This is a genomic window from Desulfitibacter alkalitolerans DSM 16504, assembly GCF_000620305.1.
GTDB lineage: Bacteria > Bacillota > DSM-16504 > Desulfitibacterales > Desulfitibacteraceae > Desulfitibacter > Desulfitibacter alkalitolerans.
The window spans coordinates 1-49,446 of sequence record NZ_JHVU01000031.1 but is presented as its reverse complement, the minus strand read 5'-3'; the positions used below and the strand labels follow the sequence as shown (position 1 = coordinate 49,446).

42 protein-coding genes, 1 riboswitch and 1 other annotated feature are annotated in these 49,446 nt (G+C 38.8%); of the genes, 36 read left to right on the top strand and 6 right to left on the bottom strand.

Translation table 11 applies throughout. From position 1 onward, the window contains the following. Positions 1-571: 571 nt before the first annotated feature. Together K364_RS26590 and K364_RS22885 are read left to right on the top strand one after the other, a co-directional pair. Positions 572-748, top strand: a complete 177-nt coding sequence (locus K364_RS26590) for a hypothetical protein (RefSeq protein WP_156946403.1) — start codon at positions 572-574, stop codon at positions 746-748. Between the two features lie 88 nt (positions 749-836). Beyond that, the gene (locus K364_RS22885) at positions 837-1,562 is read left to right on the top strand and encodes an N-acetylmuramoyl-L-alanine amidase (RefSeq protein ID WP_084295517.1); all 726 of its coding nucleotides are present in this window, start codon (positions 837-839) and stop codon (positions 1,560-1,562) included. Positions 1,563-1,849: 287 nt separating this feature from the next. Here K364_RS22885 and K364_RS0105035 read toward each other — a convergent pair whose 3' ends face one another. Next, on the bottom strand, positions 1,850-3,091 hold the full coding sequence (locus tag K364_RS0105035; RefSeq protein ID WP_028307113.1) for an IS4 family transposase: 1,242 nt from the start codon (positions 3,089-3,091) through the stop codon (positions 1,850-1,852). Between the two features lie 226 nt (positions 3,092-3,317). On the opposite strand from K364_RS0105035, the gene K364_RS0105030 reads away from it, so the two are divergent. The 5 genes from K364_RS0105030 to K364_RS0105010 all read left to right on the top strand — a co-directional run bounded on the left by K364_RS0105030 (position 3,318) and on the right by K364_RS0105010 (position 9,269). Next, positions 3,318-4,475, top strand: coding sequence for a cysteine desulfurase family protein (locus K364_RS0105030; protein WP_028307112.1), 1,158 nt, complete (start codon positions 3,318-3,320; stop codon positions 4,473-4,475). A 74-nt stretch (positions 4,476-4,549) separates the two neighbouring features. After that, positions 4,550-5,734, top strand: a complete 1,185-nt coding sequence (gene thiI, locus K364_RS0105025; RefSeq protein WP_028307111.1) for a tRNA uracil 4-sulfurtransferase ThiI — start codon at positions 4,550-4,552, stop codon at positions 5,732-5,734. A gap of 271 nt (positions 5,735-6,005) precedes the next feature. After that, positions 6,006-7,406, top strand: a complete 1,401-nt coding sequence (amrA, locus tag K364_RS0105020) for an AmmeMemoRadiSam system protein A (RefSeq protein ID WP_028307110.1) — start codon at positions 6,006-6,008, stop codon at positions 7,404-7,406. A 71-nt stretch (positions 7,407-7,477) separates the two neighbouring features. Next, a complete protein-coding gene (gene amrS, locus K364_RS0105015; protein ID WP_028307109.1) occupies positions 7,478-8,476 on the top strand; it encodes an AmmeMemoRadiSam system radical SAM enzyme in 999 nt (332 codons plus the stop codon). Then, the gene (locus tag K364_RS0105010; RefSeq protein ID WP_028307108.1) at positions 8,469-9,269 is read left to right on the top strand and encodes a sugar phosphate isomerase/epimerase family protein; all 801 of its coding nucleotides are present in this window, start codon (positions 8,469-8,471) and stop codon (positions 9,267-9,269) included. Before amrS ends, K364_RS0105010 begins: the two co-directional genes overlap by 8 nt. 91 nt (positions 9,270-9,360) lie before the next feature. On the opposite strand, the gene K364_RS0105005 is transcribed toward K364_RS0105010, so the two are convergent. The 4 genes from K364_RS0105005 to K364_RS0104990 form a co-directional block, all read right to left on the bottom strand. After that, complete coding sequence (locus K364_RS0105005) at positions 9,361-10,362, bottom strand: ABC transporter permease (protein WP_084295513.1); 1,002 nt, start codon at positions 10,360-10,362, stop codon at positions 9,361-9,363. A gap of 1 nt (position 10,363) precedes the next feature. Beyond that, positions 10,364-11,317, bottom strand: a complete 954-nt coding sequence (locus tag K364_RS0105000; protein ID WP_035268098.1) for an ABC transporter ATP-binding protein — start codon at positions 11,315-11,317, stop codon at positions 10,364-10,366. Beyond that, positions 11,317-12,501 carry a COG1470 family protein gene (locus K364_RS0104995; protein ID WP_051533812.1) on the bottom strand — a complete coding sequence of 395 codons (1,185 nt, stop codon included), beginning with the start codon at positions 12,499-12,501 and terminating at the stop codon, positions 11,317-11,319. The genes K364_RS0105000 and K364_RS0104995 overlap by 1 nt, the downstream gene beginning before the upstream one ends. Before the next feature lie 238 nt (positions 12,502-12,739). Further along, complete coding sequence (locus K364_RS0104990; protein ID WP_028307104.1) at positions 12,740-13,420, bottom strand: Crp/Fnr family transcriptional regulator; 681 nt, start codon at positions 13,418-13,420, stop codon at positions 12,740-12,742. Between the two features lie 216 nt (positions 13,421-13,636). Here K364_RS0104990 and K364_RS0104985 point away from each other — a divergent pair, with 216 nt between their 5' ends. The 8 genes from K364_RS0104985 (at position 13,637) to K364_RS0104950 (ending at position 24,917) form a co-directional block, all read left to right on the top strand. Further along, positions 13,637-17,683 carry an acyl-CoA dehydratase activase gene (locus K364_RS0104985; protein ID WP_028307103.1) on the top strand — a complete coding sequence of 1,349 codons (4,047 nt, stop codon included), beginning with the start codon at positions 13,637-13,639 and terminating at the stop codon, positions 17,681-17,683. Between the two features lies 1 nt (position 17,684). Continuing rightward, the gene (locus tag K364_RS0104980) at positions 17,685-18,410 is read left to right on the top strand and encodes an ABC transporter ATP-binding protein (protein WP_242841657.1); all 726 of its coding nucleotides are present in this window, start codon (positions 17,685-17,687) and stop codon (positions 18,408-18,410) included. Positions 18,411-18,438: 28 nt separating this feature from the next. Continuing rightward, positions 18,439-19,440, top strand: a complete 1,002-nt coding sequence (locus K364_RS0104975; RefSeq protein WP_028307101.1) for an ABC transporter substrate-binding protein — start codon at positions 18,439-18,441, stop codon at positions 19,438-19,440. Next, on the top strand, positions 19,421-20,173 hold the full coding sequence (locus K364_RS0104970; protein ID WP_028307100.1) for an ABC transporter permease: 753 nt from the start codon (positions 19,421-19,423) through the stop codon (positions 20,171-20,173). The genes K364_RS0104975 and K364_RS0104970 overlap by 20 nt, the downstream gene beginning before the upstream one ends. 247 nt (positions 20,174-20,420) lie before the next feature. After that, complete coding sequence (locus tag K364_RS0104965; protein ID WP_028307099.1) at positions 20,421-21,845, top strand: carbon starvation CstA family protein; 1,425 nt, start codon at positions 20,421-20,423, stop codon at positions 21,843-21,845. A gap of 180 nt (positions 21,846-22,025) precedes the next feature. Further along, positions 22,026-23,714, top strand: a complete 1,689-nt coding sequence (locus K364_RS0104960) for a sensor histidine kinase (protein ID WP_028307098.1) — start codon at positions 22,026-22,028, stop codon at positions 23,712-23,714. Between the two features lie 3 nt (positions 23,715-23,717). Further along, a complete protein-coding gene (locus tag K364_RS0104955) occupies positions 23,718-24,533 on the top strand; it encodes a LytR/AlgR family response regulator transcription factor (protein WP_035268096.1) in 816 nt (271 codons plus the stop codon). Positions 24,534-24,671: 138 nt separating this feature from the next. Continuing rightward, positions 24,672-24,917, top strand: a complete 246-nt coding sequence (locus K364_RS0104950) for a hypothetical protein (protein ID WP_028307096.1) — start codon at positions 24,672-24,674, stop codon at positions 24,915-24,917. 119 nt (positions 24,918-25,036) lie between these two features. Here K364_RS0104950 and K364_RS26585 read toward each other — a convergent pair whose 3' ends face one another. Then, positions 25,037-25,198, bottom strand: coding sequence for a hypothetical protein (locus K364_RS26585; protein WP_156946402.1), 162 nt, complete (start codon positions 25,196-25,198; stop codon positions 25,037-25,039). 187 nt (positions 25,199-25,385) lie between these two features. Continuing rightward, positions 25,386-25,637, top strand: a binding site (T-box leader). Between the two features lie 118 nt (positions 25,638-25,755). Here K364_RS26585 and proC point away from each other — a divergent pair. The 21 genes from proC (at position 25,756) to K364_RS0104830 (ending at position 49,311) form a co-directional block, all read left to right on the top strand. Then, positions 25,756-26,577, top strand: coding sequence for a pyrroline-5-carboxylate reductase (gene proC / locus K364_RS0104940; RefSeq protein ID WP_028307095.1), 822 nt, complete (start codon positions 25,756-25,758; stop codon positions 26,575-26,577). Positions 26,578-26,819: 242 nt separating this feature from the next. Then, positions 26,820-27,857: an N-acetyl-gamma-glutamyl-phosphate reductase gene (argC, locus tag K364_RS0104935; protein ID WP_028307094.1), complete on the top strand. Its 1,038-nt coding sequence runs from the start codon at positions 26,820-26,822 to the stop codon at positions 27,855-27,857. Between the two features lie 106 nt (positions 27,858-27,963). After that, the gene (argJ, locus tag K364_RS0104930) at positions 27,964-29,193 is read left to right on the top strand and encodes a bifunctional glutamate N-acetyltransferase/amino-acid acetyltransferase ArgJ (protein WP_028307093.1); all 1,230 of its coding nucleotides are present in this window, start codon (positions 27,964-27,966) and stop codon (positions 29,191-29,193) included. A 16-nt stretch (positions 29,194-29,209) separates the two neighbouring features. Further along, positions 29,210-30,100, top strand: a complete 891-nt coding sequence (gene argB, locus K364_RS0104925; RefSeq protein WP_028307092.1) for an acetylglutamate kinase — start codon at positions 29,210-29,212, stop codon at positions 30,098-30,100. A gap of 132 nt (positions 30,101-30,232) precedes the next feature. After that, a complete protein-coding gene (locus K364_RS0104920) occupies positions 30,233-31,426 on the top strand; it encodes an aspartate aminotransferase family protein (RefSeq protein WP_028307091.1) in 1,194 nt (397 codons plus the stop codon). 35 nt (positions 31,427-31,461) lie between these two features. Then, a complete protein-coding gene (gene argF, locus K364_RS0104915; RefSeq protein WP_035268093.1) occupies positions 31,462-32,412 on the top strand; it encodes an ornithine carbamoyltransferase in 951 nt (316 codons plus the stop codon). A gap of 27 nt (positions 32,413-32,439) precedes the next feature. Beyond that, entirely contained in the window at positions 32,440-33,651 is a 1,212-nt protein-coding gene (locus K364_RS0104910) for an argininosuccinate synthase (protein WP_028307089.1), read from the top strand. Between the two features lie 163 nt (positions 33,652-33,814). Further along, positions 33,815-34,642, top strand: coding sequence for an undecaprenyl-diphosphate phosphatase (locus K364_RS0104905; protein ID WP_028307088.1), 828 nt, complete (start codon positions 33,815-33,817; stop codon positions 34,640-34,642). A 205-nt stretch (positions 34,643-34,847) separates the two neighbouring features. Further along, a complete protein-coding gene (locus K364_RS0104900) occupies positions 34,848-37,337 on the top strand; it encodes an ABC transporter permease (protein ID WP_028307087.1) in 2,490 nt (829 codons plus the stop codon). 105 nt (positions 37,338-37,442) lie between these two features. Continuing rightward, on the top strand, positions 37,443-38,120 hold the full coding sequence (locus K364_RS0104895) for an ABC transporter ATP-binding protein (protein ID WP_035268086.1): 678 nt from the start codon (positions 37,443-37,445) through the stop codon (positions 38,118-38,120). Continuing rightward, positions 38,117-39,109 carry an HlyD family secretion protein gene (locus K364_RS0104890; protein WP_028307085.1) on the top strand — a complete coding sequence of 331 codons (993 nt, stop codon included), beginning with the start codon at positions 38,117-38,119 and terminating at the stop codon, positions 39,107-39,109. Before K364_RS0104895 ends, K364_RS0104890 begins: the two co-directional genes overlap by 4 nt. A gap of 250 nt (positions 39,110-39,359) precedes the next feature. Next, positions 39,360-39,437, top strand: a riboswitch (glycine riboswitch). Between the two features lie 109 nt (positions 39,438-39,546). After that, a complete protein-coding gene (locus K364_RS26580) occupies positions 39,547-39,711 on the top strand; it encodes a hypothetical protein (RefSeq protein WP_156946401.1) in 165 nt (54 codons plus the stop codon). A gap of 180 nt (positions 39,712-39,891) precedes the next feature. Beyond that, complete coding sequence (locus K364_RS0104870) at positions 39,892-40,842, top strand: aldo/keto reductase (RefSeq protein ID WP_028307084.1); 951 nt, start codon at positions 39,892-39,894, stop codon at positions 40,840-40,842. Positions 40,843-40,938: 96 nt separating this feature from the next. Next, positions 40,939-41,838 carry a 1,4-dihydroxy-2-naphthoate polyprenyltransferase gene (locus K364_RS0104865; protein ID WP_169734739.1) on the top strand — a complete coding sequence of 300 codons (900 nt, stop codon included), beginning with the start codon at positions 40,939-40,941 and terminating at the stop codon, positions 41,836-41,838. Between the two features lie 95 nt (positions 41,839-41,933). Then, positions 41,934-43,250, top strand: a complete 1,317-nt coding sequence (locus tag K364_RS0104860) for a cyclic 2,3-diphosphoglycerate synthase (protein ID WP_035268084.1) — start codon at positions 41,934-41,936, stop codon at positions 43,248-43,250. A gap of 142 nt (positions 43,251-43,392) precedes the next feature. Beyond that, positions 43,393-44,154: an IclR family transcriptional regulator gene (locus K364_RS0104855; RefSeq protein ID WP_028307081.1), complete on the top strand. Its 762-nt coding sequence runs from the start codon at positions 43,393-43,395 to the stop codon at positions 44,152-44,154. 119 nt (positions 44,155-44,273) lie between these two features. Further along, positions 44,274-44,900: a bifunctional 2-keto-4-hydroxyglutarate aldolase/2-keto-3-deoxy-6-phosphogluconate aldolase gene (locus tag K364_RS0104850; RefSeq protein ID WP_422857201.1), complete on the top strand. Its 627-nt coding sequence runs from the start codon at positions 44,274-44,276 to the stop codon at positions 44,898-44,900. 80 nt (positions 44,901-44,980) lie between these two features. Further along, positions 44,981-46,003 (top strand): sugar kinase, encoded by a 1,023-nt coding sequence (locus K364_RS0104845; protein WP_028307079.1) that lies wholly within the window; start codon positions 44,981-44,983, stop codon positions 46,001-46,003. 132 nt (positions 46,004-46,135) lie between these two features. Continuing rightward, positions 46,136-46,729: a glycerol-3-phosphate responsive antiterminator gene (locus tag K364_RS0104840; RefSeq protein ID WP_242841656.1), complete on the top strand. Its 594-nt coding sequence runs from the start codon at positions 46,136-46,138 to the stop codon at positions 46,727-46,729. 252 nt (positions 46,730-46,981) lie between these two features. Beyond that, a complete protein-coding gene (gene gap, locus K364_RS0104835; protein WP_028307077.1) occupies positions 46,982-47,980 on the top strand; it encodes a type I glyceraldehyde-3-phosphate dehydrogenase in 999 nt (332 codons plus the stop codon). Positions 47,981-48,129: 149 nt separating this feature from the next. Continuing rightward, complete coding sequence (locus tag K364_RS0104830; RefSeq protein WP_028307076.1) at positions 48,130-49,311, top strand: phosphoglycerate kinase; 1,182 nt, start codon at positions 48,130-48,132, stop codon at positions 49,309-49,311. The last annotated feature ends 135 nt before the right edge of the window (positions 49,312-49,446 follow it).

Below are 49,446 nucleotides of genomic sequence, written 5' to 3'. Positions count from 1 at the left end.
GAAGTGGGCAATCGGGTCAGGAAATTCTTTTTGCAAATCATGTACATATCCTAAAGTCTTATGATGCTTGGTTCTAGCTTGCTTTTTCTCTTTGTCCCTATACTTTTCTTCAATAACTAAGTAGGTTCCCTTTTTTTGATTTCTAATATCAAGTCTATAAGACATAATACTTTTCTCCTGTTCATGTAGCAGATATCAATATTGAATGCTGTATATTTGATTCCATTATATTATACTATGCTACATTATGCTACATATATATGCAAAGAAAAACAAAAAAATATCCTCTCAACTTCAATGATTGAAAGGACTTTGGGAGAGGTATCTATTTAAGGGCTGTCAAACAAGCGAGAGGGCTTTTATAATATAAACTTAAAATCTAATTGTATAGGCCAATACATTTTGTGGGAAAATAGCCACAAATACACTTTTGTCAACAACCAGTTAACGGAACAAATCAATCCACTTACCTCAAATTTCATGCAGCTAACCGAAAAGGTTTAGGAGAAAAGGCCTTGATAGAATATAATACTATCAACAAATAATTATAAAAAGTATGGAGGTATTGCTGATGGAAGTTACAAAAGCCAAGATAGATGAAATTATGGAGCAAATGGAATTACTAAGCTCTGAGTTAGCTTTTATTAAAGAAACCTGCATCCATGAAAAAATAAGAAGAGACGAAGATTATGCATACTGTGATATATGTGGGGAAAAATTAGGTTGGTGGGGACTATACATGTGTTAGTCTCAATGGCAGCGTGGTTAGTGAAAATAAAAGAGCATAAGAAAAGCCTCTCCGGCATAGATTTAATCTAGAAAGGAGGGGTTTTCTTGTGCCATTTAAACATACCGGTTTCTATGTTATTAAAATAAGCTATACTCTTATGAGCATAGCTATTGTATTATTAGCAGTATTGTTACTGGCGTATTTTTATCTTACTGCTCTCATAGAAACTAGAACCATATCGGCCATGACATGGGCTGTACAAACTAAGGTAATAGTAATTGATCCGGGACATGGTGGCTATGACCCTGGTGCCAGGGGTAATCTCGGTACAAATGAAAAGGATATTACATTACAGGTATCAGAAAGATTGGCAAAAAAGTTAAGTAGAGATGGAGCGTTAGTTGTACTTATAAGGGATGAGGACCAGGATTTTTTAACTCCTGGCCCAGGTACCATGAAAAAAAGAGACCTGGACGCCAGACTTGAGATTATTAAGCAAAAAAAACCTGAATTAGTTGTTAGCATACATGTAAACAGTTATGGTTCCAAGTGGTCAGGAGCCCAAACATTTTTTAATCCAAATAGTGATAAGGGAGCTGTCCTGGCCAGGTCTATCCAGGCAGAGCTTAAAGCAGCCACCCACACTAAAAGAGAAGCTATACCTATAAACACTTCGTATCTACTGGATAATATAGATATGCCAGGTTGTATTGTAGAAGTTGGGTTTTTATCAAATCCAAAGGAAGAAAAGAAACTCATTGATCCTACTTATCAAGACAAGTTAGCTGAAGCAATTTACCGAGGAATATTAAAATACATGGTAGGTCAATAAGCATATAGAACTCCTAATGAACAGCTATCAAAAGAGGTAGCTGTTTTATTATTTTTTAAAATTGTTAAGTTTGTCCAAAAAAGTGTATTATAATAGAAGAATGATTAAGGTTTTATCAGTAGTGTTGCATAAAAATTTTCTAACATTGTCAAACCCAGAAAATAGCAATAATTAACTATGGATAATTAAGCTAAATATGTTTAAATTTAACAATTAAATTTCCTGATCAAATTGCCAAAAAGGCGAAGTAAGGGGTAGTCCTTATCCACATTTTGACAGTATGCGCTTTACAGTAGTACTGGGTCATAAGTAAGATCATCTAAATGATCTGATTCGCCTGCTATCACCTGCCTTAGAGTCATTTTGTAAGTTAGTTCGTGGTCAATTTTTCGTCGCCCCTTCGAGGTCCGCTTAGGTTTTCGATGAAGCTTGCGAATAAATGTACTAAATGCTTCTAATAAGCAAGTGATTAGCATTCTTTTAAAATTTAGCATTAAACCCTGATAGCCAGTTTTTAATTTAAGCAGCATCAGCAAGCAATGTGTTATTAGTGCTATTAGTATCTGGTTTTCCACTGCCTGGGGACTTTGCCCATAAAAGTGCTTAATGCAAAACTGCTGTTTGAGCCATTTGAAAAATACTTCTATTTGCCAGCGATAGAGGTAAATACTACTTAACTCATCTACAGATAGTTCTAGCTTATTCGTTATGATAATTATCTTATTGCCTTTACTGTCTTGTGTCTCTATAAGCTGTAGGGGATGCTCCATTTTTGTAGAGCCATCTTTACCAAGGCGTACTAGCTGATGTTTTGTTATGTTACCAGAGGTTGGATAATCTTCTATTACTTCTACTATTGCATTGCTTTTTAAGCGACTGACGAAGTAAATACCCTCTTTACAGTATGCATCAAATTTCTCATAATCAACATACGCCCTGTCAAAAACATAGATGGTTCCTTGTTCATAGATTATCATATCATCCATCATGTTTTTATCTGCAGGCTTTGCTGGTGTAACTATTGCTTCTTCTGGTATAACCACACCATTGCAGAATTCAAGTAGTAAATGAAGCTTTATCCCTGCTTTAGTTTCTCTGAATTTAGCCCATCTAAACTGGGATAAACATAAGCTTATGGTTCTAGAATCAAGTATTAGCAACCGTCCCATTTCTTGACGTATTCTATCATGACCAAGTTCTTTACCAAGTTGCGTAGTGATATTTTTGAATAAATAAGCTACTACCTCTACTGGTAGATCTCTTAATCTACGAGATATTTGTGAAGGACTAAAGGATTCACAATCAAAAGCTTCGTTAAATTCATCATTATTAAAGTCCTTGCTGATATCTCTTAAGCTGGCTCTTTGATTAATCTGAGAATTGGCTAGCAGTTCAATAAGTTCTACTGTAGATAACTTTTTTAAATACTTATCTACCTCCATGTCTGACAGCAAATTTAAAAATTTTTCATTAATTATAGGACTAAACAGTTGCAAAAAAGTGGATTTTTTGATATCCTTGCCTTGCATTTTATAACTCCTTTATATTAGGGATTTGGCAAGGACTACCTTGTTATCTCTATTATAAAGGATTTTTTAATGCAAATACAGCAAAATATCTATTTTATCTTCTTAATTCGCAGCATTTCTTTGATTATCAAAATTTATTATAACTTGACAAATTCTAAATGTTTTTTTGCAACGTTACTGAGGTTTTATAATATAGTGAGCAAAAACTAAACTAGAAGGTGTAAATATGCAGCAGGTAATATACTTGGATAATAGTGCCACAACACAGGTCTTCCCACAGGCAGCAGAAAAAATGAAACGAATACTGCTCCAAACCTATGGTAATCCATCTTCTCTGCACAAAATGGGCTTTGAGGCGGAAAAGGAGCTAAAAGAAGCAAGGCATATAATTGGGAATATACTAAAACTGGACCCAGCGACAATTCATTTCTGTTCAGGGGGAACAGAGGCAAATAATTGGGCAATAAAACAGACTGCCAGGAGGTATAAAAAAAAGGGACACCATTTAATAACTACAAGTGTAGAGCATCTATCAGTATTGTCTTCTTTTAAAGAACTAGAAGAAGAAGGTTTTCACGTAACCTACCTTCCAGTGGATGAAAGGGGTTCAATTACCTTAGATGAACTAAGAAGTGCATTGAAAAAAGGCACTATTCTAGTTAGTATTATGCATGTTAATAATGAAACAGGTACAATATTTCCAATTGAAGAGATAGGAAAAATTTTAAAAGAAGCAAATGTCATATTCCATGTGGATGGAGTACAGAGCTTTGGTAAGCTAGGGGTATATCCAGAAAAATGGGGAGTTGATTTGTTGTCCTTTAGTGCCCATAAAATTCATGGACCAAAGGGCACAGGCGCCCTATATATGAGTAAAAAGGTTCAAATACCGCCCCTGCTGGTGGGTGGAGGACAAGAAGGTGGGAAAAGGGCTGGTACGGAGAATGTCCCAGGAATAGCAGCATTAGGTGAAGCTGCAAGAATTGTAGCCGATCTTGAAAGGAAGCATACAAAGGATACCCAACCGCTATACCTTAAAAATATACTGTTGGAATACTTAAGAAGGATTCCAGGTGCTCATTTTAACGGAACACCTGAAGAGTATAATACCCCTATAATAAATCTTTGGTTTGAAGGTGTGGACAAGGCGGAGGTCCTATTGCATATGCTTGAGGAGCATGGGCTTTATGTATCTACTGGTTCTGCATGTCATTCCCGCCACCAAGAGCCTAGCCATGTTTTACAGGCTCTTGGTGCAAGGGACGAAGCCTTGTATGGAGCTATCAGGCTGAGTATTGGCTATCTAAACAAAGAGCATGAGATGAAACAGGCAGCAGAAATAATAGAAAAAAGTGTAAAAGAATATCGCCAGTTGTGGTGTTAAGTTAAATAAATTATGTTAACCAGATGTAATTTTAAAGATATTCATACTATGGGTCAAATAGCAGGAGGGATTACATGGATAAGGTTTTACTTATAAAATATGGAGAAATTGCCCTTAAGGGCAAAAATAGATTCAGATTTGAAGATAAGCTAATTCATAATCTTAAAGAGATCTTAAAAAATACCAAAGTTGGCGCAGTAAAAAAAATCTATGGAAGACTTTTAATAGAAGTGGAAGATATTGACCAGTCAATAATTGATAAGGTTAGAAAGGTATTTGGCATAACCTCGGTAAGTCCGGCAATATCTGTCGGCCTTGATCTCCAGGAAATTAAGGATGCAGCCCTAACCCTATTAAATCAAGCTCCCGGACTTACTTTTAAGGTCAGTACTAAACGTCCAAATAAGAACTTTCCTCTCACCAGCCCAGAGATTTGTAGAGAGGTAGGAGCACACCTTCTGATAAACACTGAAGATTGGACTGTTGATGTTCATAACCCAGACGTTGAGATGTTTGTTGAAGTCAGACCAGAGGGTTCATTTGTATATACTCAAGGGTACCCTGGTAATGGAGGGCTTCCTGTTGGTGTAACTGGCAAGGCCATCCTTCTTATTTCAGGGGGCATAGATAGTCCAGTTGCTGGTTGGCTCAGTATGAAGCGAGGAGTGGAGATAATAGGTCTGCATTTTCACAGCTATCCCTTTACTAGCCAACGTGCCAAGGAAAAGGTGCTGGACCTTGTTAGAGAATTGACAAACTACAAGGGGGCTATAAAGGTTTACATAAATCACTTTACAGAAATTCAAAAGGCAATAAAACAGAATTGTCCAAGAGATTTATATGTAACTATAATGCGCAGAATGATGTTTAGAATAGCTGCTAGAATTGCAGAAAAGGAAAAAGCTCTAGCATTAATTACTGGGGAAAACCTGGGTCAGGTGGCAAGCCAAACCTTAGAAAGCATGAACGTTATTAATGAAGTTGTGTCCCTGCCTGTCCTGAGACCCCTTGTGACCATGGATAAGATAGAAATAATTGAGCTTTCCAAAAGGATAAACACTTTTGACATCTCCATCCAGCCCTATGAGGATTGCTGCACACTATTTCTACCGGATAATCCTGCAACCAAGCCCAGGCTCCACAAGGTTATAGCTGCAGAGGAGAACCTGGCAGTTGAGGAGCTTATAGAGGAATCCATGGAAAAGACGGAAATACTTTGGATCAGCAATAAAAATGTTAACAATTGCTGGAAAATTTAATTAGGGTTCGTGCATATGGACATTTTCCTGTTATTATAAATGTAGAAAATGTCATATTCCCTCACCTGGAATTAAATTTTAGCAATTCTAAGGCCCCTTCCGGCCAAAAAGCCTATGCTTTGCCAACTCGCTTCGCTCAAACAGTGCAAATCATCACGCCTTTTTGGCTTCCATGGACCAACAATTGCTGGAAAATTCAATTAGGGTTCGTGCATATGGACATTTTCTTTAGTAATAATTAAGATTATAGAAAAGGAAGGATGTGATTACTGTGGGAAATATTGTTTTTGCAGGTATTGCCCCCCACCCGCCTATTATAGTGGATCAGGTTGGAGAAGGACAAAATCATGATGCCCAAAAAACCATTGCAGCCATGAGGCAGTGGGCAAAAAAGCTAAAGGAAGCAAACCCAGATCTGATAATAATCATTACTCCCCATGGCAATCTCTTTCAGGATGCCATTGCAATTCATGGCAGCCCAATTTTAAAAGGAAATTTTTCAAACTTTGGGGTAAAAGGCACCCTTTATGAATTCAAGAATCATGAGGAAATGCAAAAGCAAATAGTTTTAAAAGCCAAGGAAAAGGGTTACTCCATGGTGGAGGTCAATGACACTAGTACTTATAGATATGGCTTAAAAAAGGATTTAGATCATGGAGTACTGGTGCCCTTGGATTTTTTATCAAAAGAAGCTGTTCACGTGCCTCTGGTAGTAATATCAATGTCCCTGTTAGATAATTTGGAGCTTTACAAATTTGGAATGCTAATTGAAGAAGTTATTGCTGACAGTCAATATAATGTTGCTTTAATAGCAAGTGGGGATTTATCTCACCGTCTAACCAGAACTGCCCCGGCAGGATATGATCCTGCTGGCAGGGATTTTGACTTGATTATTTTAGAAAAAGCTAAAACAGGTCAATTAATTGAAGTTATGAATATAGATGAAGATCTGGTTGAAAGGGCTGGCGAGTGTGGTCTCAGGCCCATAATAATGCTGGCAGGAGCTTTAGATAGGTACAAAATTACCAGCGACATTATTAGCTATGAAGGCCCCTACGGTGTAGGCTATCTGGTTGCAGCCTTTAATATAGAAAAAATCAATCAATCCACCCTTGCAAAATGGAAAGGTAAAAGGGATGATAGCGTGAAAGAACAAAAAAGTAATGAATCTATTCCAGTGAGACTTGCAAGAGAAAGCCTAACCTATTTCTTAGAAACAGGTAAATACCTGCCCCTGCCAGAACCAGTGCCCGAGATGCTCAAGGAAAAAAAGGCTTGTTTTGTTTCATTAAAGAAGCATGGTCACTTGCGTGGCTGTATTGGCACCATTGAACCTGTGAGAGAAATGCTGGCCGAAGAAATTATAGAGAATAGTGTTAGTGCTGGTATAAGAGACCCCAGGTTTTTGCCGGTAACACTAGATGAACTAGATGATATAGTCTTTTCCGTAGATGTTTTATCCAAGCCAGAGAAAATTTCATCAAAGGATGAACTGGACCCCTTGAACTATGGAATAATAGTCAAAAGTGGTGGAAGATCAGGAGTTCTGCTACCAAACTTGGAAGGGGTGGATACAGTGGAAAAGCAGCTGGATATAACACTTAGTAAAGCAGGAATAAGCCCCAAAGAAAATTATACTATCTTTAGGTTTAAGGTAGAGCGATATTATTAATATTAAAAGGATAGTTTTGAAAAATCTCATGGGTTCACTATACTGGACACTCTTGTGGGAGGATGGATTAGATGCATTTAGCAAGCTGGGCAGAAAAACAAGATAATGAAAGGGTTTTATGTCTTTTATGCCCCCATGCCTGCAGTATACCCCAGGGTGAAAAAGGAAAGTGCAGGGTGAGGGTTAATAGAAAGGGCAATTTATATAGTGAGAACTATGGAAAAGTAACAGCAGTAAATGTAGATCCCATAGAAAAGAAGCCCCTTTATCACTTTTATCCAGGGAAAAACATCCTGTCCATAGGGACCTTTGGATGTAATCTTCACTGTGACTTCTGTCAGAACTGGCAAATAGCCCATGCTGTCGAACAGGGTAAAGAAATAACTCCTGAAGAAGTTGCTGAGATATCTAAGATGTATTATGTAAACCAAAATTCCCTTGGGGTAGCCTATACATACTCAGAACCAGGTATGTGGTATGAATTTATAAAAGACACAGCTCCCCTTATTAAAGAGGGTAATATGAAAAATGTTTTGGTGACAAATGGCTTTTTAAATAGACGGCCTTTTAAAGAGCTTCTTGTAAATATAGATGCTCTTAATATTGATGTGAAGGGATTTGCAGATGAGTTTTATAAGAAAATTGTCAAGGGCAAGCTAAAGCCCGTCCTGGAGAACTGCTATTTAGCCAGGGAAATGGCCTGTCATTTGGAAATAACCACATTGATTATTCCCGGGCTAAATGATGATGAACATGAAATCAGAGACCTTGCAAAGTGGTTGGCCTCCATTGATCCGCTAATACCATTACACCTTTCCCGGTACTATCCAAATTACAAGCTGCAGCTAGAGCCTACCCCATTAAAAACTTTGGAAAGGGCCTGGGAAACAGCTAAAGAATACCTGAATTATGTTTATATCGGCAATGCACCGGAGCTGGATAAATGCCATACTTACTGTTCTGAATGCAATGCTCTATTGATAGAAAGAACCTTTTATAATACCAGGTTAAGATATGGGGAAGGGGCATGTCCTAAGTGTTCAAAGCAGGTGAAGGGAGTTATTGACTAAGATTAGAAGACAGGTGCAAAATATGAGGATTGGTACAAGAGTTTTTTTAGATAAATTAAAAGAAAATACTAAATATTGCTGCAGTCAATTTCATGTTCTGGAAATACAGGACTTTGTATTTCCAGAAAACCTTGTTTACAAGGTTGATGCTTTATATAAAGAATATGAAACCCTCTTGAATGGCTTTCAAGGGGAGATTACTATCCATGGTCCCTACATGGATTTGAACCCCATTAGTATGGATACAAGGATAAGAGAACTAACCCTGGAGCGGTATCTTCAGGCTGTTGAAGCTGCAAAGGTTTTTGATTCCAGGTGGATTGTAATCCACACTTATTTTAGTCAAATTCACAATCAAGAACCCTGGTACCAGGACTATTGGATAGAGGAAAACTTAAAGTTCTGGAAAAAGGTCATTCCAGTTCTGGAAAAGGAAAAAAAGACTATTGTTTTGGAAAATGTATTTGATGTAAATCCAAGTACTATAAAGGAACTAGTAGATGGATTAGGTTCAGAGTTTTTTAAAGCCTGCCTTGATGTGGGTCATTGTAATGTGTTTAGTGAGGAAAGTATAAAGACCTGGCTTGAGGTTCTGGGAGAAAGACTAAAGTACCTGCATCTAAGTGATAATAATGGCAAGAGGGATAACCATCTGCCTATTGGCAGTGGAAGCATTGATTTTCAAGAGATTGCAAATAACCTGCCAAAAAATAGAAAAGATTTAATAGTAATCAGTGAAGCCTTTTGTTCACCTGAAGAAGAAATAGCAGGTTTTAATGTGTTAATAAGCTAACCTGGGGAAGGATTGTTATAGATGGATTCATGGCTGGAATAGGCCTCCTTGATGAGCCCATTGGATTGAAAGTTGAAAAGGGCCTGTAAAATCAGGCCCTGATTTCTTGGCGCATAAAACTAATATATGCAGCAGCAAAACATAACAGTGCAGCAGCTATTAATCCTACCACATGGGGCCAGATAAGTAACAGGGTCTGCCCAAAGGAAATAGGTCCTTTTATAGCCCCGATAATCTGCTCAATCATAATTGGTCCCAGGGTCCGTATTGATGGATTTAACAGGGTTGTTACAGCTTCATCATAAAGTGTAGTAGGAGAAAATCTGCTTAGATTCTGTTGTAATTTGGTTTGTGCCAGAATCCTGTTTATGTCAGATGTATCATGGATGGGATAGACTGCTTCCGCCACCATGCCGGCTAAAAGACCAGCAAATACTGCTAAAAAAAGCCATACTGCAATTCCTGCCAGGGCTGATGTTGACGTCTGCCTGAAAACAACCGAAAAAAACATGGATAAGGAAAGCCAAAAGGAAATATAAATAACGCTTAAAGTTAAATAGGTAAAGATTCTTAATAATTCTTCAATAGTAGGGGGGATGCCGATTAAAATTAGTCCTAGACCTCCAACCAGCAGCCCCAAGCTATATATTACTATTGCAATTACTATTACACCTGCCAGAAATTTGCCGTTAATCAAGGCATCCCTATAAATAGGCTGTGACAATAATCGACTTAAGGTACCCCTGTCCCGTTCCCCATTTATAGCATCAAAACCCAGGATTACTCCTACAAGGGGGCCGAAAAAAGCTATAAAGGAGATGAAAGAGAAGGGGAGTGAGGCACCAGAAGTAGTAAATAGTCTTAAAAACACAAAGTCCAATTCATCACGTCCCACAGTACTTCTAATGGTAGCTGCCGCAGTATAAAGGGCGGCAAAACAAGTCAGCCCTACTATGAGAGAAAGTATTAAAAACCTTTTACCACGTAAATAATCTGCAAGCTCTTTAATAACTACTGCAGACAGACCTGTATTAGCCTGGAAAATCTTTCTGGCACCCTGTATAATTGCTGCATGTTTTTTTTCTTGAGTCATGCTATTGCACCTCCCCTTGGAAGTACTGATGGTAAATGCTGTCAAGGGATACCCCTCGTAAATTAATATACTGCAAACTAAAACCATTTTCTACCAAGAATTTTGATAGTGTTTCTCTAATGTCTTTAGTGCATTGAAGTACTATTAAATCCCCCTCTTTTCTTACTGCCTGTACTTCATTAATTCCCTTGCACAAATCTAGCAATTTCTCGCCTTCAGGTTGGGCTGATATTTCAATTTCCAATGGTTTACCTTGAAGGAGTTGCTTGCCTAGTTCTTTTATTGGTCCCACAGCCATTAATTTTCCTTTCACAAATATTCCTACTTCATCGCATATTTCTTGAATCTGATGTAGGAGGTGGGAAGAAATCAGGATAGTTTTTCCATCCCTTTTAGCAAGATTTTTAATAATACCCAGCAGCTCCTGGACACCTTCCGGATCAATTGCCAGGGTAGGTTCATCCATGATGATTAGTTGGGGCTCTTTTACAAGAACATCTGCAATGCCCAGCCTTTGTTTCATTCCCCTGGAATATGCCCCTACCCTCTTGTCGGCATTTTCACTTAGACCCACCTTTGCCAGGGCTGAAGCAATTCTTTCTTCTGCCTCGGGGCTGCTAAATCCATTTAAACGAGCAGTATAACGGAGGTTTTCCCTTCCAGTCAATTCCTGATAAAAGCCCACATTATCTGGCAGATATCCCGTTAAGGATTTTACCGCTAGAGGGTTTCTGGTTACTTCATATCCTGCTACAAAAGCTTGGCCTTCTGAAGGTTCAGTTAATCCAAGGAGCATAAGAATAGTTGTAGTTTTGCCTGCACCGTTTGGCCCAAGAAGTCCAAATACCGTACCCTTTTCTACCTTCAAATTTAATGAATCCACTGCAGTAAAATCCCCATACCTTTTTGTAAGGTTAATGGTTTCAACTAACAGCTTGTTTTCTGCAGCCACCATTATCGCCTCCCGTATTTGCGGAACACATGGTACAGGCCAGCTATTACTCCAATTACAATAATTACACCTACCAATCCCCATAAAGTTGAAGTTTTAACAGTAACCCTTAAATCTGCCTGGCTTTTTACTTCTTTAGTAGATGCAGTAAGTGAAACTACATAGTCTCCGGCAATGGCTTTTGCATCGGCACTTATGGTTGCAGTGATCTGTCGGCTCTCCCCTGGCTGCAGCACTTCAATTGTGTCAGGTTCAAAGGTAACTGCCCAGTTGTTAGGCTGTTTTGAAGTAAAATTTATGTTATTCAGAGGGGCACTGCCGTTGTTTTTTACTTCTAAGTTTACCTTTGTCTCTCGGCCTGCTATTACATCTGCATTTAGTCTACCTGTACTGGTTGTAAATTCCAGGTCATAGGTTCCGCTTATGATTATCTTTAATTCTTCTGTTACCCTGCTTGTTGGGCTGGCCGCCTCAACAAGAATAGTGTACTCCCCTTCCTTGACAGTTACTGGAGGAGTGATTTTCACATCTATTCCCCTTGATTCGCCAGGTTTAACACTAATACTGGCAACCTGCTGTCTTTCATTGGCTGGGGTAAATGTTGCTTGCCAACCAGGTTCAAGCTGTATTCCAAGACTGTAAAGCTGCTCAGTACTGCTGTTATTTTTTAAATCTAATCTAAAATCAAAGGTTGCATCATTTGGGCCTTTTAATTCACTATACCTGGCAGAAAGCCTATCATCTCCCAACCTCTCATGTGAAATGCTGATATTTAAAGTTAATGTGCTTCTGCTGCCTCTTTCACTTACAGCAGCTATAGTTAAAGGATATTCACCAATTTCAACATTATCAGGTATCTTGACAATCAATTCAACATTCTCACTGCTCCCACCTTCTACCATTACCTGCTGTATATTCCTGCCGCGACCTCTTAAAGTTGTTACCCATTCTTGGGGTTTTGAGCTAACTTCCAGTTTTATTAACTCACTTCTATTGCCATAATTCTTAATCTTTACTGAGAAGGTAATATCTTCCCCTGCTGTTCCAGTGATGCTTGGGAATTGTGTCATCAATTCAATACCAGTTTGCTGAGCAATGGATTGTACAGGAAATAGCATGGTCACAATTAGAAAACAAAATAGGAAAAAGAACAAATACCTAGAAATTTTCAAGTTGGATTTTTTCATAAATAGCTCCCTCCTTAGAATTGAATTGTTAGCACTTTGCACAGGTGAGTGCTAATTATTATTATATTCGCACAATTTCTTTTTTCAACAAATAAAAAAATGCTTCTAATTGAGCCAGAACACGATTTGAGCAGAAACTGTTAAAAATTTTTTATTATTTACACATACAGGGTCTTTAGAGCGATGTAAAACAAAAATTTTTATCTGTTGCATGCACATCACGGCAGCTGCTTTAAAACTATATAGAACATAGTTCCTCAAGTTTTTCCAAACAGTGTATTTCAATTGTTCTTTTATGAAAAGTTATAATTCCTTTAACCTGCATTTTCTTCAGTTCTCTAGATAAGGTAGGTCTAGATACGTTTATATGTTCAGCTAAAGATTTTTTAGTAAACTTTAATTTGATGATATTACTTTTTTGCCTTTTCTGTTCGATCATTAGAAAATATGCTATTTTTGCAGACACAGAGTTTAGGGAAAGTATTTCAATGGTATTGTTTAGTGCCAAAACTCTACTGGAAACTGACTCCAAAAACTTGCACATGATCCTTTCATCCTTAGAGAATAGTTTCAAAAGATTACTTTTATTTATTAAGAATATATGGCTATTTTCACAAGTAGAGATAGTAGAAGGATAATAGTCAATATCAGCAAATATTGAAGCATCTGCAATAAGATCGTATTGAAATCTTCTATTAATTGTAACTGTTTTTCCACATGCAAATATTTTCTGAACATCCACACTTCCTTCCAGGATAATGCCTAGAGTATCTGCAAGGTCATGGGGAGAAAAGATTACCTCATTCCTTTTGTAAAGCCTGGTATGATAAGTAATATTACTTAATAATTGTGATATCTCATCTATAGATAAGTGCTTGAAGAGTATACAGTTATTTAGGTGTTTTATAATATAATTCATTTTCTCTAGCTCCTTTTAAAAAAGCTTCTCTAAAAAAATTAATACTAGTAAATTTAAGAAAAGTGTATCCCAGGATACTTTTTTATTTGCAATTTGATTGTATAATCTCTATATAGTATAAATGAAAATGATTATCAAAGTCAATTATAGTTTTAAAAGTATTATCTATTGAGTTATGCTTTTTAATATGGTTTATTTTGGAAGGAGGTATCTTTTTTGAACAGTTTAGGGATTGATATTGGGTATTCCTCAATAAAATTTGTACTAGTAGATGAAGATTTTAAAGTGATAGAAAGTGCCTATATTTTACACAAGGGCCAAATCAGGAAAGAACTAGGTCAATATATCAATAAAATAACAGGTAAATATGGGAATAACATAATATTTGGTGCAGCTACAGGACAAGGAAGTAAACAAATATCAGAAAATCAGGGTATTACCTGGATTAATGATGTTACTTCTTTAGTGGAAGGCACCAGGTTCTTTAACACTGATATTAATTCTGTGGTAGAGATTGGAGGACAGAGTTCAAAATATATAACCAATATGAACCAATTAGACAATTCCACCATGAAAATTTGTATCAACTCAAATTGTGCGGCTGGAACAGGATCCTTTATTGAGGAACAGGTATCAAGGATAGGTATTGAACTAGATGATTATACTGACCTTGCAGAAAAAGCTTCCCTTGTCCCCAGAATAGCGGGCAGATGCAGTGTGTTTGCTAAAACCGACATTATACACCATCAACAGGAGGGTGTAGAATTAAAGGAGATACTCCTTGGTCTTGCCTATGCATTAGCAAAAAACTACAAAGCCAATTTAGTAAAGAAAAACCCTTTAATGAAGCCGGTATTGTTTGCTGGAGGAGTTGCTTACAATAAAACAATTGTAAAAGCCTTAAAAGATATTCTAAAGCTTACTGAAAAAGAAGTTATCATTCCTCATAACTGTGGTAATATTGCTGCTCTAGGGGCAGCCATAGTAGGAATGAAAGATAGATTACCCCTTGACTTATCAAAATTAGTAAAAACAGTACAAGAGAATGAAAAAAAATTAACCTTAACAGATAATGCTGTTGTATTACCATTGTTAAATGGTCCTGGCAGAGATGACAGCTTAAATAAGCACAACTGTAAAACAAAGTTTACAACTCCAATAAGCGGATACATGGGACTGGATATAGGCTCTACCAGTACAAATGTAGTTCTCATGGATCAGGAGAATAATGTTATTGGGTTTAAGTATTTAAGGACTTTAGGGGATCCTATTGGTGCAGTAAGAAAGGGATTAGCGGAGATTAAAAAGGATATTGGACGGGATATAAAGGTTTTAGGGGTGGGTGCTACTGGCTCAGGCAGATATCTGGCAGGCAGCTTTGTAGGGGCTGATACAATTATTGACGAAATAACTGCCCAGGCAAAAGCAGCACATACCATAGATAAAGAGGTTGACACAATAATAGAAATTGGAGGTCAAGATTCTAAGTTCATAAGGCTGGAAAAGGGAGTTGTTTCGGATTTTGAAATGAATAAGATCTGTGCTGCGGGAACTGGATCATTTCTTGAAGAACAGGCAAAAAAGCTTAATATACCTATAGGTGACTTTGGAAACCTGGCCATGAAATCCAAAAACCCTATAGATTTAGGTGATAGATGCACTGTTTTTATTGAAACCAATATTGCAGCAAGTCTCAGCAGCGGAGCAAAAATTGAAGATATTGCAGCAGGCTTATCCTATTCAATTGCAAAGAACTACTTAAACAAAGTTGTAGGTAAAAAGGAAATTGGCAAAAAAGTATTTTTTCAAGGAGGGGTAGCTTACAATCAAGGGGTGGTAAATGCCTTCAGGAATATCTTAGGTAACAAGATAGAAATACCACAATTCTTTAGCGTAACAGGGGCCTATGGAGCTGCAATACTAGCCAGGGAAGAAATACAAAATAAAGCCTCAAAGTTCAAGGGCTTTGATTTAGCAGAAAGCTTTGACTATAAAAAGATTGAAAAGAGGGGGCGAAATAAAGAACATGAGAGAACAAAAGTATTTGAGGAAATTGAAAGATATTATTTAGAGGGATATGACAATAAAATCGACCCTTCTAAAAAAACTATAGGCATTCCCAGGGTGCTGTTCTTACACAGATTATTTCCCTTGTTCAACACTTATTTCAGAGAGCTGGGCTTTAATGTGATATTATCAGACAGCAGTAGTGAGAGAACGGTAGAATTAAGCCAGGAATTTTCAATGGAAGAAACCTGCTACCCTGTAAAACTGATAAACGGTCACGTGGCCCAGTTAATTGAAAAGAAAGTAGACTATATATTTTTACCTAGTCTTTATACCATGGCTCATCCAGTATCAACCACTAGACAAAACTATGGGTGTGTATACATGCAGTGTTTGCCAAAGCTCATCAATAAAACCATGGAATTAGGGACTAAAGGAGTTGAATTATTATCTCCAGAGCTTTCATTTAAGTTTGGCAAGAAATATATGATGAAAACCCTGATAAAACTGGGGAAAAAGCTGGGTAAAAATACAATCCAGACAGCCATAGCACTAGTAAAGGGAATGAAAAGACTAAAGAGTTTCAACTCAAAGGTTGAGAAGCTGGGAGAAGAAACAATAAAGGGATTAGGAAGAGATGAAAAAGCATTTGTGATCATAACAAGAGCCTATGGTATAGCTGATCCTATTTTAAATATGGGCATTCCAGAGAAGCTGGAGAACCTGGGCTATAAAGTCCTAACACTATCTAGTTTACCAGCACATGACCACGATACCTCAAAGGAGCACCCAAATATGTATTGGCCGTTTGGACAGCATATATTATCGGGGGCACAAATAGTTAAGCAGCATCCTAATTTATATGCAATATACATAACAAATCATGGCTGTGGACCGGATACTGTATTGTCCCACTATTTTAAAGAAGAAATGCAGGGCAAACCCTATTTAAGCATAGAGGTGGATGAACATTTTTCTAGTGTTGGGGTATTAACTCGGGTGGAGGCTTTTGTGAACAGCCTAAAGACAGAACGGGTTCAAAATACAGAAGCTATAACACTCAAGGAGTACTCTGATAGAGTAGTTCATAAAAATGTTAATATTAAACCAAAGTTAGATGAATTAGATAAAAATACATTACTATATCTACCTTATATTTATCCCTATTCCCATATTTTTGCTGGCTATTTAATGACAAAAGGGTATTATGCACAGGTACTGCCCATGACTACCAAGAAAACCTTGGATTTAGGACGAAAATATACCCTGTCCAAGGAATACCTTTCATTTACAGGTCTGGTAGGGGATGTGTTAAGCAAGGCGTTGGAATTAGATGAATCAGCCCCAAAATACGGATTCCTGGTGCCCACTTCGGAAGGCTCAGAGGTTGGAGGTCAATACCATAGATTACTTAGAGATAAACTGGATGGTGTAAATCAACAAAAAGCAGAAATCATAGCTCCATTTATTGAAGATATTATAAAAGATAGTACAATCTCTCAAGATATATTCTTAATCCTGCTGGCAGGAGACTTAATAAATCTTGCGGTAAAAACTAAACGAAAAAAATACTTAGAAGAAATTCATGACCTGATAACAAGGGAAGAATTGACTATTGATTACCTGAAAAATATGGCAAGAGATGTTCGCAATGACATGGAAAAAAATAAGTCCTTTAAAAGAATTTTTGCAATAGGGGAGGTAAATGTGTTGTTTAACCATTTCATGAACAACAATACCTTCAAAAACATGGAAGAACAAGGCATACAGGTGCTCTATGCTCCCCTTAGTGAGTATATGTGGTTCATATGGAGAGATTATTTAGCCCAAGCAAATAATCAAAAAGAGTCCGCAGCTTATAATGAACTAGATAAATTTTCATCCTATATTAAAACAATATCAGACATATTAGCAGGAAGCAGCGCATTTGAAAAAAATCTAGAAAACCTTGTGGAAAGGGCGGATAAATACTTAAACCTTTATGCTGGCGGCAATGGCAGATATAGATGGTCAAAAATCCTGGGTGATTTAAGTCATGTAAATGGGATCATTACAGTTGCTTCTATGTATGAAAATACTAATACCATTTTAAACATTTTATCCCAGAACGAAAGGAAGCTTTCTGCAATTCCAATATTAAATATGACATATGATGGAAATGAGAATGAAATAGATAACTCAAAAATTGATTCCTTTATCTATTATGCATTTCAAGAAAACCTTAGAAAAGAAAAAAGTGATAAAAGGGGGGCTTAATTTGAAGCTGGAAAGGATTTGTAAAAACTTCGATGAGATAAAAGTATTACACAATTTCAGTTTAAATGTTAAAGATAAAGAAATAACCTGTATTTTAGGCCCTTCTGGTTGTGGAAAATCTACTTTGCTTAACATAATTGCAGGTATAATAAAGCCCGATGAAGGTATAATTGGCGACAATAAAAAGAAAATAGGATATGTCTTTCAAGAGGATAGGCTGCTACCTTGGAAAACAGTGTATGAAAACATCAAGTTAGTAAATAAAAAGGCCTCAGATTTGAAATTGAAGAGTTTAATTGAGCTAGTAGGCCTGACTAATTTTGAAAACAAGTATCCCCATCAATTAAGTGGGGGTATGCGCCAGCGGTGTTCCATAGCAAGGGCATTTAATTTCCAGGCAGAATTGTTATTAATGGATGAACCCTTTAAATCTCTGGATTATGACCTTAGAATCAACATGGTGAAAAGCTTGATTGATATCTGGCATCAATGGAATAATTCCGTTGTTTTTGTCACCCACGAAATAGACGAGGCTGTATTGTTAGGAAATAAAATTGTTGTTCTTACTAAAAACCCATGTACTGTAAGAAACGTAATAAACATTGATATGCCGCAAAATATAAGGACCCTGGAAGATAAAGAATTAATCAGTATTAGAACCAAGCTGATCAAAATCCTTTCACAACAAAAAGATATTAAGGAAACAAGTGAATTTAAAAGTGCTTAAAATAATAATAAAATGGGAGTGTGGAGTAATGAAAAAAATAAAAAGCTTAATATTAATTGTAAGTTTAGCAGTATTAATGTTTTCTGGATGCGCATCAAAGGTAAACAATCCACCAGAAGCTTCAGAATCAAATGTAAAAGAGGCAGAAAATATAAGTCTAAAGGTAGCAGCTCCCTCAGGTGCACCGACCCTGAGCATGATAAAAATGTTTAAAGAAAATCCGTCCTTTGGGGAACATATAGAAATAAGCTATGAATCTGTTAAATCACCAGATGCCATGGCATCTAAAATTGTCTCTGGGGAAATTGATATAGCAGTTGTACCCACCAATCTAGCCGCTGCTTTGTATAATAGAGGTGTGGAGTATAAACTGGCAGCATCTGTTGTTTGGGGAGTTCTCTATGTGGTTGGGAATGAAGAAATTAATGGCTGGGAAGATTTAAAAGGCAGAGAAATCCATACTTTGGGGAGGGGCCTTACTCCAGATATAGTATTCAGGTATCTTCTAACAAGTAATGGTATAGATCCAGAAAAAGATGTTACATTAACCTATATGGGTGAAGCTACAGAGCTTGCTTCATCCTTTATAGCCGGAAAAAGTACCATATCTGTTATTCCAGAACCAGTACTTTCAAATGTAATGATGAAAAAGCAGGATACAGTTATATTGTTAGATTTACAGGAAGAATGGAGTAAATTAGATAAGGGTGATAGTTATCCCCAGGCATCGCTAATCATCAAAAATGAATTAATTGAAAATCACCCAGAGCTTGTGGAAATGTTCTTGAAGGAATATGAGAGCAGTATTGAATGGTTATCTGCAAATCCTGAAAAAGCAGGTCAATACAGTGAAGAACTTGAAACAGGATTATCTAAAGCCGCTGTAATAAATGGTCTGCAGAGATCTAACATTGAATATAGGAGCTCAAAGGAGGCCAGGGAAGCAATTGAAAACTATTTAAAAGTACTCTTTGAGTATTCACCGGAAGCAGTAGGAGGAAAGCTTCCAGATGAAGGCTTCTATTTCTAAAACTAAGGGTGAAAAAGAGCTGCTTTATACAATACTATCGGTAATAATACTATTAATACTCTGGAAGATTGCATCTATTATAGTAGATAAAGAAATTTTAATTCCCTCCCCTGAGACAACTTTAAATGAAACCATTAAAATCATTAAATCACCTGATTTTATACTAGCAGTGATAAATACGTTAAAAAGAGCCCTGACAGGATTTATCCTTGCATTAGGGGTGGGAATTAGTTTAGGAATGATGGGAGGCTTTTCAAAGTCAATCTACTATCTTCTAAGACCTCTAGTACTTATTAGTAAGGCAGTACCTACCATGGCAATGATACTCCTTGCTATTATATGGCTTGAGTCAGAAAAAGCTCCGATTTTAGTAGGTTTTGTAGTGATATTTCCAGTAATTTACGAAAACACAGTACAAGGTATAAGAAATGTGGATGTTAAATTGGTGGAAATGATGAACATCTATAATGTAAATAAAATAGACAGGTTAAAGGACCTGTACTTGCCTTCTATAAGATCTTATCTTTATGGGGGAATGTCAGCAACAATGGGTTTAAATCTCAAAATAGTTATAGCGGCAGAAGTTCTCAGCCAGCCCAGAATATCAATGGGTACAGGCTTGCTAATAGAAAAGGCCTATCTTAATACAGCCGGAGTATTTGCATGGGCTCTTATCACAATATTTCTTGCAGGATTATTAGAACAAACACTTAAAATCTTTAAAAGAAATTAGGGTCTATCAGCCATAAAATTATTAGCCATCGCAATCAAAACTCAAACCCTAAATGGAAAAGTGATCCTATTTTTAGGTGAGACGATAGATGATGGAAGATAAGAATTAATACATTCAAGCCAAAATAAACACAGTTACAGGTTAAATTGCTACAGTTCAGAGTGAAATTATCAACAAAATAGACAACTCCCACTAAACTTAAGGTGGTAGTAACAACTACAAACCTTAAGGAGGAGGGAGTTTTTTAATGATCACTTTTTTAGCCGCCATTGCAATTCTTATTCTAGGTTATGTTTTTTATGGTGCCTTTGTAGAAAGGGTATTTGGTATTGAAGAAAACCGTCCTACGCCTGCTATAGAAATGAAAGATGGTGTAGACTATGTACCTCTTTCATGGCCCCGAATATTTCTGATTCAGCTCTTAAATATTGCTGGTTTAGGGCCAATTTTTGGTGCCATTGCTGGAGCATTGTGGGGGCCGGTAGCTTTTTTGTGGATTGCACTTGGGGGGATTTTTGCTGGTGCAGTTCACGACTATTTTGCTGGAATGCTGTCTGTAAGGCATAAAGGTTATAGCCTTCCTCAGATAGTAGGAACTTACATGGGAAATGGTATGAAGTACTTTGTCAACTTGTTTACTGTTGTTTTACTAGTTTTAGTAGGAACAGTATTCATGATGGGCCCTGCAGGTCTATTAGCAAACTTGTTTGAAGGTGGTCTGTCAGCACAGCACTGGATTTACATTATTGTAGTGTATTACTTCCTGGCCACTGTCTTACCAGTAGATAAATTAATTGGACGCATTTATCCATTGTTTGGAGCAATTTTAATTATCATGGCAGTAGGAGTTATTGGTGGTATTTTCTTAAAGGGCTATCAGATTCCTGAGCTTACCCTGGCCAATTTACATCCAAGGGAATTACCAATTTGGCCGCTATTATTTATCACCATTGCTTGTGGTGCTATCAGTGGCTTCCATGCTACCCAGTCACCATTAATGGCCAGATGTTTACAAAATGAGAAGCATGGTCGACGCTCGTTCTATGGTGCTATGATTTCTGAATCTGTAATAGCCATGATCTGGGCAGCGGCAGCTATGGCCTTTTTTGGTTCTACAGAGGCATTGGCTGATGCAGGTGCACCTGCTAATGTAGTTCATACTGTTTCTATGGGTCTATTGGGTACTGTTGGTGGAACTTTGGCCGTACTAGGGGTAATAGTATTGCCTATTACTTCAGCTGATACAGCCTTTAGGGGAGCTAGATACATTTTAGCTGAATTCTTTAAACTAGATCAGGTAGAAGTTAAAAATAGATACCTATTGGCTGCTCCCCTGTTAGGGATAGGTTTTGCCTTAACCTTTATCGATTTTAATATTGTTTGGCGCTATTTTGCCTGGTCAAATCAGACGGTAGCCACAATTGTACTGTGGACAGCATCTATTTACCTGCTAAAAAATGCTCGCTTCTTCTGGGTTACTTTAATTCCGGCAACATTTATGACAGCAGTAGTTGTAACTTATATTTTTCAGGCACCGGAAGGCTTTAGCCTGCCAACCACTATTTCATACCCGGTGGGAATAGTGGCAGCTATAGTGGCATTTGCAGCCTTTATGTGGAAGTCTAAAGCTGTAATCAGCACTTCTGATTCTTCTGTAACTGTAGGAAAATAGATTAACTCCGGCTAAAAACCTTAGGGAAATGTCTCCTTCATGTAAGACATTTCCCTTTTGCATATCAGCTCTGTTTCTTGCAAACCGGAATCAGCGAAGTATTTGACACCCAATGAATCACTATTGAGTGAGGACAAGAACTTTGTTATATTTAGAGACGGAGAGGAGGTATGGAGGAGCATGTGGGAATTACTATGGGTTTTGCTGCAAAGATTTGGCTTAATCGCAACATTAGGATTTTTATTAATGAGAATTAAAGTTTTTCGAAATATTATTATTGGAGACATTTCTAAAAAGGATAAAATATTTTTGATTTTTGCCTTTGGCTTGATTGGTATAATAGGCACCTATTCTGGGGTTGAAATACAGGGGGCCATAGCAAACTCACGAGTTATCGGTCCTGTAGTAGGCGGCTTAATTGGTGGGCCGTTGGTAGGAATGGGAGCAGGGATAATAGCTGGTGGTCACCGAATGCTTTTAGGCGGATTTACCGGCTTTGCCTGTGGAGTTGCCACAATTATTGAAGGTACATTAGCCGGCTATTTTGCTCATAAATACAGCTTTAAAAAGATTAATTGGACAATTGCTTTTTTAGTGGGCTTAACTGCAGAAGCGCTACAAATGGGGATAATCCTGCTGCTGGCAAAACCCTTTGCTGATGCATTGGAGCTGGTGAAAATAATCGGTATTCCAATGACCATAACCAATGCGGTTGGAATAGCTATCTATATAACTATTATACAAAATATTAGGCAGGAGCAGGAGAGGGTAGGTGCTGTCCAAGCTCAAAAGGCCTTGGAAATTGCCAATCAAACCCTACCATTCTTAAAAAAAGGCTTAACCTATGAATCTGCTCTGGCAACTGCCAAGATTATTTATCAGGTGGCTGATATTGGAGCAGTAGCTATCACTGATGATAAGAAGGTTTTAGCTCATGTAGGCGTGGGAGAAGACCATCACAGGCCTGGGATACCCATTCAAACCAGCGCTACGAAAAAAGTAATGATGGGTGATGCTTATATTGCTAATACTCAAGCTGAAATAGGCTGTTCTCATCCCGGATGTAAGCTAAAATCCGGTATTATACTGCCTCTCAAACAAGGAGATCAGGTGGTAGGAACATTAAAGCTTTATCAGCCCAAGGAAAATGCTATTGACACCATGGAAATTAAGCTGGCAGAGGGATTGGTCCATTTGTTTTCCACCCAGCTTGAGCTGTCGGAGCTGGAACAGCGGGCTCAGCTTACAGCTAAGGCAGAAATTAGAGCACTGCAGGCTCAGATAAATCCTCATTTTCTTTTTAATGCACTGAATACAATAAACTCATGCTGTAGGACAGATCCTGATTTGGCTAGGAAGCTTTTAGTTAAGCTGGCAGACTATTTTAGAAAAAATCTCAATCATGCTGACGAGCTGGTTAGTTTAGCCTTGGAGATAGAGCATATCAAGTCATACCTGGCTATTGAGCAGGTGAGATATGGTGATAAAATAAAGGTAAACTTTAAAGTGAAGGAAGGGTTGCTAGATACCAAGCTGCCCCCGCTAACCTTACAACCTCTAGTAGAAAATGCAATTAAGCACGGCTTGCTGCTCAAGAAACAAGGTGGACAAATAGACATTATTGTAACAAGTCATGAAGGGCAGGTAGAGGTGGCTGTTAATGATAATGGTGTAGGTATAGAGAAAGAAAAGCTTGAATTATTGCTGGAAGGAAAACCCTGTCAGTCCACTGGCTTAGGTATAGCTTTACAAAATGTCCACTACAGGCTCTCAAATATTTATGGAAAAGAATATGGTTTGAAGATTAGCAGCATATTAGGTGAAGGAACATCTGTTAAAGTCAAATTACCTGAAGAGGGAGTGGCATAAACTATGACTAAGCTGCCTATTTCAGTAATAATTGTAGATGATGAGAAGCCGGCTAGAGATGAACTAAAATTTATTATTGACAAAGATAGTCATTATAAAGTAGTGGGAGAAGCTGACTGCGGATGGGATGCCATTAAGTTAGTAGAAGAATTAAAGCCAGATGTAGTCTTTTTAGATATAGAAATGCACGACATTAATGGTTTGGAAGTGGCAAGAAAAATCTATAAAGCAGAGTATTCGCCTGCCATTGTTTTTGCTACAGCCTATAACCAGCATGCCATTAGTGCATTTGAGGTTCGGGCAATTGACTATATCCTTAAGCCTTTTGATGATGAACGGATCATGGAAACTCTGGTTCGAATAAAATCTACAATATTAAAGTCTGAAGCTGCTTCAGAACTTGTAGAAAAGATTACCAGCATGCTGATGGATCCATCACAGAAAACTACAATACAAACCAAGGAAGAACAATCAGTAGTAAAAGTGCCTGTAGAGAATAATGGAAGGTTGCTCTTATTAGACCCAAAAGACATTATTTTCGCGGCTACGGGAAATGACAAGGAGATAAATATTTATACTCGTTTAGAAATATATCATGCAAAAATGAATCTAAACACCTTGGAAAAAAAGCTGGAAAAAACCAAGCTGAAGTTTTTTAGAGTACACAGGAGCTTTCTTGTAAACTTGGATGAAGTAAAGGAATTAGTTTCCTGGTTTAAGGGAAACTACCTTCTGGTAATGAGTGATAAGAATAAAACGGAAATACCTGTCAGCCGCAATTTAAGTAAAGAACTAAAGGAACGACTGGGACTAAATTAAAACAATACCATTTATTGTAAAAATATTAAAAAAGTGAATTTTTGTTAATAATCAAGATATATGATAGTATATATTAAAGGAAAATTAGGAACCTTCTAGAATGAACTTAGAAAGTTAGTAAGTTAAAGGAGTGAGAAAATGTCTAGAAAGATTTTTTTGGTGATGGGGATACTTGCTTTTGGATGGGTAATAATTAGTTCAATTTCACATGTTGAAAGAGATTTAGCAGAAATTACTGATGATTTATATAAGAACACCTACATTTTGGTTATGCCAGAAGATATAAATAGAATAATGCCCAGCAATAATTCTGGGGATCATGGCCCTATCCTGTTACCGCCACATGATCCACAGCAGCCTATAAATATATTACAATTGAAATAGTCGGAGCCACCTTCCCAAAGGGCTGGTGGCTCCTTTACCTTTTAAGACTAGCTTTACTATTATTATAGATCTTGAATCCATACTTGATTTTATTTAAAATTCTCTACTAAATAAAATTACTATACTAAGCTGTTATTACCCTGAATCTTAAAAGCACTACTTCTAGAAAGGGCAGGGCAAAATCCTCGTCTTCTTCTGTCCCCTGTAATTACTGGAATGCCCAATTCACACATTCCATCCTTTCTATATACACATAGGCAGTCGCATATCATATCCTGCATGGAAGAAACCCCCTTGTTAGCTAAAAAATTATATATCTATGTTTCTTAGTATATCCAAAGTATAAAGATACAATAATAATTATATAAGCAAAATAAATATCAGTTTTTTGAACAAAAACTGTACAATAACTTGACACTTTTCCCTGTGCCTGTTAAAATTACAATAACGTTAAAAAACTATATTGAAGTAAAGGTCATGAAAGGGAATAGTAAGAAAGAGAGCTTGTCAGAGAGCAATACCCCTGGCTGGAAGGTATTGTCAAGTAATGTTTCTGAAACCCGCCCTGGAGCCGCTGGTGATAAACCAGTTACGGAGCCCCACCGTTATCAGAGGGGAGGGTATAACCTGTAAAGCAGGCGTACCTGACTGAGTGGATGCTGTTTATTCAGCATCAATTAAGGTGGTAACACGGAAATCTTTAAGCTTTTCGTCCTTTGTGGATGGAGAGCTTTTTTATATTTAAAAAGAATCATGTTATAGGTAAAATCTGGAAAGATTTAAAGTGCGAAAAATATATTACAAAAAATTTATGACAAAAAACAGGGAGGATATTAAAATGGATATGTTCGGTAAAATAGCCTTTATAGGTGCAGGAAATATGGCAGAAGCAATGATCAAGGGTTTGCTAAGCAGTGGTTTTGCTGATGCTGGTAATATCTATGTAACTAATAAAAGTGACAGGGATAAGCTAGCAGGCTTAAAAACCCGCTGGGGAGTTAAAACCAGCCATGATAAAGCCCATGTATTGGAAGATGCTCGTATTGTTATTCTAGGGGTAAAGCCACAGGACATGGAGTGTGCACTAAATGAGATGAAGGGGTTATTGACCCAGGAGCAGTTAATCATATCTACTGCAGCTGGTTTGTCCCTTGATTGGTTTGAAAAGAGGCTGGATAAAGACTATTGTTTAGTAAGGACCATGACCAATTTACCCTGCCAGGTCAAAGCAGGTGCTACTGCTGTTACCATGGGTAAGAATACCAAGGATAGCCAGAGATTTATAGTTGATGCCTTATTTAGCTCGTTGGGTATTGTTATGCATGTTAAAGAGGATATGATAGATACCATTACGGGTCTTAGTGGAAGTGGTCCTGCCTATGTGTATCTAATGATAGCTGCAATGGCAGAAGCAGGAGAACAAAATGGGTTGGCAAAAGAGGTTGCCTTTCAGCTTGCAGTACAGACAGTTTTTGGTGCAGCAAAGCTTGTAAAGGAATCAGGGATAGATAGTAAAAAGCTTGTACAGTTAACAAGCTCTAAAGGAGGTACCACTTTAGCCGGGTTAAAAGAGCTTGAAAATGGGGGTTTTACAAGGATAATTGGCTCAGCAGTAAAGATGGCTGCCCAAAGATCCAGGGAATTAAGTGTAAGCTACTAATAATTATAATTATTTGATATAATAATTCGGGGAATTATATTAACACAGATTAAATCTATACTCTCTATTAGAGAGTAACTAGAGAATAAAAAATCTGTGTTATTTTAATGTTTATAGTTGAAAAAAAGTTGTTGAATTATTATGCGCTTGTGTGTATAATTATAACCATAATTCTAATAATGAAACTGAAAACAATTAAAACCTGAGTTTTAATTGTTATTTTCTTTAGGGGGCTTTAAAAAATGAAAGTAGGAATTGTGGGTGCAAGTGGATTTACCGGTTTGGAATTGGTGCGGATCTTGCTAAGGCATCCCCATGTAGAGTTGGAATTACTAACCTCTGAAACCTTTGTAGGACAAAAACTAAATGAAATTTACCCCAGCCTGGGCTGGGATTTTAATATGAAGCTCGAGGAGTTCCATATTGATAATGCACTAGAACGATGTGATGTTTTATTTCTGGCCCTTCCCCATGGTTACTCTTCAGGTGCGGCTTTAAAGGGTTATGAGAAGGAAAAGCTAATAATAGATCTGGGAGCAGACTTTAGGTTAAAAGAGATAGAGAATTATACTTCCTGGTATGAGACAGAGCATAAGGCGCCTCATTTATTAAAGGAAGCTGTTTATGGACTTCCTGAAATATATAAAGAAGAGATAAAAGGTGCCAGGATTATTGCCAATCCAGGCTGCTATCCAACAAGTGCTATTCTTGCCCTGGCCCCACTGTTTTTTAATGGACTTGTTGAGCTCAAGGGAATAATAGTTGACTCCAAGTCTGGAGTATCTGGCGCTGGAAGAAAAGCAAACGCTATAACACATTTTAACAGCGTCTGTGATAACATCAATCCCTATGGAGTTGCCGAGCACAGACATACTCCGGAGATTGAGCAGGAGCTGTCCCTCGTTGCAGGAAATCAGGTTACTATAACCTTTACACCTCAACTAGCTCCAATTAACAGGGGAATACTAAGTACATGCTATGCTACTATAATAAAGGATATTAGTGAGGGCGAAATACGACAGCTGTACAATGAATTCTACCAGGATAAGCCCTTTGTGGGAATACTGCCAGAGGGAACATGGCCTCACACAAAATGGGTGTCAGGCAGTAATAACTGCCTAATAAATTTTAAAGTGGATGCTAGAAACAATAGGATTGTTGTGGCTTCAGTAATAGATAACCTGATCAAGGGCGCCTCGGGCCAGGCTGTACAGAACATGAACATAGCCCTGGGAATAGATGAAGCCACATCACTCCAGAATCTAACCATTTACCCCTAAAATAAAACCAACCAGGGGGACGGTTCTAGTGGCTAATTTTATAGGTCTTGCTCCCCAAACACTTTTAAATAGCTTGGCAATACACAAATAAAGGAGGATTTTAATAGTGATAGATTATAAATTTATTGACAACGGCATGTCAACTGTTCAAGGAATAAAATCAACAGGAATTCATGCTGGACTAAAGAAGATTAAAAAGGACTTTGCAATAATTTATTCTGAAGTCAAAGCTGCTGCTGCCGGGGTATTTACACAAAATGCAGTTAAGGCAGCCCCGGTATTAATTACCAAAGAAAATATAGAAGCTTCCAATGGCTTTTCCAGGGCTATTGTAGTAAATAGTGGGAATGCAAATGCATGTACTGGAGAATTGGGTCTTGAGAATGCCAGAAAAATGGCCAGGATAGCGGCAGCTGAATTACATATTGAGTCACGAGAGGTTCTAGTATCGTCTACCGGTGTAATAGGCGTTCAGCTGCCCATGGATATAGTATCACAGGGAATCAAGCAGGCATGTGCTGCTGTCTTAAACAGCAATAGTTCAAGTGATGCAGCTGAAGCAATAATGACTACCGATACCTTCCCAAAAGAGGCAGCAGTTGAGGTGGAAATAGACGGAAAAATTGTAAGATTAGGTGGCATGGCCAAGGGTTCAGGTATGATTCATCCCAATATGGCCACAATGCTGTCATTTATTGCCACAGATGCAGCAATCAATCCCAATGTGCTTCAGGAGGCCCTATCAGAAGTAGTTGATGAAACCTACAACATGATATCTGTAGATGGTGACACAAGCACCAATGACATGGTGCTAATATTGGCAAATGGCCTTGCGGGAAACAGTCCCATTATCCAAAAGAATGGGGATTATCATGTATTTAAGAAGGCACTATCAGCCCTTTGCTTCAAATTATCTGAACTAATTGTGAGAGATGGGGAAGGTGCAACTAAATTTATTACTGTAAAGGTCTTGAATGCCCCATCAATAGAAGATGCAAGAAAGGCAGCTCGAAGTGTCACAACCTCGGCACTGGTAAAAACAGCAATCTTTGGCGAGGATGCAAATTGGGGCAGGGTGATCATGGCAGTGGGAAATTCCGGAGCTAATTTTAACCCTGACATAGTAGACATGTACATTGAATCAAATGCTGGTAAAGAGCAAATGATGAAAAACGGCATGGGCCTTGCTTTTAGTGAGGAAAATGCCAGGAAGATCCTGGGTCAAAGGGATATAAGCCTGATAGTTAATATGAATATGGGATCATCTGAGGCTACTGCCTGGACTTGTGATTTTTCTTATGATTATGTGAAAATAAATGCTGATTATCGTTCATGAAAGGATGTTAAAATAAATGGATATTACACCCTTACAAAGAGCCAATGTGTTAGTTGAGGCCTTACCATATATCAAGGAGTTTTATGGGAAAACAATAGTAATAAAATTTGGCGGTCACGCCATGGTGAATGAGGAATTAAAGCAAGCTGTGGCAAAGGACTGCGTACTAATGAAATATGTAGGAATGAATCCGGTGATAGTCCATGGAGGCGGACCAGAGATAAGCAGCCTCCTTAATAAGCTTGGCAAAAAATCCACCTTCGTAAATGGACTCAGGATAACTGATGCTGAGACCATGGAAGTTGTGGAAATGGTTCTGGTGGGCAAGGTGAATAAATCAGTTGTAAGCTCTATCACACGCAGCGGAGGTAAGGCTTTAGGATTTAGTGGAAAGGACGGCCAACTGATAGAGGCGGTTCCCCATATGGTTACTTCAAAAAATAGCAAGGGAGAAACCATAACCCACGACCTGGGTTTTGTTGGGGAGGTAAAAAAGATAAATCCTGATATAATAAAATCAGTTATTGAGCAGAGCTATATACCTGTTGTTGCTCCCATAGGAGTGGATGATAATGGCCAGAGCTACAATATTAATGCTGATTATGTAGCTGGAGAAATGGCTAAAGCCCTGGGAGCAGATAAAATGATATTATTAACTGATGTAAAGGGCATCTTGAAGGATAGAAATGATGAAAATTCTTTAATTTCTGTGCTAAAGGTTGGAGAAGTGCCTAATCTCATTGAAAAGGGAGTTATTTCAGAGGGGATGATCCCAAAAATTCAGTGCTGCATCCAGGCACTTAAAGGCGGCGTAAAAAAGACACATATTATAGATGGAAGGATTCCCCACTCGCCCCTGCTGGAGGTCTTTACAAATCAGGGTGTGGGCACCATGGTAGAATTATAGGCTATTAAAGCTTATAATAATTAATATACTAACCCAGAGCTTAATAAAAAAGTTATAATGGCCTAGCCTTGAATTAAATGAAAAGCTATGAAAGATCATGAAGGACAATGAATAGCAAATTGAGGTGGAAGAATGAATAATAATGAAATTTTAGAACTGGGCAAAAAATATGTGATGAATACTTATGGTAGATTTCCAATTGCTCTCGTAAAGGGAGAAGGCAGCAAGGTGTGGGATGCTGACGGAAAGGAATATATAGATTTCGTTGGGGGATTGGCTGTTACCTCCCTGGGACATTGTCATCCTGAGGTAACTGAAGCAATGCACAAGCAGGCCCAGGAATTAGTACACACTTCTAACCTTTACTGGATTAAACCCCAGGTTGAGCTTGCAAAAATCCTTGTGGAAAACAGCGTTTTTGATAAGGTATTCTTTGCTAATAGTGGAGCAGAAGCAAATGAAGGAGCAATAAAACTTGCACGAAAGTACTCCAACCACAAGTATTGTTCAGACAGGTATGAAATAATTACCATGAAAAATTCCTTCCATGGAAGGACAATGGCAACTCTTACAGCTACAGGACAGGATAAGGTGCAAAAGGGCTTTGCTCCCTTACTGGAGGGCTTTAGATATGTACCCTTTAATGATATAAAAGCTTTAGAGGAGGCCCTGACGGAAAAGACATGTGCTGTCATACTTGAGCCGGTACAGGGAGAAGGTGGAGTACATGCTGCCCACAGTAAATATCTCCAAGAAGTTGAGCAGCTTTGTACAGAAAGGGACCTGCTGTTAATTCTTGATGAAGTGCAGTGCGGTATGGGTCGGACCGGAAAGCTATTTGCTTATGAGCATTATGGGATAAAACCTCATATCATGACCCTGGCCAAAGCCCTGGGAAATGGTACAGCCATAGGCGCCATGCTGGCTGTTGAAGAGGTGGCTCAAGCTTTTGGGCCTGGGGATCATGCTTCAACCTTTGGGGGAAACTTTCTAGCATGTTCAGCAGGTAAAGCCGTACTAGAGATCATGCTTAAGGAAAATATTTTTGAAAAGGTTGAAGCCATGGGTAATTACATAATGGATAAGCTCAATGAACTGAAAAAAGAATATTCGGCAATCAAAGAAGTGCGGGGTCTAGGGCTGCTGGTTGGTGTGGAAGTAAAGGGAGAAAGCCTGCCCATAGTCAAGAAGGCAATGGAAAAGGGTTTGCTTTTAAGTGCTGCCGGGGGAAGTGTTGTAAGATTCCTTCCTGCACTGACTGTGGATAGGCAGACTGTTGATGAGGGCTTGGAAATCTTTAAAAGCATCATTTCAGAAGTTGAATAATTTTCTTTGATACATTAATAAATGGAGGGAATAAAATGGAAATTAACGAGAAGTTAGCCAGGGATTTAAAGGGCAGGGACTGTCTATGCTTAACCCAGTTTTCCAGGGAAGAACTATTTTACATTATGGATCTAGCAGCATATATCAAAGATAAAACAAAAAAGAGAGAACCCCATCATGTGCTAAAGGGTAAGACTTTAGGTATGATTTTTCATAAGCCTTCAACAAGAACAAGGGTATCCTTTGAGGTAGGAATGGTGCAGCTTGGCGGATATGCCCTCTTTTTAGGTGCAAATGAGCTGCAGCTTGGAAGAGGAGAGACAATTGGGGATACTGCAAAAACCCTCTCGCGTTATTTAGACGGTATTATGATTAGAACATTTTCCCATGAAAGTGTTATTGAGCTTGCAGATAATGCCAGTATTCCAGTTATCAATGGCTTGACTGATTTCTTACACCCCTGTCAGATACTTGCTGATTTATTTACAATCAGAGAAAAGAAAGGTATCCTAAAGGGATTGAAAATGACCTATATAGGTGATGGAAATAATGTTGCCAATTCACTGCTTACAGGATGCGCCATGGTTGGTATGGACATTGCTGTTGTAACACCTCCAGGATATGAACCAGAAAAATCTGTAGTTGAAAAGGCAAAATCCCTTGCTGAAAAAAGCAGTTCTAAAGTAATTATTGAAAATAATCTACTGGATGTCATTGGGGGATCAGATGTTGTCTATACAGATGTTTGGACCAGTATGGGACAGGAAAAGGAAACCCAAGAAAGACTAAAATTGTTCCAGGGGTATCAGATTAACTCTGAGACTTTACAAAAAGCCAAGAAGGACGTTCTCGTAATGCACTGTCTACCAGCCCATAGGGGTGAAGAAATTACTTCAGAGGTCATGGATGGACCTAACTCAGTAGTTTTTGACCAGGCAGAAAACAGAATGCATGCCCAGAAAGGTCTAATGGCAGCCATATTATAATCATAAGAAGGGTAAGGTGTGTGGTCAATGAAGAAAGTTGTGCTAGCATATTCGGGAGGACTGGATACTTCAGTCATTATTCCATGGCTCAAGGAAAACTACGGTTATGAAGTAATTGCCATGGCAGCAGATGTGGGGCAGGGTGAAGAATTGGAGCCCCTGCACGAAAAAGCAATTAATAGTGGAGCATCAAAGCTTTACATTGAAGACTTACGGGAAGAGTTTATTACAGACTATGTATATCCCTGTTTAAAAGCTGGAGCTGTTTATGAGGGTAAATATTTGCTTGGGACTTCCTTTGCAAGGCCCTTAATTGCAAAAAGGCTTGTGGAAATAGCAAAAAAGGAGGGTGCTGAGGCCATAGCCCATGGTGCCACAGGCAAGGGCAATGACCAGGTTCGCTTTGAATTGACTGTCAAGGCATTAAATCCTAACCTGAAAATTATAGCTCCCTGGCGTGAGTGGGATTTAAAATCAAGGGAAGACTGTATAGAATATGCTCAAAAGAGAGGCATTCCCCTATCAGTTACTAAAGAAAAGATCTACAGCAGGGATAGAAACCTCTTTCATTTAAGCCATGAAGGTGGGGACCTGGAAAACCCAGGAAACGAACCTAAATATAATGAACTGCTGCAGATTATTACCCCACCGGAACTGGCTCCAGATAAGCCTACTTATATGGAAATAGAATTTGCAGAAGGTATTCCCGTTAAAATTGACGGGAAGGATCTTGCTCCCATTGAACTTATGGATTATGTAAACCAGGTTGCTGCGGCAAATGGTGTAGGTATTTGTGACATGGTAGAGAATCGTCTTGTTGGCATGAAGTCAAGGGGCGTCTATGAGACACCTGGGGGTACATTACTCTATTTTGCCCACAGGGAGCTTGAGCTATTAACCCTTGACAGACAAACCTTCCATTATAAAGAGCTATTAGCCCAAAAATATTCTGAGATGGTTTATGACGGTGTATGGTTTCATCCCCTAAAAGAAGCCCTGGATGCCTTTGTAAACAGCACACAAAAAACAGTAACGGGTAAAATTAAATTAAAGCTGTATAAAGGAAACATAATGCCTGCTGGTGCTTTCTCGCCATACTCTTTATACAATGAGGAGTTTGTTACCTTTGGTGAAAGTGCGGTGTATGACCAAAAGGATGCAACAGGATTTATTAATCTCTTTGGTTTAACCATGAAGGTACGGGCGTTAATGGTAGAAAAAAGCGGCTTGAAGAAGTAGTCATACATTAGTCGTAATTGGCCCATCTATTTTCCCATTATGGTGAAATGGATGGGTCTTGTTGTTTATGGATAAGTATAATATCCTATGCTATACTAGATGAGGCAAAACCATTACTAATATATATTTCTGTTAATTTAAGAAACATATGAAGGAGTATATTATGACTTATATAGAAGCTATTATATTTGGAGTTGTCCAGGGTATTACAGAATTCCTGCCAATTTCCAGTACAGCCCATATTGTTATAACTGAACTTATTCTAGGCTATCACTTTCCAGGCTTGGCTTTTGAAATTTTCCTGCACCAGGCCTCGGCTTTAGCTGTCATATTGTATTTTAGAAGGGATCTAGCGCAAGTAATTTCAGGCTTTTTATCTTATCTTAGAGAAAAAAATCACATAAATAGGGTTCATTTTTTCTTTGGATTGTATATAATAGTGGCGACGGTTATTACTGGCGGCCTGGGTGTCTTGCTTAAGGGTCTGGTGGCTGATACCATGAAGACACCGGCTTTTATATCAGGAGCCCTAATAGTCACAGGCTCTCTTTTAATCTTTATTGAACGTTTTCACAAGTATGGCAGCAGGACTGAAAAGAATATGACATTTTTTGATGCAGTCATAGTAGGGCTGGGACAGACCATAGCTGTTTTGCCTGGGATTTCACGTTCAGGGGCTACCCTGGTCTCTGCCCTGTGGGTGGGTTTATCCAGGGAAACGGCAGTAAAGTATTCTTTTTTATTGGTGATTCCAATAATACTTGGTTCATCAGTTCTGGCTCTTGGTGACATAAGTACTGGTATCTGGACTGAAATTGGCGTTGGACCCATGGTAGTGTCATTTGTTACAACCTATATTTTTTCTGTGATAGGTATTGTCTGGTTAATCGATTTTTTAAGAAAGAGTAAGCTGGTATATTTTGCTGCCTACTGCTTTATGGTTGCCATCCTGGTCTATTTATTCCTTGATCCAACAATTATTATTGAATGATTATTGAATGGTTACTGTACTGTCCAAGTAATTTTTCCAATTAATCACAAAGAGATGCCAATGCCAACTCAATAAGTACTGACCTTAAGCTTGTGCTAATCTACCTTATAGCACAAGCTAAGCTTTGCTTTGGTTTAGATGTTTTATTTAGATGTCTTAATAAAACATGGGCTTTACTCTACAGCTATCTTTGGGAGATGAATTTGTGGATATTATTCTTAAATTTACATTGCGCAATATTAAAGAAAAAAAGCTAAGAACCTTTCTAATTATTTTATCCGTCATGCTGTCAGCTGCACTATACTTTGGCTCAACTGGCCTATCAAAGACCATAGAAAAAACCTATACGCAATATTTGACCAAGTATTATGGAACAGCTGAGATAATGATCTATCCAAACCAGAACTCCCCATCAGCATTTATTCCTGACTATCAGCTTAATTCTTTTGCTGATGAACTGGAATATGCTGTAGGTGTCATGCATGGAAGTGGTGTTTACAAGGTATCAAGGGATGAGGTGCTGCGGTTTAACATCCTTGGCTATGAATTGGATGAGCTAAGCACAATGCATACATTAGTGCTGTCTGAGCAGGCTGGAATTGAACCCTTTTCGGGAAGAAAAGTAATTATCAGTAGAGATACTGCCCAAAAGTATGGGCTTGAAATTGGGGAAAACCTGGCTTTAGATGTGCATGGCCAAAGGATTCACTTCAAAATCGTGGGCATTGCACAGCCTACAGGTCTATTCCTGGAGGATGGTAGAAATACATATGCCGTGGTGCCCAAGGAATACATAAATTCACTAAATCAAGTAAGGGGCAAATCTAATACAATTTATATAAAGCTTCTGGACGGATCACAAAAGAACAGTTTTATAGAAAGGTTGGCACAAGAGTATCCTCGTTATACTGTAACAGAAACAATCAGAGAAGCAGATATCAAGGAATATACAAATCAAATAACACAGCCATTTATAATGATGGTTGCCATTGTAATACTTATCAGTATCTTTATTATCTATACTTCCTTTAAAGTAATTGCCTATGAAAGAATACCAGTAATAGGCACCTTTAGAAGTGTGGGAGCAACTCGAAAAATGGTCAATACGGTATTTCTAGTTGAAAGTATTGTTTACGGTATAATTGGCGGAATAACAGGGTCCTTTCTTGGTATAGGAGTGCTGCATGTCATGGCAAAGCTGACTACTCCTTCCTGGCTGCAGGGCATAACCACCCATGTAGTATATACACCGGCACAAGTGCTGACTACCTTTGCCCTGGCAGTTGTTTTATCCTTCTCAAGTGCCTTTATTCCAATCTGGAAGGTGGCCAAAATTCCTGTAAAGGACATTGTTTTGAACAACATTGAAAACAAGAAAAAACCTAGGAAATATAAATACATGCTGGGATTAATATTTGTAGGCCTTTCCATGCTCATACCTCCCCTGCTTCCCTACAATCTGGTTATGCCCCTGTCAACAGTGTCAATGCTCCTTGGTATAACTGGCATAATAATGCTCTTGCCGCTAATTATAAATACCTTAATCAAGGTCATGGAAGGGTTATTTGCAGGGCTTTTTGGAAATGAAGGTCTCTTGGCTCTCAAAAACCTACGAAATAATAAAAATATCATAAATAATATTGCATTATTGTACATAGGCATTACCTGTATTTTAATAGTGAAAATTGTGGGTGTTAGTGTAATGACTGAGGTTACATCATTTTTTAGAAACTGGAAGTTTGAAATACTTGCAGCACCCCAGATGGCTGATAGACACACAGAGGCAGGGCTAAGAAGCGTTGCAGGAGTGGAGGACACCTATGGCGCCCTAATGACAAGAAACGTGGAGGTAGTCGGAACAGACTATATAGTTTGGACTTTAGAAGGTATTAATGAAAGGTTCTTTGATTTCATGAATATAGAAGTCCCTGGAGGGCCTGGGGAAGCAGTCAAGAAGTTAAATTCAGGCAGGTATATTATTGTTTCAACTCATATTAAAAAACTCTTGGGACTCAAGGAAAATGACATAATGACCCTAAAGACTCCCAGAGGAGATGTCCCCTATCAAATCATTGGCTTTACCAGCACCATAGAAAACAACGGGAACTATGTTATCATGTCTGATAGGTATTTGAGGCTTGATATGAATGAGCAGTACTACAACATGGTTTACATAAAAACCAACAACGATCCCAAGCTTGTTCAGCAGAAGATCAATAGAAAATACAGCAGGACACCCTTTTGGAATGACACCGTTGAGAACATAGTCCAAAGAAATTACCAGATGAACAGTCAGCTTTTTTTGCTCCTGGATGGTTTTTCATATGTAACCATTGTCATTGGTATCTTTGGAGTACTTAACAATTACATAATCAGCTTTATGGAGCGCAGAAGATCCTTTGCAGTTTTACGGTCAATTGGCATGAGCATCAAGCAAACACAAAAGATGCTGTTCATTGAGGCCTTGTCTGGTGGGCTAATAGCAGGGATTATAGGTGTGATTGGCGGCATTATGGGAATTAACACAATTTCATACTTGCTGCGCAGCATGGGTCTAAGTGGTACCATGCAGTATGATTTTACAGTTTTTTGGCTTGCAGTTATAGCAGGTGTTGGGGTGTCAGTTGTGGCATCAATTAGTCCTGCATTGAAAACCTCCAAAATGAGTATAGTTTCCTCATTGAAGTATGAATAACAAATTGGCAGTTTCGTTAATAAGCTTCAGATAGAGTAAAACTTTACCTGAGGCCTGGATGCTGTTTATTGAGAAAGAAGCAGGTTAAGGAGAGGGGGAGTTGTGTTGGGTGTAGTAATAGAGGCAATTAATGTTTGCAAAACCTTTCAGTTAGGGGATGTTAGTTTAGAAGTATTAAAGGGCATAGATTTAACCATTGATAAAGAAGAGTTTGTTTCAATAATGGGTCCTTCAGGATCGGGCAAAAGCACCCTCCTGTATCTACTTGGAGGTCTGGATAAGCCAACCAGCGGGCAAATAAAGATTCTAGGCAGGGATATTGGGGCAATGAAGGATAAAGATGAAAGTGCCATGAGGCGCCAGTCAATTGGTTTTGTATTTCAGTTTTACAATTTAATACCAAACCTTAATGTTGAAGAAAACGTCCTCTTGCCAGTTCTGCTGGATGGCAAGAAGCTTAAAAACTATCAAGAGCCATTAGAGGAAATACTGGAAACTGTTGGTCTGTTGGACAGGCGCAGGCATACTCCAAGAGAATTGTCAGGCGGCCAGCAGCAGAGGGTGGCCATTGCCAGGGCACTAATTAATCAACCAGAAATAGTTTTAGCTGACGAACCAACTGGAAACCTGGACTCCAAAACAACTGGTGAGGCATTAGAGCTCCTCCAAAGGATAAACAGGGAAAAGCATAAAACCATAGTTCAGGTAACCCACTCATTAGAGTCTGCTGAATATGGTAATAGAATTATTAATGTAAGAGATGGGAAGGTGTGGAATTCATGAAAAACCAAAGAAAGTCCATGGGAATCATATTACTCTTATTCTTTTTAACGATAGTTGCAGCTGCTTGCGGTCAAAACAAGAATGAAGTGCCTCAGGACAATGCAGCGGTATTTGAGGAATACCAGAACAAGATTTTTGCCTTTGGGGTAGTCAGGGCAAGTGATACCTATAACATTACCATAGATTTTGCTGCAAATCTGGACAAAATCATGGTTAAGGATGGAGATATTGTACAAAGGGGAGATGTCATTGCAGTACTGGATATTGATGACTACAACCTGGAGATTTCAAAAAAACAAAGGGAAATAAACATGGAAAGAATTGAGCTTGAAAGGCTTGAAAACAATCAACGCAAGTTATCAAATGATTTAAAATATGCCCAGAGCCTATATGAAAGGGCTGTAGATGAGCTAAATAAAAATGAAATGCTTTACCAGGAAGGTGTAATAACAAAGTCTGAGTTAGATGGTTACTCTAAAGCCGTCCAGGAAAATGAAAAGGCTGTAAGAAACCTGGAGTTATCCCTGGGCAGTGCCAACACCAGCAGTCCGGAAATCCAGCTGCAGAAACAAAAAATAGCCCTCCTGGAGAACGACCTTGCAAATATGAGAAATAAGTTAAAGAAGGACTATATTAGCCATAACCAAATTGTGGCCAACGTTGACAAGGGCGTCATCCTTGATCCAGGCTATTTTCCAGGTGACCAGATTGTTCAAGGAAAAAAGCTTCTTAGTATTATAGACCTGGATACAATCATAGTTGAAGCTGACGTTTCTGAAGAGTTTATTGGCCATCTGAAAATTGGGGCTAAAGCTGCCATTACACCCCTTGCAGACCGCAGCAAGAGTTATGAAGGAACAGTTATTAATATAGCAGGGCGAGCTATTGAAAGAAAGGGAGAAACCATTATACCTGTTGAGATTGAAATAAAGAACAATGACTATTTCCTGCTGCCCGGATTTAATGTGGATGTGGAGATTGAAAAGTAAGGGTCAAGGTAGCCCTAACTTAGCGAGCAAATATTAAGCTCCAAAATGATTTAATAAGAAAGTTTAATAGCAAAGTTGAGCAAAAGCTTAACAAAACAATTGACATAGACAACGTCTATAGCGTATAATTCTTTCAATTAAATAGCTACGGATGAACGAAGTGGGAAATGACGCAAGGTGTCGACCGAAGGGGCAAGGGCTTATGCTCGAAACTCTCAGGTTTTACCAGCAGGTAATGGAGACCATTTCGGGACGTACCTCTGGAGAGACCTGCATTATCAGGCGCCGAAGGAGTAATTCTCTCAGGCAAAAGGACAGGGGCAAAGGTTGAAAAAGAAATTATTCTTTTTTAAGTTTGTCCATTCCAGAGGTCAAGGTTTTAGCCTTGATTTTTTATTTTCTCTAAAGCTAAAAATCAATAAAGGGAGGATTCTGGAATGAAAGAAATGTTTTTTATGGAGTCTATTGTTTTTGGTCAATGTTATGCAGATGAAAAAATGGAAAGAAAATTGTTCTGTGAAGAGTGCCTATCGTCAGAATGTATGCTTTATGAAGAAAAAGGTGTAGCTGCAGAGAGCAGAGAATTGAAGTTGGTAGGTTAGTTTAAAGATAAACCCAGGGAGGCTCCCGCCACCTGGGTTTAAAACTTTATTTTTACTAAAAATCCTGGCCACCATTGTTGTGGGGATGGTTGTAATGATATTAATAAAAAGCTAGGGGTACAGCCTTTAAGATTTTATGATAAAATGGATAAGTAGTGTACCATGTAGGAGGTGGAAGCAATGAAATATAGCAAGCTAGGTTTGACAGATATTACAGTCTCCCAACTATGCTTTGGAGTATTGCCCATGGGTCCCATGCAGGCAAATATCTCCCCGGAAGAGGGAGGCACCTTGATCAGGCAGGGCCTGGAAAGTGGCATCAATTTTATGGATACAGCTGAATTGTATGGAACCTATGAGCATATTTTAAAAGGAATTGAAGGCTTCTCTGGCGAAGTTGTCATAGCCTCAAAATCCATGGCAACGGACTATAAAGGAATGGAAACGGCTATCCAGGGTGCTCTTAAAGCTTTAAAGAGAGATGTAATTGATATATTTCACATGCATGCTGCCAGGGCAAGCACTGAAGTTTTCAAAGAGAGGGAAAATGCCCTGCAATGTATCCTGGACTACAGGGAAAAGGGTTATGTTCGTGCCGCAGGCATAGCTACACATAATGTTGAAGTGGTTGAACTGGCCTCAACTATACCTGAAATTGATATAGTCCATCCATTGATTAATAAGAGCAGCAGGGGAATATTAAATGGTACTGCTGAAGATATGGCTAAAGCTGTTGAAAAATGTGCATTAGCTGGAAAGGGATTGTATGCAATGAAGGCCTTAGCCGGAGGAACATTAATTGACCAGTTGTTTGAAGCAGTTAGCTTTGTAAGGAATCTCAAGGGAATGGATTCAGTTGCCGTGGGCATGATAAAAGAGGAAGAACTTAAATTAAATCTAAAAATATTTAATGATGAAATTGTAAATTCTGAAATGCTGCCTGCATTAAAAAACACCAAGAAAATATTTGTCTGGGACTTTCTCTGTAAAAAATGTGGAATTTGTATAAACGCATGTCCCAATGGTGCCCTGGAAATGGGGGGAAATATGGTAGTGGTAGATCATGATAACTGTATACTTTGTGGCTACTGTTATCCTGCCTGTCCTGAATTCGCCATCCGAATGATATAAGAGGAAAAAACCAGAGGGACGGTTCTACTGGTTGTTTTTTGAAAGCATCAATATAGAAAAAACTATAATATGAACGATTTGTTGGGGGCAGAACAATTGATTATTAAAAAACAATATCAAAGTGGAAAATTCCCGCAGTTAAGCCATTGGATTATGGCTGCAAGACCTAGAACTCTACCTGCTGCAATTGCTCCTGTAATGGTAGGGTCGGCACTAGCCTATAAAGACCTGGCCTTTTCTTTGGTGATAACAATTGCGTGTTTGGTTTTAGCTACCCTTTTACAAATAGGCTCAAACTATGCTAATGATTTGTTTGATTATAAAAAGGGAACGGACAGGGCTGACAGGGTAGGTCCAAAAAGAGCCGTGGCATCTGGTTTAATCACACCTAAACAAATGCTGATAGGAACCATAACTGTCCTATTAGCAGCCCTCCTTGTTGGGCTATATCTTACCTATATTGGGGGAATAATATTTTTTATAATAGGTATTTTTTGTATTGCAGCAGCAGTTATGTATACGGCGGGCCCCTTTGCCCTGGCCTATAATGGACTGGGTGATGTGGCAGTGTTCATTTTTTTTGGTCTGGTGGCAGTTGTAGGAACCTATTATCTTCAGGCAAAGGAGATTACCTTTTTTGCTGTGATAGCAGCAATTGGCGTAGGTGCCCTGGCTACCAATATACTAGTTGTCAATAACACCCGTGATCGCCATACTGATGCAAGGGTAGGTAAAAGAACTTTAGCAGTCCGCTTTGGTCATGGCTTCTGCATATATCAGTACATATTTCTTTTAGTGGTGGGTTATCTATGTGCATTAATGCTGATGCTTGAAAATATCTGGGCCTTTCTGCCCCTTTTTACTATTCCCATGGCAATAAAAAGGGTTAAGGAACTTCAAGAACACGAAGGTGCACAATTAAACCCTACCCTTGGAAAAACTGCAAACCTGCTGTTCTTTTATAGCGCCTTGTTAGCCCTTGGGCTAATTTTGTAGAAACAAATAGCTTTTGGCTTATTTAAATAATAACAAAAATATATTAAAATAGTTTGGAATACATATATTTTCCTATTTTAGAAAGGAGTCTCATAATGAAACAAAAGGTAATAATAATGGGGGCGGCTGGAAGAGACTTTCATAACTTTAACACTTATTTTAGAAATAACAGCAACTATGAGGTAGCAGCATTTACAGCTACACAAATTCCAAATATTGATGGCAGAAGGTATCCAGCTTCCCTGGCAGGAGAACTATATCCTCAAGGCATACCAATCTATGATGAGAAGGATCTAGTTTCATTGATTAAGGAATATGAAGTTAATCAGGTAGTATTTGCTTATAGTGATGTATCCCATAATACTGTTATGGCAAAGGCATCTACCGTTTTAGCAGCAGGAGCTGATTTTCGCTTAATGGGACCTGACACAACTATGCTTAAAAGCAGTGTTCCAATTGTAGCAGTTTGTGCTGTTCGAACAGGAGTGGGCAAAAGCCAAACTACACGTAGGGTTGCAAAGGTGCTAAAGGAGCTAGGCAAAAAAGTAGTAGTTGTACGTCACCCCATGCCTTATGGAGATCTTGAAAAGCAGGCCTGTCAGCGTTTCGCTTCATATGAGGATCTAGACAAGCATAATTGTACTATTGAAGAAAGAGAAGAATATGAACCTCATTTAGCACAAGGCTTCGTTGTATATGCAGGGGTTGACTACCAGCAAATACTTGATCAAGCTCAAAAAGAGGCAGATGTAGTTCTTTGGGATGGGGGAAATAACGATTTGCCATTTTTCAAACCAGATGTCCACATAACCCTTGTGGATCCTCATAGACCAGGAGATGAGTTGAATTACCATCCAGGTGAAGCAAACCTAAGAATGGCAGATATTGTTATAATTAATAAAATTGAAACAAGCTCCCTTGAAAATGTTGAAAAGGTTCGCAGCAACATTCGCAGCACCAATCCAAATGCAGTAATTGTTGATGCTGCATCACCCATTTTTGTAGAAAACTATGGAATTCTTAGTGGCAAGAAGGTTCTTGTAGTTGAAGATGGCCCAACCTTGACCCACGGGGACATGACCTACGGTGCAGGTGCCATTGCAGCGCGCAAATATGGTGCAGCTGAACTGGTTGATCCAAGACCCTATGCACAGGGCAGCATACGAGAAACCTTTAATGCGTATAGTCATTTATCAAATATTCTTCCTGCCATGGGTTATGGCAAGGAGCAAAGGGAGGAACTTGAAGAAACAATAGCAAAAGCTGAGGCTGATGTGGTTGTAATAGGAACACCAATAGACCTCAGACGTCTAATAAATATTGAAAAGCCGGCAATAAGAGTTCGTTACGAGCTTCAGGAAATTGGAGAGCCAAATCTAGAGGGCCTCTTACGCCAAAAATTAAATCTATAACCATCATAGTCAAAAATGTTAAGGGCCCTGCTCAAAATGCAGGGCTCTAGACTAGTAGTGCCCCTGGGAATGCCAGCAGTGGTTGACATAAAAAATTAGCAAGAAGTAGATTAAAACAGAAACCGAAAGAAGGGATCTGGCTGTGAGTGAAGCTGTACAAACTGTAGAAAGAGCCTTGACCATCCTTGAAGTATTGTCTGATTATCCAGATGGGTTAAGAATAACAGAAATATCTGCAATAACAAATCTTCATAAAAGCACTGTTCACCGTTTATTAGGTTCTCTAATGCAAAATGGATATGTCAAACAGAATTTAGAAACTAGCAAATATCAGCTTACCTTTAAATTATTTGAGTTGGGAAGTAAAAAAATAAAAAGCATGGATATTGTTTCAGCTGCCAAACACCATATATCAACTCTTAATGATAAAACAAATGAAGTTATACATTTAGTTGTGCCAGAGGGTGCGGAAGTAATATATGTATATAAAGCAGAAACCTTAAATACCATTCGTATGCATTCATATATCGGCATGAAAAGCCCCATGTATTGTACCGCAGTAGGAAAGGCTATATTAGCCAGCCTATCACCTTCAGAAATAATGGAAATATGGGAAAAGAGTACAATTAATAAGAATACACCTAACACAATAACAGATTTAGATGACTTAATGAAAGAGCTAGAACTAGTTAAAGCACAGGGCTATGCAGTAGATAAGGAAGAGAATGAGTTAGGGGTAACCTGCATTGGAACAGCCATTTTTGATTACACCGGGGCTCCCAATGCTGCCATTAGTATATCGGGACCAACCTCCAGGATAACCGGCGAGAAAATGCAAAGCTTTGCCAAACTTCTTATAGAGACAAGTGAACAAATATCCAATGAGCTCGGCTATAGAAAATAATGTGCCGGGTTAATTTTTGTTTTGACTAATGAAACTAAATACCATATAATGAAACTAATTAATCTAGTCCCTATAAATCTTTAAAAGGAGGAATTCCAGTGCTTCCTAAAATTAATATTATGCAAAAAGTTATTTCAGCGGGGGTAGTTGCAGTTATCAGGGCAGATAGTCCGGAAAAAGCTGCCAAGACATCTGAAGCCTGTCTTGAAGGTGGAGTTTCAGCTATTGAGGTTACCTTTACTACTCCACGAGCAGACAAGGCCATTGAGACATTGAAAAAGGACTTTTCAGGCAGTTCTTTAATACTAGGGGCAGGTACAGTCCTGGATAGTCATACAGCAAGGATTGCCATTCTAGCAGGTGCAGAGTTTATAGTTAGTCCTGCATTTGATCTTGAAACTGCTAAATTATGTAATAGATATCAAATACCATATTTCCCAGGCTGCATGACAATAAATGAAATTATCACTGCCATGGAAGCCGGGGCGGACATTGTAAAGCTATTTCCAGGCAACAGTTTGGGACCAGAATTTGTCAAGGCGGTTAAGGGACCCCTGCCCCAGGCCAATATCATGCCTACAGGTGGTGTAAGCCTTAATAACGTTCATGTATGGATAGAAAATGGTTGTGTTGCAGTTGGTGTGGGAAGTGAGCTGACATCTGGAGCAAAAACTGGAGACTATTTAAAAGTAACTGAAACTGCTAAACAATTTGTAGAAAAAATCAGGGAAGCCAGAAGCTTATAATCTTATCTTTAAGTCATATATTTATCTTAATTTATCTCTTAATAATTTTTTAAATTTACTAAACAGGGGGTCTGTACAATATGAAAAAAGTAGTGACATTTGGAGAAATTATGCTGCGTCTATCCACTCCTGGATACCAAAGATTTGTTCAATGTGATAGCTTTGACGTGTGCTATGCCGGAGGAGAGGCAAATGTTAGCATTTCTTTAGCCAATTTTGGTTTGGATGCCAGCTTTGTAACCAAGGTGCCTAAAAATGAAATTGGCCAGAGTGCAGTTAATGCTCTAAGAAGATATGGAGTAGATACTACATATATAGCTAGAGGCGGCAGCAGGTTGGGAATTTATTTCTTAGAAACAGGGGCATCCCAGAGACCCTCCAAGGTTATCTATGATAGAGCCGGGTCAGCAATTGCGGAAGCAACAGCGGCTGACTTTAACTGGCAGGAGATATTTAAAAACTGTGACTGGTTTCACTTTACAGGTATTACTCCAGCCTTAAGTGACCAGATGGCCCAGGTGACACTGGAGGCCTGTAAGGCCGCCAAAGCAATGGGAGTTACAGTATCTGTAGATTTGAATTACAGGAAGAAGCTCTGGAGTCCCGAAAAAGCCGGACAGGTCATGGCAGGTTTAATGGAATATGTGGATGTTTGTATTGGTAACGAAGAGGATGCAGAAGTGGTCTTTGGCATTAAAGCAGCAGAAACAGATGTTACCAGGGGTGAGTTAGACCATGCTGCCTACGAAGATGTGGCCAAGCAGCTCTGTGAGAGGTTTAACTTTAAATGTGCAGCAATTACTTTAAGAGAAAGTCATTCAGCCTCAGTAAATGGCTGGTCGGCAATGCTCTATTCTAATAACAAGTCTTACTGGTCCAAACATTACAATATCCATATTGTAGACAGGGTTGGTGGTGGTGACTCCTTTGCAGGTGGTTTAATATATGGTCTTTTAACTGAAATGGGTCCCCAGGACAGCCTGGAGTTTGCAGTTGCTGCCTCGGCACTGAAGCATACCATCCCAGGCGACTTTAACCTGGTAACTAAAGAAGAGGTAGAAACCCTAATGAAAGGTGACGGCTCAGGTAGGGTTCAGCGGTAAGACAAAGATAATTAGATGAAAGCAAAATCCTCCTCCTTTCTATACAATAGTAAGAACCCCAGTATTTGCTGGGGATTTTACTATTAAAAAACCTAACTATATGTTATCTTATTGGAAAGGAGCGGAAAAATTGTGGATAAAGAAAAGGGTTTTGAGTCAAACACTTTTATAGAAGTTATTAAAGGGCAGAAAGTAGTGGCCTGTGTTCGGCGTATGGATGATATACCCGAAGTGCTAAATCATGATAAAATAAAAACTATTTTTGTTCTAAACTGCGATATCTTTCAGCTGAAAAAGATAGTGGCCGGGGCAGACAATAAGGGCAAGACGGTTTTTGTTCATTTGGATTTAATAGAAGGGCTGGGCAAAGACGCTGTAGGAATAAAGTTTTTAGCAAAGGCCATTGGTGTGCAGGGTATTATCACCACTAAAGTACCATTAATAAAGGCAGCAAAAAAAGAGGGTATCTTAGCTGTCCAAAGGATATTTGCTGTAGATAGTGAAGCAGTAAAAACAGGTATCAGCATGGCCAAGGTGGCCAAACCCCATGCTATAGAGGTTATGCCTGCCTATTTGCCCAAATATTATCTGGAGGATATAATTAGCGAGCTTGGGGTACCAGTGCTTGCTGGAGGCCTTGTTAGAACAGAAGAGGAAGCAGCTCAAGTATTAGACAATGGTTTCTGCGCCATTACTACCAGTCTCAGAACCTTATGGAACCTTTAGTAACCAAAACAAGTCCATATAAAGAAATAATAAGCTTAATTAATACTACTTAAATCCTAATCATAAAACAAAATAATATCTATTGAAAAATGCAGTAAATGTATGTACAATACAATTGACTGAAAAACTTGATATTAGTGGTTAGAGAAAATGACGAGACTACCACGTGAAAAAGCTGGCTTGGGCCAGGTGTTTTCATCGTGGTTTTTTATATTGTAAAAACAATAAAAAATACGAAGGGAGTTGCAAGCAATGACAATTAAAATCGGTATTAATGGATTTGGAAGAATAGGTAGACTTGTACACAGAATAGCAGAAAAAGATCCCATGGTAGAAGTAGTAGCAGTAAATGACCTAACAGACGCAGAAACCAATGCCCATCTGCTCAAGTACGATTCAGTACATGGAGTATGGGATGCAGAAGTAGAAGTAGGAGAAGGCTCATTTCTAGTAAACGGCAAGCCAGTTAAGGTCTATGCAGAAAAAGACCCCGCACAAATCCCCTGGGGAGAATTAGGAGTAGACGTGGTGGTAGAATCCACAGGCGTATTCACAGATGCCAAAAAAGCCAAGGCCCACCTGGACGGCGGAGCAAAAAAGGTTATCATCTCAGCACCGGCTAAAAACGAAGACGCAACCATAGTAATGGGAGTAAACGAAGGAATCTATGACCCTGACAACCATAAAATAGTATCCAACGCATCCTGCACAACAAACTGTTTGGCTCCGGTAGCCAAGGTGCTGCATGATAACTTCAAAATAAAATACGGAGTAATGACAACAGTACATGCCTACACCAATGACCAGAGAAACCTGGACCAGGCCCATAAAGACCTAAGAAGAGCAAGAGCCTGCGGCTTATCAATCATACCAACCACAACAGGAGCAGCCAAGGCAGTAGGTTTAGTACTACCAGAACTAAAAGGAAAACTAAACGGCTTTGCCATGAGGGTACCAACAGCAAACGTATCAGTAGTAGACCTGGTAGTAGAAGTAGAAAAGCCAACAAACGTAGAAGAAGTAAACAAAGCCTTAGAAGAAGCAGCAAAGGGACCAATGAAGGGCATATTAGACTTCAACATGCTGCCCTTAGTATCAAAAGACTATAACGGCAGCCAACTATCCTCCATAATAGACGGCCTATCCACAATGGTCATGGAATCCACCCAGGTTAAAGTCCTTGCCTGGTACGACAATGAATGGGGATACTCCTGCAGAGTAGTAGACCTGGCCAAATACATGATGAAATAACAACCGGGGGGACGGTTCCGCTGGCTGGTATTTTAAAGAACAAGACGGTGTTTCCATTTACCAAAGACCATATGACCCTGTACCTAAACAGTAAGTTTTCGTACCTGGATAGTTGCAAAACCCAATTATCACTAGGAGGTAAAATATTAATGAACAAGGCAACTATAAAAGACATTGACCTAAAAGAAAAAAGCGTACTAGTAAGAGTTGACTTTAACGTGCCATTAGATTCCCAAAGAAACGTCACAGATGACACAAGAATCAGAGCAGCCCTGTCCACAATACAATACCTCATGGACCAGGGCTGTAGAATCATACTAATGTCCCACCTGGGAAGACCAGAAGGAAAATATGAAGCAAAATACAGCATGGAACCAGTAGCAAAAAGGCTATCTGAACTATTACATAAAGAAGTAAAACAAGCTAAGGATTGCACATCACAGGAAACAAAGCAAATGGCAAAAGAATTAAAAAGTGGAGAAATACTTCTGTTGGAAAACACACGCTTTTACCCAGGAGAAACGAAAAATGATAAGGAGCTATCAAAAGAATTAGCAGCCCTTGGAGAAGTATTTGTCAATGATGCCTTTGGAGCAGCCCACAGGGCCCACTCCTCCACAGTAGGAGTAGCAGAATACATACCGGCAGTAGCCGGACTACTCCTTGAAAAAGAATTGTCAGTTTTAACAGAAGCATTAGAAACCCCGGCCCGGCCCTTCACAGCAATAATAGGAGGAGCAAAAGTATCAGACAAAATAGCAGTCTTAGAAAACCTTGTAAACAAAGTAGATAACCTCATAATAGGAGGGGGCATGGCCAACACCTTCCTGAAGTCAAGAGGAGTTAATATGGCTGATTCCTTAGTAGAAGAAGACAAGCTGGAGCTGGCAAAGGCAATAGAAGAAAAAGCTAATACCCTTGGGGTTAACCTCCTGTTGCCAGTAGACATGGTCATAGCACAAGAAATGAACGAAGAAGCCCAAACCCAGGTAATACGGGGGGATGTGCCAGAAGGCTATAAAGCACTTGACATAGGTCCGGCATCAGCAGAAGCCTTTGCCCAGATCATAAGAAACTCAGCCCTTGTACTCTGGAATGGACCAATGGGAGTATTTGAAATAGATAAATTTGCAAGGGGAACAGAGGTGGTTGCAAAAGCCATGGCAGAATGTGAAGGTAAAACCATCATAGGTGGTGGAGACTCAGTAGCAGCTGTGGAAAAGGTTGGCGTTGCCCACTCTATTTATCATATTTCTACAGGTGGAGGAGCTTCATTAGAATTTTTAGAAGGAAAGGTGCTGCCTGGAGTGGCCGCCCTTAAGGATAAGTAAAAATAGTAGTCATCATTAAAGGCGACAACCCAGCAGCAACGGTTGAAGAAGAAAAAGGCACACCCCATACAGCCCACACATCCAGTCCAGTACCAGTAATTATCCTTGGACTTAGAGAAGAAAAGACATTAAGAG

What these genes read in the sequence shown, in the direction of transcription:
- K364_RS26590 (WP_156946403.1), top strand. Translation starts at nt 572, where the DNA reads ATGGAAGTTACAAAAGCCAAGATAGATGAAATTATGGAGCAAATGGAA.
- K364_RS0105035 (WP_028307113.1), bottom strand. Translation starts at nt 3,091, where the DNA reads ATGCAAGGCAAGGATATCAAAAAATCCACTTTTTTGCAACTGTTTAGT.
- K364_RS0105030 (WP_028307112.1), top strand. Translation starts at nt 3,318, where the DNA reads ATGCAGCAGGTAATATACTTGGATAATAGTGCCACAACACAGGTCTTC.
- thiI (WP_028307111.1), top strand. Translation starts at nt 4,550, where the DNA reads ATGGATAAGGTTTTACTTATAAAATATGGAGAAATTGCCCTTAAGGGC.
- amrS (WP_028307109.1), top strand. Translation starts at nt 7,478, where the DNA reads ATGCATTTAGCAAGCTGGGCAGAAAAACAAGATAATGAAAGGGTTTTA.
- K364_RS0105005 (WP_084295513.1), bottom strand. Translation starts at nt 10,362, where the DNA reads ATGACTCAAGAAAAAAAACATGCAGCAATTATACAGGGTGCCAGAAAG.
- K364_RS0105000 (WP_035268098.1), bottom strand. Translation starts at nt 11,317, where the DNA reads ATGGTGGCTGCAGAAAACAAGCTGTTAGTTGAAACCATTAACCTTACA.
- K364_RS0104995 (WP_051533812.1), bottom strand. Translation starts at nt 12,501, where the DNA reads ATGAAAAAATCCAACTTGAAAATTTCTAGGTATTTGTTCTTTTTCCTA.
- K364_RS0104990 (WP_028307104.1), bottom strand. Translation starts at nt 13,420, where the DNA reads ATGAATTATATTATAAAACACCTAAATAACTGTATACTCTTCAAGCAC.
- K364_RS0104975 (WP_028307101.1), top strand. Translation starts at nt 18,439, where the DNA reads ATGAAAAAAATAAAAAGCTTAATATTAATTGTAAGTTTAGCAGTATTA.
- K364_RS0104970 (WP_028307100.1), top strand. Translation starts at nt 19,421, where the DNA reads ATGAAGGCTTCTATTTCTAAAACTAAGGGTGAAAAAGAGCTGCTTTAT.
- K364_RS0104965 (WP_028307099.1), top strand. Translation starts at nt 20,421, where the DNA reads ATGATCACTTTTTTAGCCGCCATTGCAATTCTTATTCTAGGTTATGTT.
- K364_RS0104960 (WP_028307098.1), top strand. Translation starts at nt 22,026, where the DNA reads ATGTGGGAATTACTATGGGTTTTGCTGCAAAGATTTGGCTTAATCGCA.
- K364_RS0104955 (WP_035268096.1), top strand. Translation starts at nt 23,718, where the DNA reads ATGACTAAGCTGCCTATTTCAGTAATAATTGTAGATGATGAGAAGCCG.
- K364_RS0104950 (WP_028307096.1), top strand. Translation starts at nt 24,672, where the DNA reads ATGTCTAGAAAGATTTTTTTGGTGATGGGGATACTTGCTTTTGGATGG.
- K364_RS26585 (WP_156946402.1), bottom strand. Translation starts at nt 25,198, where the DNA reads ATGCAGGATATGATATGCGACTGCCTATGTGTATATAGAAAGGATGGA.
- proC (WP_028307095.1), top strand. Translation starts at nt 25,756, where the DNA reads ATGGATATGTTCGGTAAAATAGCCTTTATAGGTGCAGGAAATATGGCA.
- argC (WP_028307094.1), top strand. Translation starts at nt 26,820, where the DNA reads ATGAAAGTAGGAATTGTGGGTGCAAGTGGATTTACCGGTTTGGAATTG.
- argB (WP_028307092.1), top strand. Translation starts at nt 29,210, where the DNA reads ATGGATATTACACCCTTACAAAGAGCCAATGTGTTAGTTGAGGCCTTA.
- K364_RS0104920 (WP_028307091.1), top strand. Translation starts at nt 30,233, where the DNA reads ATGAATAATAATGAAATTTTAGAACTGGGCAAAAAATATGTGATGAAT.
- argF (WP_035268093.1), top strand. Translation starts at nt 31,462, where the DNA reads ATGGAAATTAACGAGAAGTTAGCCAGGGATTTAAAGGGCAGGGACTGT.
- K364_RS0104910 (WP_028307089.1), top strand. Translation starts at nt 32,440, where the DNA reads ATGAAGAAAGTTGTGCTAGCATATTCGGGAGGACTGGATACTTCAGTC.
- K364_RS0104905 (WP_028307088.1), top strand. Translation starts at nt 33,815, where the DNA reads ATGACTTATATAGAAGCTATTATATTTGGAGTTGTCCAGGGTATTACA.
- K364_RS0104890 (WP_028307085.1), top strand. Translation starts at nt 38,117, where the DNA reads ATGAAAAACCAAAGAAAGTCCATGGGAATCATATTACTCTTATTCTTT.
- K364_RS26580 (WP_156946401.1), top strand. Translation starts at nt 39,547, where the DNA reads ATGAAAGAAATGTTTTTTATGGAGTCTATTGTTTTTGGTCAATGTTAT.
- K364_RS0104870 (WP_028307084.1), top strand. Translation starts at nt 39,892, where the DNA reads ATGAAATATAGCAAGCTAGGTTTGACAGATATTACAGTCTCCCAACTA.
- K364_RS0104860 (WP_035268084.1), top strand. Translation starts at nt 41,934, where the DNA reads ATGAAACAAAAGGTAATAATAATGGGGGCGGCTGGAAGAGACTTTCAT.
- K364_RS0104850 (WP_422857201.1), top strand. Translation starts at nt 44,274, where the DNA reads ATGCAAAAAGTTATTTCAGCGGGGGTAGTTGCAGTTATCAGGGCAGAT.
- K364_RS0104845 (WP_028307079.1), top strand. Translation starts at nt 44,981, where the DNA reads ATGAAAAAAGTAGTGACATTTGGAGAAATTATGCTGCGTCTATCCACT.
- gap (WP_028307077.1), top strand. Translation starts at nt 46,982, where the DNA reads ATGACAATTAAAATCGGTATTAATGGATTTGGAAGAATAGGTAGACTT.
- K364_RS0104830 (WP_028307076.1), top strand. Translation starts at nt 48,130, where the DNA reads ATGAACAAGGCAACTATAAAAGACATTGACCTAAAAGAAAAAAGCGTA.